This is a genomic window from Acinetobacter sp. ACNIH3, from assembly GCF_002918965.1.
In the GTDB taxonomy this organism is placed as follows: domain Bacteria; phylum Pseudomonadota; class Gammaproteobacteria; order Pseudomonadales; family Moraxellaceae; genus Acinetobacter; species Acinetobacter schindleri.
In genome coordinates this window covers 1-57,671 of record NZ_PQLP01000007.1, presented here as the reverse complement: position 1 = coordinate 57,671, position 57,671 = coordinate 1, and the positions used below count along the sequence as shown (strand labels likewise).

Below are 57,671 nucleotides of genomic sequence, written 5' to 3'. Positions count from 1 at the left end.
GCTTTGCTCAACCAGTAATAAGCTAACTCAAAGTGAGCTTTAGAATCTTCCGGGTCTTCTTCCGCAATTTCTTTGGCATAAACCGTATAACCTTCACCGAGCCAGTACATGGCTTCAACCAGACCACCGTTCGCTGCTTTTAGTGCCCATTCTTCAGCCAGAATGATGTCATCTTCATGCTCGCTGTGCATATATAGTTCGGCAAGCTCAAATTGTGCTTCGGCATTGCCTGCCAGTGCGCGGTTTGCCAGAGTGGCAGGGGGAGAAACACGCTCGGTCATGTCAAAATCTCAAAAATCTTTGCATGTAGATTAAAAGGTTCAAAATAAAAAAGCCAATCCGAAGACTGGCTTTTTTATAAAAGGAATTAAATTGAGCTTAAAATACGCAAATTAGTCCAGAAATGAATGCAATGAGCACAAAGCCAATACTGATTATTTTAATTTTTGATTCAAAGTAAGTCAGGCTCAGGCCAACTGCTGATGCTGCAAAAGTCAGACTACCTAGCCAATAGCTGACCATATTGCTGATCGTACCGCTAAACAGGCAAAAAATTAGCGCAATGATCAGCAGTCCCCAGCCAGCAAGCGTGGCTAGTCGGGTTTTGCCAGCATCCAGTTCTTTGCCAAATATCTGTTTTTGATGTTTAGACATCGAAGCCGCCAGTGCAATAAAGCCCAGTGCAGATACAGACCAGATGAATAAGAAAAACATCATACTTCAGTCTCCACAGCTGTAGTCTTGGCCTTTTTAGCAGGCGGGCCTTGGTGATTTTTCACTTTCTTAAAGGCAAGCCAGAACACAACAGCTAGTAGCCACATAGCCAGGTCAAAGCTCGCAATGACCCATTGATCATTCGCTATAGTATTCCAGATTGGCTGTCCACCAGTCAGGACATTTATGACCGGAAGCAGGGCAAATAAAGCAGTTGCCAGTGCCAGCAGTTCTAACCAGGCCTGACGATGCGTCCGGATCATGGCATAGAAGAAAGTCAGCACCCATACTATAAAAAAGGTACGGATTTCCCAATTGGCACGCATTTCCAGTTCCACCGGAATAAAGCGATTGGCATAGAAGTAAGCAGCACAGGCAATAGGCAGACCAATAATTGCTGCGATATTGGTCACTTCCACCGTACGATAACCAAAAGATTTATAGCCCTGTTTCTGCTGTTGCGGTGCGCGTTTTACACACCATAGAATCAGACCAGTAGCGATCATCAATGTGCCGACAATACCGGACAGGAACAGTAACCAGCGTAGGACGAGATCCACACCGCGTGCTTCATGCAGTGAAGTCAGCACATTATAGATGCCATTCGAGACTGAAGGTGTTTTTAGTTCGGTTTGATCCGGTTTGAGCGCACCGGTTACGCCGTTGAATTCCAGACTTGGGTACATGCTACGATAGGCAACACTGATACCATTCAGAGCACGTAATTCGATTTCAGCTTTGCTGGTATTTGGCCGAATAATGGTGATGGTACCAACCGGATTGTTATTCCATTCTTTGTCCGCAGCTGCCAGAACCGGTGCCAGATCGGTTAAAGGCGCTGGACGGGAAGAGGAATTTTCGTCACGAGATCGACGTGCTTCACCGCGACCTGCCATTTCACCTCGTTCGCCACGTGCTTCACTAGCGCCATGAGGACGACGTTCTTCAGCTTCAGTACGCCCTTCACCACGTCCAGCCATTTCGCCGCCACGTTCGCTACGACCTGCACGAGATTCAGCTTCCTGACTATTATCCTGAACTAAAGTTTTACGCTGATCTTGGAGGAAAGCACCACGATTTTCATAAATCTGGTTTACGCCCCAAGGCATGATGGTAAATAACAGCAGCAATAAGCCACTGAATGTAATCATAATATGGAAAGGAAGTGCAAATACCGCGGTTGCATTGTGTGCATCTAGCCATGAACGTTGCCCTTTACCTGGGCGGAAGGTAAAGAAATCCTTAAAGATTTTCTTATGGGTAATAATCCCGCTGATAATCCCTACCATCATCAGTAAAGTCGCAATCCCGACAATCCAGCGTGCCCACATACGTGGCATGCCATATAAATCAAAATGAAAACGGTACAGGAAACTACCACCACGGGTTTCGCGTGCTTCTAGTACTTCACCGGTTGCACTGTCCAAAGTAATTCGTGTGCCGCCGCGGCGTGCACGAGGATCTTCACCAGCGCCACGGATATTGAGCGTAGTATAGTTCTGACGAGTATGCGGCAGCTGAATGGCCCAGCTACCCGCATCAGGATGATTTTTCTGTAAATAGGCGAGTGCTACTCGGGTCTGTTCAATCTGGGTGGCTTGCGGAACAGACTGGTGCAACTCTGGTTTCATCCAGATAGTAATTTCATTCTGGAAAAAACTTAATGTACCTGTCAGAAAAATCGCATAAAGCAGCCAGCCCAAGATTAAACTGGCCCAAGTATGCAACCATGACATTGACTGGCGTGGACCTTCCGGTTTTGCATCTGGTCTCATCTTATTTCCCTAAAAACTGGTAAGCGATATAGAACAACCCAGCTGGAACCAAAATGCCCAGCGTCGCTTTTAGGGTTTTATTGACCATAAATACCCAGATGAAAGCCCCTGTCTGTAAAAGAAAAGCGATCATAGTGGCGGATATGGCAGCACTACTTTGATAATCACTGAAGTACTGAGCAATGACCATGGCTGCAAAAGTGGCTAAAGCATATCCGCCTGAAGCAGCAAGTATGAAACGGTAGAAAATCATAAAGCGATAAGCCGTGAGTTTGGGCTGCACTTTCTTTTTAGATCGGATGACTGGATTGGGGACAGCTGATTTTTCAGTAGCTGTAAGATCCATATGAGGACTGCTGGTCATTGAAAATACTGTCTATTTATTTGTGGGAATTTCATTGATGCGAATGATAACAATTATTGTTTATATTTTAAATAACTATTTTTAAAGATCTTTTAAATAATTAAAATGAAGTGTAAGTTTAAGCAGTAATAAATAGGGGAATAAAAGATTTTGAAGCACAGCATGGGAACCCAATACTGAAAATAAAACAGCGGCTCGAAGGCCGCTGTTTTATTAAAAATACTTAAGTCTTAGCTTTCTTGCTGGATACCCGCAACCTGCCAGTCCTGGTTAGAACCTGCAGGTTTTACAAAGTGCCAAACTTCAGCAAATGGCTGTGGCAGACTGTTCAGGTCTTCACTTACTGTACCGGTAAAGCGTACGCTCACTACGTATTGACCATTTTCATTTGATGAATCTACAACCATGGCATTCAGGTTAGAGAACTCAGCAACATCCTGATCCTGATTCGCCATAATGTCGTTATACATAGACTGATACAGGTCAGGGGTCAGATAACGCTGAATTTCTGAAATGTTGCTCGCCGTATTCATAGACTGAATATGGTTAAAACGCTGACGCGCAACACGCAAGAAGGCAGCAGGTTCAGTACCATCAGGCAGCTGACTACCGCTTTGAGTATAAGCAGTACCAAACGGCGCGTTATTTACCGGAGCAGAACCAAATGGGGCATTATTGCCAGGTGTTTGACCACCGACATTCTGACCAAAGATATTGGTACTATCACCACCGCGAGGTGCAGCAGGTGCTTGACCAAATGGTGCTGACGAACCAGCACCACTGTTTGGAGCGAATGGATTGCTAGAAGTTACTTTTTTTTTTGCGCCCATTTTACGGAAAATGAAGAAGGCAACAGCTGCAGCAAGTAAGATCCAGATCCAGCCTGGGATACCACCTTGTTCTTCTTCTTGAACAGCTTCAACTTGTGCTTGAGATGCCGCGTTGTCATCTGCCAAAGCATTCGCTGCGACGGCACCAATTGCAGCACCCGCTACACCCGCAGCAACCATACCACCCACACCAGGGCCAGATTTTTGCTGAGTTGCTGCACCTGCAGTCGGAGCCTGTTGTGCAGGAGCTGCCTGACGGGGTTGCTGATAAGTCTGAGTCGGCGCAGCAGAACGTTGCATACCATGGCTTTTACCACCACCGGCACGTTTTGCTTCAGCAGCTAGAGGCGCAAACAGTAATGCTGCAGTCAAGAAACCCGCGATCAAACCGCGCTGTCGAACTTCCATTCAGTTTTCCTATGTAAAAAATATATTTGAACACTCTATTTATATAGGCTTTACATGGAATTTCAATCAAAAAACTGTATTTTTTTACCGAAATTCCAAACTGAGTGCTACAAATTGAATCCTACAGTTCATCACTTAAAGTCATGGCTTCACTGAGGGCTTCATGCAGACGGGCAACCGCAATAAAGCGTACGCCCGGAATTTCTTTCTGCGGGGCATTGGCACGCGGCAGGATAATATATTTAAAACCATGCTTGATGGCTTCTTTGAGACGTTCCTGACCATTGGGTACCGGACGGATTTCTCCTGATAGACCAACTTCACCAAACACAGCCAGTTGCTGCGGCAGAGCTTTACCACGGATACTCGATGCACAGGCAAGTAGAACGGCCAGATCAGAACCCGTTTCGGTAATCTTTAAACCACCGACGATATTGACATAGACATCCTGACCAGAGGTTTGTACGCCGCCATGACGATGCATTACGGCTAACAGCATATTCAGACGGTTTTGTTCCAGACCTAACGCTACACGACGCGGTTGACCATGCGCATCATCGACCAGTGCCTGAACTTCAACCAGCAATGGACGTGTACCTTCGCGGCTGATCATCACAATTGAACCGGGTATGGCTTCATCATAACGACTCAGAAAAATGGCAGACGGGTTGGAGACTTCACGCAGACCTTTATCGGTCATGCCGAATACCCCCAGCTCATTCACCGCACCAAATCGGTTTTTTACTGCACGGATCATTCGATAACGCGAATCCGACTGACCTTCAAAATATAGAACACAGTCCACCATATGTTCCAGCACACGCGGACCTGCGAGTGCACCTTCTTTGGTGACGTGACCGACAATAAACAGGGCGGTTCCGCTATTTTTGGCAAAACGGGTCAGGAGCGCTGCTGATTCACGAATCTGTGATACGCCACCCGGTGCAGACTGCAAGGTTTCGGTATAAAGTGTTTGAATCGAGTCGAGGATTGCAACTGCTGGTCGTTCCTGTGCCAGCACTTCGCAAATGCGTTCTACACAGGTTTCTGCCATGACTTTAAGATGTTCAGTTGGCAAGTCCAGACGCTGGGCCCGTAATGCCACCTGAGATAAAGATTCTTCACCTGTCACATAGAGTGCGGAACTGTTACCCGCGGCCATATGTGTGGCAGTTTGTAGCAGAATAGTCGATTTACCAATCCCTGGATCACCACCAATCAACACAACGGAACCTGTCACCAGACCACCACCCAGAACCCGGTCGAATTCTCCAATTCCGGTCGGCATGCGACTTTCATGTGAAACGGAAACTTTATTAAGCGTGGTAATCGCAGCGGCCTGACCAGCATAGCCGCCAATTTTAGGCTGGGCACGATGAGTCACCGCAGGTGCAATGTTGACTTCCAGCAAGCTGTTCCACTCACCACATTCAGCGCACTGACCAGACCATTTAGGATGGTCTGCACCACATTGCTCACAACGATAGACACTTTTTGCTTTAGCCATAGTTTCCGAAAAACAAGATTGGGAATAGGGCTACAGCATAGCGGTGAATGCCACTGAAAACCAAGATCTTCGCCTGAAAAATTCGCTGTTTTACGTCAGCGTGTGACGTATCTGCATCTGCTACTCTACATAAGCATCAAATACACCCTATAATGACCTTAATCATCACGGGAACAGGAAACCAAACATGCCACAACATATGCAACATATTGATGCAATCGCACGTGAAAAAGACCGTGATGTATTATTTGTACATTTTGAAAATTATGAACATGAAAATGCAGATGCTGACTCCTATCACCTGCGCCAGAATCTGATGGAGTGGCTGGAGCAACGCCAAATTGCTTTTGCACCATGTATGGGGATTGAGCAACCCGGTGTGATTGAAAGCTATTCAGGTGATCTTTATATCGATGTGCCATTTGATGAAGCCAACCCGATCTATCAAATGCTGAGTGACCATCTGGAAGATAGCGAAGGGGAAATGAAAATTCCTGGCGTACTATTTTTTGTCTTATCTTTGGAAACTGCGCTTGAGATTGAAGCAGATCGTGAGGAATTTCTGAATCTTAATCAAAATCATGATGACGATGAATTTTCAGGTCGTCTGAACTGATTTCGTTTAGAACACTGGGACCGTAAAAAAAAGCCACTTTTACAGTGGCTTTTTTCTTTAGGGCTTTGGATTATATTAATAAAGCTCACCAGACTTGCGTCGGGCAATAAAGTCTTTCGATTCTTTGGCAATCACACCTGAAAGCAATAACAAGCCGATCAAGTTTGGAATCGCCATCAGACCGTTGAAAGTATCGGCAAATAGCCAGACCAGATCTAGTGTAGCTATACAGCCAATGAATACGGTAGCAATGTAAATAATGCGGTAAGGCAGAACAAACTTTTCACCGAGCAGGTAAGTCGCACATTTTTCGCCGTAGTAGCTCCAGCCCAGAATAGTGGAGTAGGCAAAGAAGATAATGCCGAAAGTCACGACCCAACCACCAACGCCCGGTAACAGTTTGTCGAATACACCGATGGTCAGTACCGCACCAGTTTGACCACCAAAATCATTGCCCGCCATGATAAAGCCCATCACCAGCACAATACCGGTAATCGAACAGACAATAATGGTATCAATAAAAGTACCTGTCATCGATACCAGACCCTGACGAGCCGGGTGATCCGTTTTTGCTGCAGCGGCGGCAATCGGTGCTGAACCCATACCGGCTTCGTTCGAGAATACACCACGTGCTACACCGTAGCGAATCGCTGCACCAATGGCGCCACCAACCGCTGCTTCACCGGTGAATGCATAGGTAAAGATCATTTTCAGGGCAGGGCCAACCAGCTCCAGATTGTTAAAAATAATGATCAGACCGCCCGCGACATAACCAATCGCCATGATCGGTACAATAAAGGAAGAAGCTCTGGCAATGGATTTAATCCCGCCCAGAATCACCAGTGCAGAAAAGGCTGTGATGATCACGCCTGTAATCCAGGTTTCCAGACCAAAACCATTTTCAACGGCCAGTGCTACAGTATTAGACTGTACCGAGCTGCCGATCCCGAAAGAGGCAACAGCACCAAAAAATGCGAAAATTAAGGCTAGCCATTTCCATTTCAGGCCGCGTTCTATGTAATACATCGGACCGCCAGACATTTCACCTTTCTCATTTTTTACCCGGTATTTTACCGCCAGAACGCCTTCGCCATATTTGGTCGCCATACCGAACAGGGCAGTCATCCACATCCAGAAAACTGCACCAGGGCCACCCAAGACACAGGCTGTTGCCACCCCGGCAATATTACCGGTACCAATGGTGGCAGAAAGGGCGGTCATGAGTGAGCTAAACTGGGAAATATCGCCTTCGTGGGAAGGATGTTTGCCAAAAACCTGTTTAAAGGCCAGTGGCAACATACGGAATTGCCAGAAAAGTAATCGGAAAGTAAGGAATACGCCAGTACCGACAATCAGTACCAGCATATATGGACCCCAGACCCAACCACTGAGGGTTTCCATGATGCTTTGTAAATTTTGCATAAAGTTCTTCTTATTCGTCCTGAGTATCAGTTTAAAGTTCACTTAATTTTAATCAAGCAAATGACATGCCAGACGTGCTCATCCTCAGCACTATTCATGACATTTTTATAGGTTTATTTTTTACACAGTTTCGGAACTTTTACAACAAATATGCAGGAAATTTATCCAGAGCTTCTACGACTAAAGAGAACCTATTCGTTATATAAGAAAAATAAATTAACTTTTAAGATTAAGTGGAAAATACAAATGATGCGAATTTTCTTTTTGTATTCCCCCTTTTTTGCGTTAATTTGTCGCGATTAGACATCGAAGTTGAAAAATAATGTCAGGTCATCATACTGGTTCGCCGTCCGAAAACGGCGAGCTGCAGCGTAGTTTATCCAATCGACACCTGCAGCTGATTGCGATTGGAGGTGCTATTGGTACCGGCCTGTTTATGGGCTCAGGTAAAACCATTAGTCTGGCAGGGCCTTCGATTCTGGTGATCTATATGATCATCGGTTTCATGGTATTTCTCGTGATGCGTGCATTGGGCGAGTTATTACTGTCAAATTTACAATATAAGTCATTTATCGACTTCTCTACGGATCTGATCGGACCATGGGCGGGCTATTTTGTAGGCTGGACCTACTGGTTATGCTGGATTACGATCGGAATTGCCGACCTATCTGCGATTATTTATTATTTACAGTTTTTTAATAATGGTCTCCCATTTACCCCGGGCGAAGGGGTATTAATCAGTATCGCCTCTATTGTCTTTATCATGGGGCTGAATCTGGCCACCGTGAAGCTCTTTGGTGAAATGGAATTCTGGTTCGCCCTGATCAAAATTATTGCGATTGTAGTGCTGATTGCGGTTGGTCTGTGGATGATTTTCACCGGCTTTACCAATGATGCCGGTACGGTTGCATCCTTTGCGCACATTTGGGATCATGGTGGTTTGTTCCCGACGGGTGCTATGGGTTTCTTGGCTGGTTTCCAGATTGCGATTTTTGCCTTTGTGGGTGTTGAGCTTGTAGGTACCACGGCTGCGGAAACCAAAGACCCGGAGCGTAACTTGCCAAAAGCGGTGAATTCGATTCCGATCCGTATCATTATTTTCTATGTACTTGCTCTAGTCATTGTAATGTCTGTGACGCCATGGGATCAGATTAATCCAAGTGTTTCTCCGTTCGTAAATCTGTTTAGCCAAGCCGGTATTGCAGCTGCTGCGATCATCATGAATCTGGTGGTGCTGTCATCCGTGATGTCTTCGATGAACAGCGGTGTTTTCTCGACCAGCCGTATGCTGTTCGGTCTGTCGCGTGAAGAACAGGCACCGAAAGCTTTCGGTCGTTTGAACCCGCGTGCTGTACCTGCCAATGCCTTGTATTTCTCTGCAGTCTGCTTATTATTGGGTGCGGCGTTACAGTATTTTGTACCGAATACTGTTGAAGCCTTTACATTGGCAACGACATTATCAACCATCCTGTTTATCTGTGTATGGCTGATGATTATCTGGAGTTACATGATTTATTACCGTACCCGTCCAGAGCTACATGCCAAGTCAGTATTCAAGCTACCAGGTGGCTTGGTGACTTGCTGGATCGTGATTATTTTCTTTGTCGGCATGATTGGTGTGCTGGCATTAGAAGATGATACTCGCCGTGCCTTGATGGTCAGTCCGATCTGGTTTGTTCTATTGATTTTGGGCTATTTAGGCTTCTATAAACAGAAACATAAATAATCCATATCAATAAAAACGTCAGCGATCTGCTGGCGTTTTTTTTTGTCTAAAGATACTCTCTAGCGTTTAACGCTTTGGTCATGGCGAATGATCGCGTTATACTTCATCGAAACTATTCAATTAGGTGGTCAGATGCGCCAAGTCATTTGCTACATCAGTATCTTAGCAGCAGGTCTTGCTCTTGCAGGTTGTGGTCAGTCAGGTGCCTTGCACTTGCCAAATGATCCGGATTACGACAAGCGTGCCAAATATCTGCTCTATAAAAATACCGAAGCTGAGTCTAAAACTTCCGATGAAGAACGAGATGCCCCTGTGCAACAACAGTTTGCTGCGCCCGAAACATCAGATTCAACCATTACACCTTAACGCTTTCAAAGAAAGGATACCTTCATGAGTTTCACCCGTATTAATGGGGTATTGCATGCCGAGCAATGTTCACTGCAACAGCTGGCAGAGCAATTTGGCACACCACTCTATGTTTATTCAAAAGCGACTTTTGAAAAGCATTATCTGGACATGGATCGTGCATTTGACTTTATTGATCACCAAATCTGTTTTGCCGTGAAGTCAAACTCCAATCTTGCGGTATTGAATGTATTGGCAAAGCAAGGGGCAGGTTTTGACATCGTTACGGGCGGAGAGCTGGCACGTGTACTGAAAGCGGGTGGTGAACCTTCTAAAATCGTATTCTCGGGTCTAGGTAAATCAGAAGCGGACATCAAGAAAGCGCTAGAAGTTGGTATTGCCTGCTTTAACGTAGAATCTTATGCCGAGCTGGATCGTATTCAGAAAGTTGCGGCGGAACTAGGTGTAAAAGCGCCGATCTCACTGCGTGTGAATCCAGATGTGGATGCGAAAACTCATCCCTACATTTCAACGGGTCTGAAAGAAAATAAATTCGGCATTCCATCGGATAGCGTATTTGAAACTTATCAGTATGCAGCATCTTTAGCCAATTTGGATGTCGTTGGAATTGACTGCCATATCGGTTCACAGTTGACTGAAACCCAGCCTTTTGTAGATGCGCTGGATCGTGTCATCGTGATGGTCGACCAGTTAAAAGAGATGGGCATTCACCTCAAACATATCGATATCGGTGGTGGTTTAGGGGTGACTTATAAAGATGAGACACCGCCATCTGTTCAAGAATATGCTAATGCGTTGCGTCCGGCTTTAGAAAAGCTGGGCCTGAAAGTCTATATGGAACCGGGCCGTAGTATTTCTGCCAATGCAGGCGTGCTACTGACCAAAGTGGATCTGCTCAAACCGACCAATCACCGTAATTTTGCAATTATTGATGCGGCAATGAATGACCTGATTCGCCCAGCTTTATACGAAGCATGGATGGACATTCAGTCTGTGACACCGCGTAATGATGTCGAGACGAAAGAATGGGATGTGGTGGGTGCAATCTGTGAAACTGGCGATTTCCTCGGTAAAAAGCGTGAGCTTGCGATCAAGGAAAATGATGTGCTGGCAGTACTCGGTGCTGGTGCTTATGGTTTTGTGATGAGCTCGAATTACAATAGCCGTGGCCGTGCTGCTGAAGTGATGGTTGATGGTGATCAAGGACATTTGATTCGCGAACGCGAAACGATTGAATCATTGTGGGAACGTGAGCGTTTATTGCCTTAAGGAGACAGAATAATGTTACTTGAATTTACCAAGATGCATGGTCTGGGCAATGACTTTATGGTGGTTGACCTGATCAGCCAGCGTGCTTATCTGGATACCCTGACTATTCAGCGTCTGGCAAATCGCAATTTTGGCATTGGATTTGATCAGTTACTGATTGTAGAACCACCTGATGTAGCGAGTGCTGATTTTAAATACCGTATTTTCAATGCCGATGGTTCTGAAGTAGAACAATGCGGCAATGGCGTGCGCTGTTTTGCCCGTTTTGTGCATGAGCGTCAGCTGACGACGAAAACTAAAATCAAAGTACAGACCAAATCTGGCATTGTGGAACCTGAATTGGGCGCCAATGGTTGGGTGCGCGTCAATATGGGCTATCCAAAATTCTTGCCTCAAGAAATTCCATTCCTGGCCGATGAACCGGATAATCTGTATGACATCGATCTGGCAGAGGGTGAAAAACTCACGATTGATGTAGTGAACATGGGTAATCCTCATGCGGTAACAGTCGTACCGGATGTGATTAATGCAGATGTAGCCCGTATTGGTCCACAAGTAGAATCGCATGCGCGTTTCCCGGCACGCGTCAATGCAGGCTTCATGCAGATCATTGATGAAAAGCATGCGCGTTTACGCGTATATGAGCGTGGTGTAGGTGAAACATTGGCATGCGGTACGGGTGCTTGTGCAGCCGCAGTATCTGGTATGCGCCGTGGCCTACTTGCCAACAATGTCGAGATTGAACTGGCGGGCGGCAAGTTGCAGATTGAATGGGTCGAGGGGGATGTAGTCTGGATGACTGGTCCAACCGCAACTGTTTATGAAGGTCGCTTAGACTTACGTTATTTCCAAGCTTAATTTAAAAAGCCCTGAAGAGTCAGGGCTTTTTTATATAGGCCGAATAAATTATTTTTGCATTATTTGATAGACTGATGTTTGTCAGGCTCAAACAGCCAAGGAGGATAGAATGCAGCTTGATCCACAGCAATTGTTATCCATATGGCTCAAAGAACGTGAAATCCAGAACCAGTCCAAACATACTTTGCAGGCCTATGAGCGTGATGTTTCCGACTTTCTGAATTTTTGTCAGCGTCATGCTTTAGCACTCGGAGATATTGAATCAACAGATTTACGCCAGTTTATGGCGGAAAAAGTTGAACAACAGGGCCTAAGTTCCAGCAGTCTGCAGCGGCTACTTTCAGCAATTCGCCAGTTTATGAAATGGGCTGAACAGGCACAGCATGTCAGTTTTAATCCGGCAGATGATTTTCAGCTGAAAAGACAATCCAGACCTTTGCCCGGTATGGTTGATATTGAAACCATTCATCAGATTCTGGATCAGCCTGAACCTGAAGGTGAGGTGCAGCAGCAGATGTGGAAACGCGATAAGACAATTCTGGAACTGCTTTATTCCAGTGGGCTACGTCTGGCTGAAATACAAGGCCTCAGAATTAAAGATATTGACTTCAACCGTCAGCTGCTTCGCATTACGGGTAAGGGGAATAAAACCCGTATTGTGCCATTTGGTTCCAAAGCCAAAGACAGTGTCATGGCGTGGTTACAGATTTATCCTCTATGGCATGGTGATTTTGTGCCAGAAGCACATGTCTTTATCACTCAGAAGGGTAATCCGCTAGGGGCAAGGCAGATTGAAAATCGGGTCAAGCTTCAGGCGCAGCGTGCAGGCGTCAATGTGGATCTGCATCCGCATTTGTTAAGACATTGTTTTGCGAGTCACATGTTATCCAATAGCCGGGACTTACGAGCCGTGCAGGAAATGCTGGGACATAGTAATCTGACTACAACCCAAATTTATACGCATGTCGATTTTGATCATCTGGCGCAGATTTATGATCAGGCGCATCCACGGGCACAACATAAACCTGAAAATCTTAAATAATCATTATTAAAAATATAAGTTGGCATAAAAATTTCATAAAGAATATTTATGCTGAGAGAAATAGAATGACCATGCAGATTATTTCACTATGGTCTTATTCGCGAAAAGCTAAAATTCAGGTATAACAAAAGAACAGAATTTAAGCTACAAAACAGGGTATGGCTGAAAAGAATTCAGCCTGACAGGACTGGAAGTATATGGGCACAGAAATTATTGTAGATATACAACAAAAATATGATCTTTTAAGCGAAGCACAAAAAGAAATTTTTGCAGGTTATGGTCTGCGCCAGATCAAACATTTTGTGGAAATCAGTCTGCCAAATATTGAAGCATCGTTACCTGAAGGTGCTCATGTGCAGGGAATTAATACAGATGGTAAGGTTCAAGCCTATAATCCTGATAGCCATCAATACTATATCTGGATTTCAGACTTGCAATGGCAAGCGACTACTCGTGCGACCCAGGCAGTGGACTTAAAAGAAGATGCCATCGAAATCTGGAAGATCTTTGATTTAAAATCTTATGAACTGATTGACCTCAGTCATGTGCACCGTGACTTTCTGGACAGTCGTGTTTAAAACTGATCTTCAGTAAAAAAGGACGATATCAATCGTCCTTTTTATTTGGCCAATATTAAAGATCATCTAAAGGTAGTTGAAAACTCTGCTTGATAATCTGACTCGGTAAATCGGTTTTGACACTGGTAATCCCATTCTTTTTAGTTAAATGCGTAGACTGGAATTTACGATAACTTTCCAGATCGGGCACCACTACTTTGAGCATCGCATCACATTCACCCAAAATGATATAGCACTCCATCACTTGGGGCAGTTCCTTCATGGCTTCAATAAAGGTGTCAATCGTTTCAGCATCCTGACCCACTAGCCAGATACGAGAAAATAAAATCAGCTGGAAACCAATCTTCTGCTGGTCCACGATCGTGGTATAGCTCTGGATTACCCCCGCATCTTCAAGCAGTTTTACCCGACGCAAACACGAAGAAGGCGAAAGACCAATTTCACGTGCCAGATCGTTATTCTGAATCCGGCCATTGGCTTGCAAGTGTTGAATGATATTTTTGTCAATACGATCGAGTTTTACTCGAATAGACTTGGAAGATATCTTCATAAAATAGAATAATATTCTAAAAATAATTCATATTATAAAATAAATTGAAAGCCTATTTTGTAAATAATCGCAGATACTAATTTCACTTTCCGACATGTACAGAGGAACAAGGAAATGTCTGTATTTGCACTTTTTGCACTGACTGTGCTTCCCCTTATTTTTACACCGGGACCAGATATGCTATTTATCCTGTCTCAAGTGATGGGTAAAGATGCAAAAGCAGGCATGATGGCGACTATTGGGGTATGTTGCGGTTATCTGGTGCATTCGATTCTGGTGGCGTTAGGAATTGCAGCAATTATTATGTCTTTTCCAGTGCTGTTTGAAACCATTCGCTGGTTAGGAATTGCTTATCTGTTATTTCTGGCATTTAGTCTGGTGAAATCGGTATTTAGCAAAAATACGTTGATCATTGAAAAGAAATCATCCAGCAATCCGGTACAAAAAGGCTTCATTACTGCGTTACTGAATCCGAAAGGCATGCTGATTTACTTTGCAATCCTGCCGCAGTTTATAGATAAAAGTGGGAATACGGTGAGCCAGGGTTTGATTCTGTCTTTTATCTTTATTGCCATGATCTTTGTAGTGTATTGTGCTTTAAGCCTTTTATTTGCTCGACTTACCCGTTCGGCTCAGATTGATGAACGTAAGCAAAAGTGGATTGATGGGACTTCAGGTGGTTTATTGGCACTCGCTGCTTCATGGCTAATCATTAATTAATGAGCTATAAAATTCACCAATGTTCATCAAATAAGTCATACATTCGTTTTAAAAATTTAAAAGCACGTGATCACAGCGTGCTTTTTTAATATATTTCCTTATAAAAATTATTTTCTGCTATTTCATTGATCTATTTATAAGTAAGAGGGAATTTTGACCAAATCTGGAAGAATGAATCGAACCCATCACCATATGTCAGAAATGACAGATTTAGATAGGAGTAATTTGTATTCTTTATAATAATAGTGACAAGAAATGAAATTAAATTTTATAAAATAGATCAAATCTTTTGATGTGCATAATCAAATAAAAAGATACTAAAAATCAATAGTTAAATTTTAAATAAAATGATGAGAATTTGTTCTGTATAAATGTCAAATCTTGAAATGTGAACGCATCGTTCAAGGAAAATTACGCATTTTTACAGCTCTTTGCTGAATTGTGACTTGACCGAAATGCCGAACGCATTGCAAGATAGGGCACCTAAAAAAATTTAAGTGAAGAGTTATTATAACTTTTCTAAATATTTACATTTGCTAAAACAGCCGAGGATTACATGAAGGCTCTTGTTGCTGTAAAACGTGTGGTTGATGCCAACGTTAAGGTTCGCGTTAAGCCGGACAACAGTGGTGTTGACTTAACAAACGTTAAAATGTCAATTAACCCATTCTGTGAAATCGCAGTGGAAGAAGCGGTTCGTTTAAAAGAAAAAGGAACTGTTTCAGAAATCGTTGTTGTTTCTATTGGTCCTAAAGAAGCTCAAGAACAAATCCGTTCTTCTATGGCTCTTGGTGCTGACCGCGGTATCCTGGTTGAAGCTGATGACAGCCAATTAGGTGCGTTAGAAGTAGCGAAAATTCTTAAAGGTGTTGTTGAAGCTGAACAACCACAATTGATCCTTCTTGGTAAGCAAGCAATTGATGACGACTCTAACCAGGTTGGTCAGATGCTTGGTGCACTTCTAGGTGCAGGCCAGGGTACTTTTGCTTCTGAAGTGAAAGTTGAAGGCGACAAAGTACAAGTGACTCGTGAAATCGACGGTGGTTTACAAACTGTTGAATTGAACTTGCCAGCAATCATTACCACTGACTTACGTTTGAACGAGCCACGTTATGCTGCTCTTCCAAACATCATGAAAGCGCGTAAAAAACCGCTGGATACCAAGTCACCTGCAGATTTCGGTGTAACCACTACAACTAAACTGAAAACAGTAAAAGTTGAATCTCCTGCAGAGCGTAAAGCTGGTGTACAAGTGAAGTCTGTAGACGAGCTTGTAGAAAAATTGAAAAACGAAGCGAAAGTGATCTAATACAGAAGGATAAAAATCATGAGTATTTTAGTTATCGCTGAGCACGACAACAAAGCATTAAACGCTGCTACTTTAAACGTTGTTGCTGCGGCGCAAAAAATCGGTGGTGATATCACTGTATTGGTTGCTGGTTCTGGCGCTCAAGCAGTTGCTGACCAAGCGGCTAAAGTTGCTGGCGTAAGCAAAGTATTGCTTGCAGATGATGCTGCTTATGCAAACCAGTTGGCTGAAAACGTAGCGAAACTGGTTGCTGAATTGGGCAAAGGCTATAGTCATATTCTTGCTGCTTCTACCACGACTGGTAAAAACATCCTGCCACGTGCAGCTGCATTACTAGACGTAAGCATGATCACAGACATCATTGCTGTTGATTCTGCAAACACATTCAAGCGTCCGATCTATGCAGGTAACGCGATTGCAACTGTAGAATCTTCTGAATCAGTTGTTGTTGCAACTGTTCGTGGTACTGCATTCGATCCAGTTGCTACTGAAGGTGGTTCTGCTGCTGTTGAAGCTGCTACAGCGACTGGTGATGCTGGTATTTCTAAGTTCATTAACGAAGAAATCGTTAAATCTGAACGTCCAGAATTAACAGCCGCTCGTATCGTTGTTTCTGGTGGTCGTGGTGTTGGTTCTGGTGAGAACTATCACAAAATCCTTGATCCACTTGCAGACAAACTGGGTGCAGCTCAAGGCGCATCTCGTGCAGCTGTTGACGCAGGCTTCGTTCCTAACGATATGCAGGTTGGTCAAACTGGTAAGATCGTTGCGCCTGACCTGTACATCGCTGTAGGTATCTCTGGTGCGATCCAGCACTTGGCAGGTATGAAAGAATCTAAAGTGATCGTTGCGATCAACAAAGATGAAGAAGCTCCAATCAATGCTGTCGCTGACTACTGGTTAGTAGGTGACTTGAACACTGTTATTCCAGAATTAGTATCTAAAATCTAATTCCTGAATACAGTTTAAAAAGACGCTCTTGCGTGAGCGGTAAGTGAATACTTACTGCTCTGTTCAGGGGCGTTTTTTATTTATAATGAGAAATGAATAAAATAATAATGAAAGTTTCTATATTGCCTGTATATCAGCCTTTAATCGAAAATGCTCGATTTTATCGATTGTTTTGTTCAACTCTAATACTATTCATTCTTGCTGTATCGGCTTATTTGATCATCTTAATACAGATCGCTGGACTATGGCTTATTTTTTGCTGCCTGTAGTTTTGTAGGGTTTATCCATCTGATCTATTTTAATGCGCTTTCAGATGTGCAGGTACTTGCGAAAGCAGAGCAATGGATCGAGCTTAATAATCAGCGATTTCAGAACAGTGCTTATGGTATCCAAGGCGATGCGCTGATGATATTGGCGCCTATTTTTCCTTTTGTATTATCTACGTGGTTGTTATATGGATGTTCTAAATTATTTAAAAATTAAGTATGAAAATTTGAATAATGATTAGAAAATTGGACTGAAAATAAAGATTGGATATGTTGCTTTTGGCGCTTAATAGGGCAGATATTAAGCGAGCTTTAGAAGATTTAAAAGTAATACTAATATTCATATTTTAATTTACTTGCCGGTTTAGCGGCGTCTTCCTGTGAACTTTGATGATCTGTTACCCTGACGCATGCTGGTGATATTGATTGTCGTCCAGTATTTAATTACCTAGCCATTGATGCAGCTGGATTGCACGCAGGAAAATCTTCTTTGTATACTTGATCAAGAAAGAAACAGGGGATTCAGTACAAGATATTTCCGTGTATAAAATGCGATAATTCAAGCTAAGAATGAACCTCTGTGTGCAGAGGTTTTTTTATGCGTTAAAAATTGTGAAGTGGTTAAAATTTCTACTAAAAATCCTTTGGATAGTTGGGTCTGAAACGGCTTAATTTAGCCTGATTTATGCTATACTGTCCGACTGAATTTTAAATATTGGTTCAGCGTTTTTTGAACCAATTTATAGCTGGATTTACGACATATAAATACAGGTCAAACAGGGCCTGTAGAATAAGGAGTATGCATGAGCGTATCGGAAATTAGACCGATTGCCATTGAGGATGAACTTAAAAGCTCATATCTCGATTATGCGATGAGCGTGATTGTGTCACGTGCATTGCCAGATGTACGAGATGGTTTAAAACCGGTTCATCGTCGTGTGCTTTTCGCAATGCACGAATTAGGCAATGACTATAACAAAGCATATAAAAAATCTGCACGTGTAGTCGGTGACGTGATCGGTAAATATCACCCGCATGGTGATTCTGCCGTTTATGAAACGATTGTCCGTATGGCACAAGACTTTAGCTTGCGTTACCAGTTGGTTGATGGCCAGGGTAACTTCGGTTCTGTCGATGGTGATAGTGCAGCGGCAATGCGTTATACCGAAGTACGTATGCGTAAGCTGACCCATGAGCTCCTTGCTGATCTTGAAAAAGATACAGTGGAATGGGAAGACAACTACGACGGTTCTGAGCGCATTCCACAAGTCATGCCGACGCGTATTCCTAACCTGTTGATTAATGGTGTTGCCGGTATTGCCGTAGGTATGGCGACCAATATGGCACCGCATAACATGACTGAAGTCATCAATGCGTGTTTAGCCTATGCCAATGATCCAAATATCAGCATTGAAGGGCTGATGGAACATATTTCAGGTCCAGATTTCCCTACTGGCGGTATTATTTACGGTAAATCGGGTATTGTAGATGCCTACCGTACCGGTAAAGGCCGTTTGCATATCCGTGGTAAATACCACATCGAAGAAGATGCCAAAACTGGTCGTAGCACGATTGTATTCACTGAAATTCCTTATCAGGTCAACAAAGCGAGAACCATTGAGCGTATTGCTGAGCTAGTGAAAGAGAAAAAACTCGAAGGAATTTCTGAACTTCGTGACGAATCTGATAAAGAAGGGATGCGTATTGCGATTGACCTGAAGCGTGGTGAAAACGCTGAAGTGATCGTGAACAATCTATTCCAGAATACCCAGTTAGAAAACTCATTCAGCATCAACATGGTTTGTCTGGATAATGGACAACCGAAGCTGATGAACCTGAAAGACATCATTGCGGCATTTATCCGTCACCGTCAGGAAGTCGTGACACGTCGTACCATGTTTGAGTTACGCAAAGCGCGTGAACGTGGTCATATCCTGGAAGGTTTGACAGTTGCGCTTGCAAATATCGATCAGATTATTGAAACCATCAAAACTTCTGCAAACCCGGCTGAGGCGCGTGAGCGTTTACAAGCGGGCGAGTGGGCAGCAGGCGGTGTAGCAGCATTACTTGAAAAAGCAGGCGCGGTTTCTGTACGTCCTGACGAAATTGAAGGTGAAGATCCTAGCCGTCCATTCGGTATTGATGGCGATATCTATCGTTTATCACCGACCCAAGTGAATGCGATCATGGAACTGCGTTTGCATCGACTGACTGGTCTTGAACAAGATAAGCTGCAAGCTGAATATTCTGAAATTCTTGCGCAAATTGCTGAATATACTGCCATCTTGAATGACTTTAATTTATTGATGAATGTCATTCGTGAAGAGCTTGCACTGATTCTTCAGCAGTATGGTGATGCACGTAAGACCGATATCGTTGAATCACGTATCGACTTCTCTCGTGAAGATTTGATTCCTGAAGAGCAAATGGTGCTGACAGTTTCAAAAACTGGTTATGCAAAAACTCAACCATTGTCTGACTACGCGGCTCAGCGTCGTGGCGGCCGTGGTAAGTCTGCAACCAGCATGAAAGAAGACGATTACATCCAGCATATGGTGGTTACTTCGAACCATGCAACCGTGCTTTGCTTCACCAATGTCGGTAAGGTTTACCGTCTGAAAGTCTACGAAGTACCACAAGCCTCTCGTGGTGCCAAAGGTCGTCCAATGGTGAACTTACTGCCACTAGATGATAACGAAACGATTACTGCAATCTTGCCAGTGATTGATGCACCGAAGAAATTCAAAGAACGTTTGGCAGACCTTAAAGTATTTGTAAAAGCTAATGCTGCCCAGCTGCAAAGCAACGAAGTGATCAACAGTCACTTTGCTGCATTAGAAGCTGCACTTGCTGAATCTGAAGAGGGTGCAGATGATATTTCTGATGCACTGCGTGTTCAGTTGAAAGAATTGGGCTTAGCGCTTTCAACCACTGATCTTGATGACGACATCATCAATGACTTTGCTCAGCAAGCTGAAGCTGTTCGCAAGAATTTCTATGTGTTTATGGCGACCGAGTACGGTACGATTAAACGTGTAGAACTGGAACAGTTCTCGAATGTTCGTTCAAACGGTTTGCGTGCGATTGAACTGAATGGCGATGACACCTTAATTGGTGTTGCGATTACTGACGGTGAACAGCAAATCATGTTGTTCTCGAACGAAGGTAAAGCCATTCGCTTTGCAGAAACTGATGTACGTTCAATGGGTCGTTCAGCCAAGGGTGTGCGCGGTATGCGTGTGACCATCGGTGCTTCGCAAGTTGAAGATGCAGAAGATGCAGAGGTTGAATCTGATGATGAAGATGCAACTGAAGCGAACTTCATTAGCCGTATCGTATCTCTGGTGGTGGTGCCTGAAACTGGTGAAGTACTGTGTGCCTCTGCAAATGGCTATGGTAAACGTACGCCTGTAGATGACTTCCCAACCAAAAAACGTGGCGGTAAGGGCGTGATTGCGATCAAGACCTCTGAACGTAACGGTGAGCTGGTGGGTGCAGTGGCAATTGATGCATCTAAAGAGTTGATGCTGATTTCTGATGGCGGCACACTGGTTCGTACCCGTGCATCTGAAGTGGCACAAACTGGCCGTAATGCACAAGGTGTTCGTCTGATCCGTCTGGCTGAAGATGAAAAACTGGTTGGTGTAGAAGCGATTGAAGCCGTTGAAGATGAAGAATTGGATGTATTGGAAGAAACAGAAGTTTCTGAAGATAATCTGGCTGAAACTCCTGAGGCTGTAGATGCGGCTCAAGATGGCGAAAATACAGCAGAAGACTAAGTCTTCAATTCTTATAAAAAGGGCGCTTCGGCGTCCTTTTTTACAGACTTTACTGGAAATGACCATGATGAAAACTAAATTGATGTCACTTGCTGGGCTAGCTCTTCTTGCCGGCTGTAGCACTACTGAGCAGGTAGCAGATCCAAGTACAGCCCAAGCCCAGGCAGCAGAAATTGCCTATAACGACTTGCGTGATGGTAAATATGAAGAATTTTTAAGTTATCTGGATCCGAAATTACAGCAGTATTTTCAGGAAAATCAGAAAACCATGAAGAAGTTTTCGCATTCCATTCCTGAAGGTGAGTATAAGTCTAAGACCTTGATGGTAAAAACTTTTGTTGAAAAATCAGGTCAACCAAGTGAATACAAGGTCAGCTATGAAATCGCTTATCCAAACAATCTGGTGCAATACGATGTCAGCTTTGACAAGCCCAACGGCAGCAGCAAAATCCAGAATTTTTATATCCGCGTATATGGGGAATAAGCTTTTAGCTTAACAGGGTTCAAGCTTATTTAATGCGTGGACATAGACGATAATAGCCTAAGCTAAAGCAAAAAATTCCAACAATCAGCAGATAGGCGAGTTTCCCTAAAATCATGCTGGTCGGTACGCCCATCTGATTCAGTTGAATAAACATCTGTAGGATCTGTGTGGAAGGCATGGCCTGTCCAAACATTTGCATCCAGACGGGCATCGCGGCATGCGGCCAGGCGACTCCGGACAGCATAAATAAGGGAATTGAGGTAAAGACAATAACATGTCCGGCACGCTCTGGCATATCCAGAAAACTGGCGAACAGGGTCGTGATGCCGATCATGCAGAATACAAAAACCGGAACAGCCAGCAGCATGCCCCAGAAATTCCCGCCACGTGGATAGTCAAACAACCAGAAGGTGAAACCAAACAGGTAGTAGCACCCCAGACAGCCAATGGTCAAAATTGCCAGACTGATTCCACATAAGGTCGTCAAATTGATCACCTGTTTATTTTCACGATACAGCGCAATCAACATGCTGAGCCCCAGAAAAATCGTCTGATGAATAATCAGTGGGGCAACCGCTGGAAATACATAGCTTCCATAGCCAGAAAGTGGATTAAATAGTGGAATCTGGTGAATCGATAGGGCAGGAGAGAAATGCGAAATTTCGCTAAAGCGTTCTGCATATTCACTTAAGGTATTTTCGACAGAACCAACCAGGCCTAAACCGATCTGTTTGGTAATGAGGAAATTCGCTGCACTTAAATACAGCCCAATCCCGCCATTCTCACCATGTCGAATGGATTGTGAAAGGTTGTCTGGTAATAACAAAATCCCGTCAGCCTTTTGAGCCTCTACCCACTGTTTGGCCTCCGTAAAATTTCCGGTGACTGCCTTGATCTGTACATTCGGGCTTTGGCTGACATGACTGATAATAGTAGTGGTTAAGTCGCTTTGCTCTTCATCGACAATAATAATGGGCAAGGCTTCGGCGTGTTCAGCTTTATATGCCATTGGATAGAAAAAGCTGTAAAACAGTACAGATAGGATTAACGTAGTAAAAATACTGGTATTGCTAACAATATCTTTAAAAGTTTTACAGAAAGCGGCCCAGAGTGCTTTCATGTGGACACTCCTTTCACTATTTTCTTTAAAAATACATAGGCCAGCACAGCATAAAGCACCACATAGGTAGTCAGTATGAATATTGGTTGAGCTGAGAGATATAAGGGACTACCAATCACCCATTGTTCAGTCTGTAATTTGGCATAAGGTGTATAGGGAATAATATTGGCCCAGAGCTGGGTAAACAGTGGTGCATTATTGAGAGGCAATGTGACACCGGCGAAGCTGAGCGATGAGCCACCATAGACTGCCAGCAAACCAAAAGATTTGCTTAGATCCTGCGTTGCCAGTACGACCGCGCTACTGATAAAGGCATAGGCACTATAGAATAGGACTTGTGCCAATAAAATCAGCCATAATGAACCAGCAATAAACCAGCCACGAAACTCCACCATCCACAGCATCCAGACCCAGGTCCAGAAACAGAAAATTGCGACATAGACCAGATTTTTAGACAGTAATGCTGACCAGAGATTTTGTCCATTAATCCAATGATTAAAAGTATGACGCTTGATTTCCTGTCCTACAGCAAATGCTACACAGCAGCACAATAACAAATGCAAAATTGCCGGAACCATATAAGGTTCCAGATAAAATTCATAATTTAATTGCGGGTTATACAGCGGGGAAATTTTAATATTAGGTGTCGGTACCTCCAGATAAGGTAGGGTATTACCCAGATACTGCCTGCCAGTAAATTCCGCCATTGCCTGAAGCGTGCTCAATAACATAGCCGAAGAAATGGTATTGCCAATACTAAAATAGCTCTGATTAAAGGCAATACTAATTTCAGCATCCTGGGCTGTGACTAATCGTTGTTCTGCGCCCGCAGGAATATGGATATAACCCCAGATTTTATTCTGATTCAGCAGTTTTTCTACTTCAATGGTCTGATCAGAAATGATATATATCTGTAGGGTATGATTTAGCGATAAATGATCATAAATCTGGGTACTCAGGCGGCTTTGATCCTGATCAATAATCGCAATCGCTAAATGATCGGGCTTGCCTTGAGCAAACATGCTGCCGAGTAAAATCAAAATGCAGGCAGGAGCAAGTACAACCAAGGCCAGATCCCATTTTTCCCTGAGTAAATAGCACAGTTCGCGCCGGATACCTGCCCACATTATTTTGAAGACTCTTGCAGCTTAAACAGCACACTCATGCCAACTTTCAGTTCAGGAATTGTAGTCGCTGGTACAAGGTGGACTTTGAAGCTGCGAATATCGTAGCCACCAGTCTGACGTGTGGTTTTAATGGTGGCAAATTCACCCTCAGCACTAATACTTTTTACTTTAAATATTGCGTTTTTATTAAGTGCCGGAATAAAACCTTCGAGCTGCTTTTGTTCACCTAGGGAAACATATTGGTCTTCACGAATATTCACACTGACCCAGCGTTCTGCCGAAATCAAACTGACCACAGGTACTGCGGTTGCAACCAGCTCAGAGAGATTGCCATAGGTTTTAGATACTGTACCATCAATAGGCGCCAGTAGTTCAGTCTCTGCTTCCAGGGCACTGGCTTCAGCGACTGCTGCACGGGCAATGTCGACCTGTGCATCTGCTGAAATTTTCTGTTCTGGGGTGCTGCCACGTTTAGCGCGGATATATTGCTGATAAGCAGCTTCAGTCATCTGGGAGGCAGACTGTGAGGCAGCAAATAGCTCATCTCGGCGTTGACGGGAAATTACACCTTCTTGAAACAGGTTTGCACCGCGCTGATAAGAGGTTTTTGCCAACTGTTCCTGTGCTTTGAGAGACTGCCAGTTGGCATACAGTGAAGCGACATTTTCTTCTTGTGATCCGCGTTCGGCTGTCGATTGTAAGGCTAAGGCAGATTGCAAGCTTGCTAATGCCTGCTGTTTTTTCGCTTCTATTTCAGGACTATGCAACTTAACTAATACCTGACCTTGCTTGACGTCATCACCTTCCTGCACATAAATTTTTTCAATCCGGCTTGGAACTTTGGTCGCGACCTGTACGGTTTCAGCCTCAACCCGACCTTGCAGTTCGATGTCTTTAGGCTGATAAGTTTTCCACAAGCCAAAGCCAATTAAAACCAGGATGACTGGAATCAGACCTAACAGCAGGTATTTCTTGGTAGATTTGTCCTGTTTAGTTTCAGCAGGACTTTCTTTGGGTGAATCGATGTGATTCATTTCTGAAGCCGGTTCATCAACAGGAAATTCTGGCTTTTGTTCATCAGTCATGTTTGGCTCCATTAACGAATATAGTGAGTATTGGCATGTTGCATATAGTCTGGAAATTCAGTAATTGAGCCATGGCTTTGCAATAAAGTGGCAAGTGACATGATGTATTTATAGGCATTCAGGGCCATTTCAGCTTTCAGGCCACTCAACATATTTTGCGCATCAATTACCTGAGTCGCGGTGCCAACATCTTCCTTAAAAGACAGTTCCTGAATACGCAGATTTTCTTGTGCTGCTTTCAGGTTTCGTTGTAATAACAGATCACTTTGCTGGGCGCTGACCGCCTCACTAAATGATTTATAAATCAGGCTCTCAATTTCCTGCTGGGTACGTGCCGTCATCAATTCTGCTGCATGGCGCTTCAGTTCGGCAGCCTGAATATTCTTGTTTTTATCAATGCCGGAAAATAAGTTATAACGTGCTGCAACGCCGACAATCCAGTTCTGGTTTTCATCCAAGCTATATTCACCAAAGACAAATACATTGGGTCTTTTTGTTGCCTGCTGGGCTTTAACATTGGCTTTGGCCAGCTCAGTATCCATTTTCATTTTTTTAATAAGCGGAGAGTTCTGGCTAAAACTGCTGAGCAGAATATTTACATTTTGAGGTTCAGCACGATTTACAAATAAAGGTGTGCTCAGTTCGGTAATATGGCTGTCCTGTAGAAAGTTATTCAGCTGGAATAAGGCAGCATTCAGATTCGCCTGAGTATTTTGTTGTGTTCGATCAGCATTGTTGCGCGCCACTTCAAACTGCATACGCTGACCCTTACTGATGAATCCCTGCTGTTCCATTTTCAGCGCATTACGGTAATGTTGCTGCATGGCATTTGAATTAAAACGTGTGGCTTCCAATAACTGTTTTTGCAGTTGCACATTAAAATAAGCCTGAATCAGTTCAAGGCGTTGTGTATCCTGCTGTTGCTGGTTGCTCAATTCACTGCGTCCCGCCTGAATACTGGCTATTTCTTTGGCACTACGGGTAAGTCCGCCGGTATAAAGTGGCATCATCACTGAAATAGTAGGGCGAATAACTTCATCTCTAAGTACAACATTGGATGAATCTGGAATTAAACCAACACCATCCTGAATAGGTTGCTTCAAGCTTTCTTTAAGCGGGTCGGCAATAGCCTGGTCTAAATTAAACTCATCAATTTTATTATTTAAGCCATTAGTAAGTGACTGCTCAAGGTTATTTTTAACAGCGCCTAAAGGAATGTCTAATTCATTACGAAAGGCATAAGCACGGACATTCAGATCAACCCGTGGCAGACCAATGCCTTTAACCGCTTCTGCTTCCAGGTTTGCAGCCTGTTCCAGATTCTGGAAAGCCTGACTGGTATAGGAACGTTGCAGCAGTTGTCGTTCTGCATCCTGAAAGCTCATAGTTTGTGCATAGGTAAAGCCGCCATACATCATGGATGCAAGTACAGACAGACCCCAGTAAACACATCGTTTATTTTTCTTCATATTCATAAAGTAGAGATGCAAAATCATATTAAATCAGTTTTATGGGCATTATAAATGAAGTGCTTGCAGGGCAGGAGAAAAGGAAAGTTGTAATAGTGTTGTAATCACGACTTATAGGAATCATTTATATAAGAAGCAAATTCTGTGGTTAATATCGAAATATATATTTTGTGTAAAATATAAACATAAATATTGAGATTGATTCTAAAAAATGGATAAAAAAACATTAGAAAATTTAGCAGAATTCATATGTGGAACAAATGAAGAAATATATCCGGTTTATCGAAAAGGTTCAGATCTAACTTCTTTTTTCATAGTGTAGGTATACCTGTTTATCATGATGGATCAACACGTGCTAAATGGGTATTTGAGCAACTTGTAAGTTGTAGTAAAAGTCAGCTAGCTGATGTTTTAAAAAGATTGGCTTCTCCAAAAGAATATAGTGGAAATCATTCAAAAGTAATAAGTGCATTAAGACTTCTTAACAAAATTTTGTATATAGAAGGCTTCGAAATTTATCTGGAAGAAATTGAACCCAAGTTTAAAAAAATACAAATAAATTTTAGTGAGAAGATTGAACCTGAATTCAAGCCAATCCCTAGACCCAATTTTCTAGTATTAGGTTTAGAACCTGGTGTAGGAAAAATTCTTGATTATAGATGGGACGAAATCCAACGTTGTATCGAAGCTGATGCTAATTTATCGGCGGTAATTCTTATGGGAAGCTTATTGGAAGGATTACTTTTAGGAGTAATTCATAAAAACATTAAGCTTGCTAATCAAGCATATTCAGCTCCTAAAACCCGAGAAGGAAAGGTTAAACCTTTTTCAGAATGGAAATTGAGTGAAATGATTGATGTTGCTCATTCATTAGGTTGGATTGAAATTGATGTAAAAAGATTCTCCCATTCTCTCAGAGAATTTAGAAATTTAATTCATCCTTATGAACATATGATATCGAATTTTAATCCTAATAAAGATACTACTAGTATTTCTTGGTTGGTTGTTCAGGCCGCTATAAACGATTTAACGAAAACTTTAAGTTAACAGTAGAAATTAAATTTATCCCTCGAATCTACATTGATTTTTTGACTCTATCTTCATTCATGGATTGAAATAATTTTGTGCAAGCTAAGCCCAGATATGGTTAAATGCCATCATTTTATTGTGTTTCACTCTGAAAGGAAAAATCATGCGCGCGTACAACTTCTGTGCTGGTCCTGCTGCATTACCTACTGCCGTTCTTGAAAAAGCTCAAGCTGAAATGCTCGACTGGCAGGGCAAGGGTCTTTCGATCATGGAAATGAGTCACCGTAGTGCAGACTACGTCGCAGTTGCTGAAAAAGCAGAAGCAGATCTACGCAAACTCATGAACATTCCTGAGAATTATAAAGTATTGTTCTTACAGGGTGGTGCATCGCTACAGTTCTCTGCAATTCCGTTGAACTTGTTGGGTAAAAACAACAAGGCTGACTATATCCATACTGGTATCTGGTCTGAAAAAGCACTAAAAGAAGCAAAACGTTATGGTGACATCAATGTCATTGAAGCAGGTACTAAAACTGCTGACGGTAAATTAGCGATTACTGAGCAAAGTACCTGGAACCTGTCAGATGATGCTGCTTATGTGCACTATGCAGATAACGAAACGATTGGTGGCCTGCAATTTGCCCATATTCCTGAAACTGACAAGCCATTGGTATGTGATTTCTCTTCAAGCATTTTATCTGCGCCAATCGATGTAACTAAATTTGGCCTGATCTATGCCGGTGCACAAAAGAATATTGGTCCTGCTGGTCTGACGCTGGTCATTATCCGTGAAGATCTATTGGATCAAGCGAAACCGGAAATTCCAAGCATCCTGAAATATGCAGATCAAGCGAAAAACGGCTCTATGGTGAACACTCCATCAACTTATGCCTGGTACCTGTCAGGGCTGGTATTTGAATGGTTGTTAGAGCAGGGCGGTGTAGACGCAATTTATAAAGCTAACCTCGCAAAAGCTGAACTGCTGTATGGTTATATCGACTCTAGCGATTTCTATGCAAACCCGATTGCCAAAGAAAACCGTTCAATGATGAACGTGCCATTTACTTTGGCGAAACCTGAACTGGAAAAACAGTTCCTGAAAGAAGCTGAAGAAAATCATCTGTTGAACCTTGCAGGTCACCGTTCAGTAGGTGGTATGCGTGCAAGTATCTACAATGCGGTTCCGCTTGAAGGTGTTCAGGCACTGGTAAAATTCATGGATGAGTTTGCAAAACGCAATGCTTAAATCCAGCATGCAAAAAACCCAGCTCAGGCTGGGTTTTTTTATCTTCCGATTCTGAAAATTAAAACACGAAAAGATGAAGTAGAAAGGCGCAGATCAGCATGCCCAAGGCAAAAAACAAGCATGACATCATGTCAATGTCATAGCTCGAGCGAAGATGATGCTCGACTTGATGTAAATTTTCTTCCTGTACGATTTTCATAGATATTATTGTCCGATCTATTTATCGTTAATTACTATTTGTTATGAGCATTTTTATCATAAAAAATTGGTTAAATAAAGTACATTCTTAATTTAACTGCATAAAGTTATTATTTTTTTCATCCATTAAATAAATCTACCTATTAATCCTGCAAAAGCAAGAAGCACTGTTTACAAGGTATTGCTAATATCATAAATAATATTCGTTATTTTAAAAAATGAATTTATTTGAATTTAAAATTGTGGATAAGTGATTAATTTATGAATTCATAAAGTGTATTTAGAAGAGTAAGCTGTGGATAAAATAATCAGCTCAATAAAATCGTCAATGAAAATCTTTATTTAAAAAAACAGGAGATATTCAACGGATGTGAATATCTCCTGTTTTTGAATTTAAACTGTAAAATTTTTAGGCTTTGCTATAAATGTTGGCCTGAATCCACAGGTTGCCACGGATATATTGCCCGATACTAAAGTCTTTATGTGCTGGATTGCGTGTAGCAACACGGAGCAGGGTGGCAGGACGACCTTCATCATGAATCAGGGTGACATCATAAAGTGTGTATTCCTGATCCATAAACTGCATTGAAGTCTTACCGACAATATTGCCCTGGAACCAGGCTTCATCTTCCTGACCAATGGTTTCACCATAGAGGTAAGCCACCATTTTAGAGAAATCTACCGTCACCGGAGCTTTATCATCTTCAGATTTAGGTTCCCACGCATCAATCTGTTCCTGCAGATTTTCAGGTGCAACGCCATTATTGGCAGCCAAAATATCATTCAGCGCACGATGATGCTTGATTGAAGCCGGGTCGTCGACAATCAGATGTTCATGTTCCGCTACAGGCTCGAGTTCATAAGCCCAGGCATTCAGATTCACCAAATAGTTTTGATCTTTATCATATTGTGTATGATTGACGCTATACAGACTGTCAAAAGCATACACAATATTGTTCAGACCCAGATTCAGGCGTAAGACCGCTTGAGTATTAGACTTGCAGCTGATAATCCGTTCAATTTGTGCCTTCACTTTATAAGGACTGTCGAAGCATGGAAAGGCAGTTTTCACAGCTTTGGGTTTATTGCTTTCCACCTCAATGATCTGGCTTAACTGTACAGTGGCCTTGCTCGGACCCTGAATCAGCCAGGTGTTTTCATCCATATCACATTCTTGTTTGCAGAGACCCATCGGCATGACCGGGGCATCAAGTGCCTGAGTTAACCACTTCGGTACATCGGTACCTGGATTGTCTGTAAGGAGATTCCAGTGTTCAACATGACTACCGAAGTTTTGATCATCGATAGTGATGATCTCAGGACTGTTTGAATTTTTCATATGCACAATTGATCTGGGATTGCTTATTTATAGTTAATCGAGGGTCATTCTGATTTTTCAAGTCAATCAGATGAATTTTAAAATTAAATTGCCATCAGATTCTTGTCAATTCTTATTCGCAGTCCAGAGATCAGCATAGTTGTAATTGTCCAAAGGATGTACCAAACATGATCATATCAAAAGGGTATAAAGAAAACCGGAACGATGAGCACTGCATTTGCTAGAATAGATGACATTCATTTCTATCCCGGACCCATGCGTGTTGCCATTCAAACTTTGGGTAGATGCCGATGCATTACCCCGTATTCTTAAAGATGTCATTATTCGCGCTTCAGACCGTTATCAGCTTGAAGTGACCTTTGTAGCAAACCAGCCTGTAGGCATCACTCCTTCAATTCGTATTAACTCGATTCAGGCACTCAGTGGTGCCGATGCGGCAGATCAGGAAATTGTAGATCGCATGAATGAACATGACATCGTGATTACCCAGGATATTCCGCTGGCGGCACAAGTCATTGAAAAAGGTGGTATTGCCATTCATCCACGAGGTGAAATCTATACCACGGCCAATGTCAAAGCGCGTCTGCATTTGCGTGATTTTATGGATACGCTGCGTGGCGCAGGGGTACAAACTGGCGGACCGCCACCAATTTCTGAGCGTGATAAACGCGAGTTTTCCAGTTCACTCGATCAAACCATTCAAAAGCAAAAGCGTAAAACAGCTGCAAAATAACGAGAAAATTTTCAAATGCCCAAACAAAGTAACCTGATGGTAACCTATGCCTTACTGGTTTTCATCTGGTCCACCACACCACTGGCAATTGTCTGGAGTGTGGAAGATCTACATCCAATGTGGGCATTGGCAATCCGGTTCTTTCTGGCTCTGCCTTTGGCTTTGGGACTACTTTGGCTGTTTAAAACCCGGTTACCATTTGATCGTGTTTCCTTGCACAGCTATCTGGCAGGGGCCTGCAGTTTTATCGGCTCGCAGACCTTTACCTATTGGTCTACAGACTATCTTAGCTCCGGTATCATTGCCCTGATGTTTGGTCTTTCACCTGTGATTTCCGGCCTGATTGGGCGCTTCATGTTTGGGATGCATCTTTCTCTCAATCAATGGCTAGGGATGACAATTGCCTTAACAGGACTTTCCACCATTTGTCTGGGGGATGCGGATCAGCATATTCAACCTGTAGGGATTGTGATTGCGCTGTTTGGTGTGCTGGTTTATTGCATGTCCATGTATTGGGTGAAAAAGATTAATGCGCCAATTGACCCGATGGCACAGGCAGCAGGCTCGATTGGCTTGTCGGTAATCTTCTCTATCGGTATGCTGCCTTTTATCTGGCAATATGCGCCCACTGCCATGCCACATGCCAAGAGCCTATTTGGATTAGGGTATGCCGTGATAATGGCTTCGCTGATTGCGATGTTCTGTTATTTTAAACTGGTGCAGAAGATCAAACCGACTACCTTGTCGCTTACCAATGTATTGACACCGATGTTGGCACTAATGATAGGCGCTTTACTGAATAATGAAAAATTGCCCCTCATTGCTTTGGTGGGGGTCGTAATTTTATTGTCTGGTCTTGTTGTATATTTCCTAAAAGAAATTCGGGCGAGTATTCAGGCCCGTCATAAAAATCAATAATTTAGTCAGATTATGGAATTTCGTAAGCTTTCACACATTCGCTAATTTTTGCCCGGTCCTGTGGATGTAGAGTAATGAAATAAGCCCCAGTGCGGAATTGACCATTATCTTCGGCACGGCTATAAACCACTTGCGCTGTCGCTGCAATATGGAAGAAGTTCTCCGGATGGCTTAAGGTCAGGTGAATATAGGTGCCTTCCTTGATGAGATGTTTACTGAAAAAGCTTAAGCCAGACTCGGAAAAGTTCACGTCTTCAGGTACAGGTAACATGCTCTGTACAATTGAATCGTATAAAGACCCGGTGATCAGGTTTAATTTTTGGTTAAATAAGGATAAGATTCGAGCAATTTGTTGATCTTTTTCAGCTAATTGTTCTAATTCGTAGTTGAGTGCATGATCAAATTGATCTAACTCAGCAAGTAGTAGAAAATAGCGGGGCAATACGAAATTAGCATCGTAAGGATCATTTAAGGCTACATCATCGGAAATAATCTGATAATTAATTCGTAAGGCAGCATCGATGCGTGACATGACACGTCTTTCAGTAACTCCATGCTGATGCTGTAAATTTTCCATAATTTATTACCTCGGACTAGATGGTTATGTTCAAACCAATCTCGCTGTACATAGGGTTGAAATATACTCGCGCACGGCGCAGTAACCACTTTATTTCTTTTATCGCTTTAGTCTCTATGATCGGCCTCACGCTTGGTGTGGCAGTCCTCATTACAGTACTGTCTGTAATGAACGGTTTTGATCGAGAATTAAAAAATCGTGTCTTAGGAATGATACCTCAAGCCACTGTTTCTTCAACACAAATTTTAACAAATTGGCCTGAACTTGCAAAAAAAATTGAACAACATGAACATGTTCAAGGTGTTGCTCCATTTACCCAGTTACAGGGAATGTTGACTGCGCAAGGGCAGGTTGCCGGGATCATGGTCACAGGAATCGAACCAGATTATGAAAAGAATGTTTCTATCATTCAAAATCATATGGTTGAAGGCAGTATCGATCAGCTGAAAAAAGGCGAGTTCGGAATTGTGCTGGGCAAGCAGATGGCAGACTCAATGGGGGTCGGTTTAAACGACAGTATTACCTTGGTATTGCCGGAAGCCACGCCGTCACCTGCTGGTGTAGTGCCACGCTTTAAGCGCTTTAATGTGGTCGGAATATTCAGCATTGGTGCAGAAGTGGATTCAATGATGGGCTATATCGCCCTGAATGATGCGGCAACTTTGCTGCGTCTGCCAGATGGTGCACAGGGGATCCGCATGAAGCTGGATGATATCTTCCTGGCACCGCAAGTTTCACGTGATATTGTCATGAATTTGCCAGCAAACTTCTATGCTTCTGACTGGACTTATACTCACGGTAACCTGTTTAGTGCCATTCAGATGGAAAAGGCAATGGTGAGCTTGCTACTGTTCCTGATTGTCTTGGTCGCAGCGTTTAATATTGTCTCCTCTTTGGTAATGGTAGTAACTGACAAGAAATCGGATATTGCCATTTTACGTACCTTAGGTGCTTCACCTGCGACTATTACCAAAATCTTTATGGTGCAGGGAACTGTCATTGGTGTGATTGGTACCTGTGCCGGTGCAATTCTGGGTATCATTGCTGCGACTAGTATTAGTAGTCTGGTGGGCTGGCTGAACAATACTTTGGGTCTACATATGTTTGATGCCTACTTCATTAACTACTTGCCGTCTTATCTACGCTGGCAGGATGTAGTGCTGATTGTTGTGTTGTCATTGGTCTTAAGTTTTGTAGCAACAATCTATCCTGCGCTACGTGCAGCGAAGATTCAGCCTGCGGAGGCATTACGTTATGAGTAATATCATTCTAGATGCCCAGAATATTCAAAAATCTTTTACCGATGGTAAATCTACAGTTGAAGTGATCCGTGGTCTGTCTTTGCAGGTGCAGGCGGGTGAATTTGTTTCAATTGTTGGTTCAAGTGGTTCAGGCAAAAGTACTTTGCTGCATGTGCTCGGTGGTTTAGATCGTCCAACTTCGGGTCACGTGATGGTGAACGGCCAGCGTTTTGATACGCTGTCTGAAGCTGAGCGCGGTTATGTACGTAATGAGCACTTAGGCTTTGTCTATCAGTTCCACCACCTTCTGCCTGAGTTTACTGCACTTGAAAATGTCGCGATGCCACTGATGCTACGTAAGGGCAGCAAATTCAAGGAAGTGAAACAGCAAGCTGAATATCTGCTGGAACGTGTGGGCTTAAGTCATCGTTTAACCCATAAACCGGGCGAGTTGTCTGGTGGTGAACGCCAGCGTGTGGCCATGGCGCGTGCCTTGGTGGGGAAGCCAAAACTGATGATGGCCGATGAACCGACCGGGAATCTGGATCGTAAAACTGCGGTAAAAATATTTGAACTCCTGACCGAATTACGTCAGGAGTTTAATATGGCCATGCTGATTGTAACCCATGATGAGCAATTGGCTCAGTCAGCAGACCGTATTCTGCATATGCAGGATGGATTATGGGTGAATGACTGATATTGTCCTAAAAATATTGGAATAATCCTCTTTGATTGAAGCTCACTCCGGTGGGCTTTATTATTGCGTCATAAAATAACAATAAAAAGAAAAATCATGCTGCAATGGCTAGGTGTAGGCTGGATTCTTGGCTTGACAACAATGGGGTGGAATAAAGCTGAATACCAGTTATCAGCAGGATCAGTCTGCCTGATTATGCTGGTATGGCTGCTTATCTACCAGGTCATCCATTTAAGGCTGCATCATGTTTATCTACGTTTTATTTCTATTTTATTTTCCCTAAGTCTGAGCTTTTTATTAGCGCAGGGCTTTGCCAATCATGCTCTTAATCAGCGATTGCAATTTATCGAGAAAGAAGTTGGGCAGCGAGAAGTTATCGTTTATATCTCCCGGCTCAACAAAATAAATACCAATATTATTCAGCAACCCTTACAGGTATTACAGCCGAATGGGACGATAGTGCAGTGGCTGGGTTCTGTTAAACAGCAAGGACCAGTGCAGGTTGCGTTTAATATGTCAAATCAACTCCTGCTGGGGCAGTATTATCGACTGAATGGGGAAGTACGACCGGCACATGCCTATGCCACGCCCGGTGTATTCGATGTAGAGAAATGGCACCTTGAGCAGAACCTGATGGCAGGATTTCGTATTCAACAGATTCAGCCTTTAACCCAGCAAGAAGTTTATGCACTCGGTTTTAGCCAGCATTTACGCCAACAGCAAAGTTTAAGATCCTCGCTACTTCTTTGGATTGAACAAAAACGATTAGAGTTAAGAGTATTTATTTACCAACAGCCAATACGAAACAAAGGATTGATGCTGGCTCTGCTAACGGGAGATGAGAGTTTACTGGATCCAGCAATTGAACAGCAGTTTCGCCGTTTTGGTATGAGTCACCTGCTGGCAATTTCTGGGCCGCATGTAGTGATTTTTGCACTGATATTCTGTGCGAGTTTACAGTTTTTGACAGCCAGGCTTTTTCCAGCTCTCTATCTGAAATGGCCCAGACAATATTACCTGAGTATACCTTTTTTACTTTGTGTCTTGCTGTACTGCGCCTTTGTCGGTTTTGAAATTCCGGCCTTACGTACCTTATTGATCTGTGTGATGATCACGGCCAGTATCTGGTTGAGGCAGTATATACAACCTTTAAAGTTACTGATCTTAAGTGCAGCAATATTACTGTTACTGGATCCCTTTAGTATTTTGTCCGCAGCTTTCTGGTTGTCTTATGGTGCCTGTTTTGTCTTGCTGCGAATTTATCAGACCATACAGCGACAACCACGAGATGTAATCCAAAGTCCAGGACAACGTCTGTATTTTGCAGTAAAAGTTTTAGTCGAATCTCAGTGGAAAATTTTTGTCGCCTTATTTCCCTTAATGATTATTTTCTTTAAACAGCTGGCCTGGATCGCACCATTGAGTAATTTGTTCGCGATTCCATGGATTGGTCTACTTGTTGTGCCACTGGATATTATTGCTGCTCTATTTTTCTTTATTGCAGAACCATTCGCGGCACTGGTCTTTCAAATGAACGATCTAATGATCAGTATGCTAGTTGGTTTTTTAAATCTACTGGATCATCTGTTTTCACCTGAACTGATCCCGGTCGCTATGACACCATGGCTACTGATATTGAGTGTAGTTATTCTTGTAATTCTTTTTATACCGCGTGGAGCGGTACCTAAGTCATGGGCAGCGTGTGGACTGGTACCCATGATGGCAATACCGCTTTATCATTCGCCATTTCAATTGCATGTGCTGGATGTGGGGCAGGGTCAAAGCATATTTATCCGTCAAGGCCAACATAACATGATGGTGGATACTGGTGGCAATTATGATGAAAGCCGTTTTAGTGTCGGTGAACAGATCATTCTTCCATTTCTATCCGTGCAGGGAATATCTAAGCTTGATCAGCTGGTATTGACCCATTTGGATCAGGATCATAGCGGAGCTTATATGCATATCCGTGATCAACTTAAGGTTTCAGAGCTTATCGCCAGTGAACAGCCCGAACTGAATGAAAGCACTCAATTTAAATTATGTCAGCAGGGACAGTCCTGGAACTGGAATGAACAGGTTTATTTTCAGGTGTTATCACCGCGGTCAGACTCACTTAATCAGTTTAAACCTGATAAAAATGAAAATTCCTGTGTTATCCATGTACAAGTTAAAGATGCCTGGCCTTATCAGCATTTTTTACTGATGGGCGATACAGGCTGGCAAACTGAGTTTCATTTGCTAAGAGATTATCCGGATTTAAAAGTCGATGTGTTGGTCTTGGGGCATCATGGTAGTCAGCACAGTTCAGCCTATCAGTTTTTACAGCATTACCGCCCCAAAATCGCGATTGCTTCTGCTGGGCGATTTAATCGTTATGGCCATCCAAGTCGATTGACTCAAGCACGATTACAAGCTTTAAATATTCCACTGTTAAGTACGCCAGAGCACGGTAGCATCGAGTTTTTTAGTAAAGAAAAACAAATACATCTTGCATCTTATCGATCAAAATATAGATGGTTGCAAAGAGAAGATTTTAAGATTCAATAGCAGTATTCGTATTTAAAGTCTGTAAAGTTTCTGCTGCAAGTTTTGCCTGTTCATCCTGATAAGCCCGGCGCAGATCATTAATTTTAGCCAGTGCTTCATCTTGTGGAATGCGATAAATGGTGCCGCCCAGAGACTCATGCGCTTTAAAGCGTTTATAGCTCCAATGGTAGTGCTCCGGGTAACGATGAATCAATTCTTCCATTTTCTTGAAAATAATCTCGGTACCCTGATTCGGGGTAGAGCTATAAATTTGCTCATCGAGGGGTTCGAAGAACACATCAAAGCCTCCTTCAGTATTACGCATTGCAAAAAGGAACAGGCATTTTGCCTTGGTCTTTTGAATCAGTTTGGCGCTGAGGTTGCTTGAGCTGAGTGGTACACCAAAAAAAGGAATATATTCACCGCCTGCAGTTGGGGTATGGTCTGGAAGGATGACTGTCGTGCCACCTTGTTTCAAGGCTTTAAAAATCTGACGAACGCCTGTTTCATCGGTGGGTAATAAGGTGGCCTGCTCACGACTCCGTGCCTCACGAACAAAGTCATCCACGGCAGGATCTTTGACCGGCTTATACATGATGCTCATTTGAGTAAATTGAGCGAGATAAGCATTCATGATTTCCCAGGTACCAAAATGCGGCACAATCAGTACCAGCCCTTTATTTGCTGCAAGTGCTTCCTCAAGTAAATGTTGTCCTTCTACATGATGGACACGTTGAAGATTTCTTTCATTGCTCGAACCCCAAATACTAAAAAACTCAAAATAAGACATCAATTCATTCCGGATTGAGGCACGCGTAATCTCTTCGCGTTGCTGCTCTGAAAGCTCCGGAAGTGCAATTTTCAGATTAAAGCGAATTGTTTCTGAGGTCTTGGAAGTCTTCAATAGATTTACAATGCCCGCAAGACTGCTTGCCATCAATCTCGTAATTGGAAGTGGAAGTCGGCTGACGAATTTAAGCAAACCATAGGTTGAATTCTTTGAGCTTTGTGCAGTCATTGAATTGATATTAAGAGCAATGGGAAGGAATAATTGAAATTTATTATAGGATAAAACTGCTGGTTTAGACAGAAATACTCAAATCGGTGTATATAATGGGCACAATATAATTATGTGTTGGATTGTTTATGTCCGATTGGCCACCAAAACCTGAAAATCAAATACAAAATACGCCACAACCTCAGCAACCAACAGGACCTGAGTGGAAACTGCTTGAAAAAGCGGTACTTGCCTCTGTAGAAGAGCAACGCCGTGCACGTCGTTGGGGAATCTTCTTTAAATTCCTGACGTTTGCCTATTTGCTGTTTATTATACTTGCCATGGGCAAAAGCTGCAGTACAGCATCGACTGATGCCACTAAAACTTCAGATGAGCATCTGGCGGTGGTTGATATTATTGGCACGATTGCATCAGACAAGCAAAGTGTGAATAGTAACAACACCATCAAGTCGCTGAAGAAAGCTTATGCAAGTAAGCAGGCGAAAGCAGTGGTTCTGAATATCAATTCTCCAGGTGGTTCACCAGTGCAATCTGATGAAATCTGGCAGGAAATTCAGTACCTGAAAAAGCAGTATCCGCAGAAAAAGCTGTATGCTGTAATTGGTGATACTGGCGCTTCGGGTGCTTATTATATTGCTTCTGCTGCAGATGAAATTATTGTCAATCCATCGAGTCTGGTCGGTTCAATTGGCGTGATCATGCCGAACTATGGCGTGAGTAACCTGATGCAGAAACTGGGCGTGGAAGACCGTACCATGACTTCGGGTGAAAATAAGGCACTACTTTCGATGACCCAGCCAGTTGATGCTGCACAGAAAGCCCATGTTCAAGGTGTGTTGGATAATGTGCATGCTCACTTTATCAATGCAGTGAAACAAGGTCGTGGAGCAAAGCTTAAATCAACTGATCCTGCAATTTTCTCTGGTCTGTTCTGGACGGGTGAACAGGCAGTACAATTAGGTATTGCTGACCGTACCGGTAGCTTACAAACCCTGAAGCGTGAGCTGAAAACTGATAAAGCCTTGAACTACACCGTTGAATATAGCCCATTTGAGTCTATCTTAGGTCGTATGGGGGCTTCCCTAGGCGAAGGTATTGCCAGCTCGGTTGCTCAGAAACTCAGTACTGAAAGTCAGACCAAACTGCAATGAAGCCAATTATTCATTTTGCGCACGCCAATGGCGTGCCTTCTCGTGTCTATCAGAAACTGTTTGATGGACTAAAAGATGAGTATGACATTATCTATGTGCCGTTGCTGGGTCCAGATAAACGTTATCCGATTGATAATCATTGGAATAGCCTGACCCAGCAAGTGATCGACAGTATCGTACGCCAAGCACAAGGTCGCCAGGTGATTGGTCTGGGGCATTCGCTAGGTGGAGCCTTAACCATGATGGCTGCTCGGCAACGGCCCGAACTGTTCGAGCAGGTGATCATGCTGGACCCACCTTTGATTATGGGACCATCTTCATTGATGCTGCATATGGCAAAAGTGTTAAAGCTAAAGGCTGTAGATACGATGTCACCTGCTGCTTTGTCTTTACGCCGTCGTGATCATTGGGAATCCCGTGAGCAGGCAGCAGAATTACTACGTTCAAAGGGCTTTTATAAAGATTTTGATCAGGATTGTTTTCAAGCCTATATTGATCATGCCTTGAAAGATGACCCAGTGCGGGGTGGGGTTGAGCTGACCATTCCCAAAATGGACGAAGTGAATATCTTTCGTACCAATCCATCCTTATGGTGGTTACCGCAAGCAAAGGTCAAACTGCCGATGCATCTTGTTGTAGGTGATGAAAGCCTGTTTCATAAAAGACAGTTTCCAAGATTGGTTCAGAAGAAGTTTGGTATTCCCTTTACGGTAACACCAGGTGGACATATGTTTCCTTTAGAAAGACCGTATGAAGTCGTCGGTCTGATCAAGCAGCTCATTGCAGAGCAGTCTTTAAAGTGAAAAATGAATCATAAAAAAACGCATCCGGGGATGCGTTTTTTTATGCAGTGTATTCTTTAGAGTTTGCAGAATTGAACCGGTTCCTGCATCAACTGACCGCGATACATCACGCCAGCAGCAGTATGCTGAATGACACCTGTACAGATCCATTCCACCACTTGCGGGTAAATCAAATGTTCCAGTACATGAACGCGCTGAGCTAAAGAGTGTGTCGTATCTTGATGAGATACTTTTAAAATACCTTGAGCCAAGGCCTGACCGGCATCCAGTTCAGCGGTTACATAATGTACGGTACAGCCGTGCAGGGTATCCCCAGTATTCAGCACCCGTTGATGCGTGTGCATACCTTTGTAATTCGGCAAGAGAGAAGGATGGATGTTCACCATTTTACCTTCCCAGGCTTTAACAAATTTTTCACTTAAAATTCGCATAAAGCCTGCCAGTACCACTAAATCCACATCCCAATCTAACAGTTGCTGATGCATCACATCATCAAAGGCTTCACGATTCGGATACTGCTTGTGTTCAATCACTGCAGTCTGAATTCTAGCTTTTTGCGCACGCGCTAAAGCATAAGCTTCAGGCTTGTTGGAAATTACGCCGACAATTTGCCCTGACAGATTGGCATCAATCAGGGCTTGCAGGTTAGATCCACTGCCTGAAACAAGAACAGCAATTTTAATCATGCGATTATGCGAAGATCACACGGATTTTTTCATCAGCGCCTTCTACAGACTCGGCATTGTCCGCAATGTGACCCATCGTCCATGCTTTTTCGCCAAGGCTGTTTAATACGTCTACAGTTTTGTCTGCATCTGCTGCGTCAACAACAAGTACCATACCTACGCCGCAGTTAAATGTACGATACATTTCAAACTGTTCTACACCACCTTCGCGTTGAAGAAGCTTGAATAGTTCAGGCCATTCCCAAGAAGACTCATTCACAACTGCTTGAGCACCGTTTGGAAGGACGCGAGGCAGGTTACCTGGCAAACCGCCACCAGTGATGTGTGCCATTGCATGCACATCTACCTGTTTAAGCAATTCAAGAATCGGTTTTACATAAATACGTGTTGGTTCCATTGCTACGTCAGCAAGTGGTCGACCATCGATGATCTGGTTTAAATCAACGTTTTTCACGTCAAGAATTTTACGAAGTAGTGAGTAACCATTTGAGTGTGCACCTGAAGATGCAACACCAACTAGCACATCGCCTGCTTTAACTTTAGAGCCATCAATAATTTTACTTTGCTCAACAACACCCACACAGAAACCTGCAAGGTCGTAGTCTTCACCTTCATACATGCCTGGCATTTCAGCAGTTTCACCGCCAACCAATGCACAACCAGCAAGTTCACAGCCAGCACCAATGCCAGTAACAACATTTGCTGCGACATCAACATTCAAGTGACCAGTTGCATAGTAATCCAGGAAGAACAGTGGTTCAGCACCACAAACGAGAAGGTCGTTTACACACATTGCAACCAGATCCTGACCAATTGTGTCATGACGGTTCAAATTCAATGCTAAACGTAATTTTGTACCAACACCATCAGTGCCAGATACGAGAACAGGTTCTTCATAACCTTTAGGGATTTTACAAAGTGCACCAAAGCCACCAAGACCGCCCATAACTTCAGGACGTTTAGTGCGCTTAGCGACGGACTTGATTCGGTCGACTAACGCGTCTCCCGCTTCAATATCGACACCTGCATCTTTGTAGCTTAAACCAGTGTTTGGGGTAGAAGTTGAGTTGCTCATAATGAAGTCTCCGCATTCGCGGCGCTGATTATACCCGAATATACGAAACTCTTATGTTATTTATGTCCTAAAATGCTATCTTTATTCAAATATTTTACTTTTTATAATGATTAATAGAGAAAAGGCAAGACTTTATGGTAGATCGTACCTTACGTCGCATTTTTATCTTGGCTGGTATCGCCTTGATTATTTGGGTGTTATACCTGCTTAAGCCTGTTGTTGTTCCATTTGTCGTCGCATTTTTTATCGCCTATCTATTTAGTCCTTTGGTTGATCGTTTACATCGTATTGGTCTGCCGCGCTGGCTCTCTATCAGTATTGTTTTTATCGGGATCGGGGTGGTGCTGACCCTAGCCATGTGGTACTTGGTGCCGTTGGTGTGGAAACAGTTAATGTATGCCCGCGACAGCATTCCTGCTGGAATTCACTGGGTCAATTATACTTTCCTGCCATGGTTGTCTGATACCTTTAATCTCGTGCCAATGGAAATTGACACCAACCAGATTTCCAGTGTGGTCATGGATTATGTCCAGACCAATTATAGTGCCGACAGCATTCAGGCAATGGCCTTGAAATTGGCACAATCTGGCATTAGTTTTATTCAGATTGGTGGAACGATTGTTCTTGTTCCCATCATTGCTTTTTATTTCCTGCTCGACTGGGAACGCATGCTCGACAGCATGCGCCGACTCATTCCACGTCCATACGAGCGTAGTACTTTGGAAGTTGTTGGTGAATGTCACGAAGTTTTGGGTGCATTTGTGAAAGGACAATTTCTGGTCATGGTATTACTAGGCGTTGTTTATGCCGTCGGTTTACAATTGATTGGCCTGGAAATCGGCCTAATCATCGGGATGGTCGCGGGCCTTTGCAGTATTATCCCGTATCTGGGTTTTGCAGTTGGGATTATTGCAGCAGTAGTGGCGACTTTATTCCAGTTTGGAATTGACTGGTGGCAACTGGTTCTAGTGGGTATTGTATTCATGGTGGGTCAGGCGGTAGAAGGCTATATCCTGCAACCATTCCTGCTTGGCGATAAAATAGGCCTGTCACCAGTCGCTGTGGTATTTGCCGTATTGGCAGGTGCTCAACTGGCAGGATTCCTGGGTATGCTGATTGCCTTGCCAGTCGCTGCGGTGATCGTTGTATTGCTGCGTCATGCCCGTGAATTCTATGAAAAAAGTGCACTCTACGATAATAGAACCCTCATCATCCAAAAGGCCTCTACTGGCTCTATCAATATTGAAACCCCTAATGTAGATGTAGATATTGACCTGAAATCACCTCATGAGAAAGCACTGCAAGCAGATGAAAAATCGAGTAAGATTGAAAAAACCCAGCTTAAAGATGGATAGGCCAAAAAATAGATATGCGTCAATTGCAACTTGATATTGAACCCCAGCTCGATGCCCGAATCAGTGATTTTTCGGGTCCGGGATGGGGGCATGTAATTGATGCGATTCGCCAGCTCCATGCGGGTCTGATTAATCGTTTCTATGTCTATGGGGGTGCTGGAACAGGTAAGAGTCATTTACTTTCTGCAATTTGTGATTCTTACTTAGAAGTGGGGAAAACTGCAATTCAGGTCTCTTTATTGGAACTTTTGGATGCACCTACAGAAGCCATTACCTCACTTGACCGCTATGATCTGGTAGCTTTAGATGATATTGAAGCGATTAGTGGCGTACCCCACTGGCAAAAGGCAGTTTTTCATTTAATTAATTATAATAATGAAGGCGGTGGTCAGCTAGTTTTTTCTTCAAGGTTTGCTCCGATTGAACTTAAGCTGGAATTACCGGATTTACAGTCTCGTTTGACCCAAGCTGTAAGTACGCGCGTTCCGAACGGAAGTCTTTATGCTGACCGTTTTGCCTTGGTATCATCAGTATTGGATAGACGTGGGATTCATCTGGATCAGCAAATTTTTGATTACCTGTTGAGTCATGGTCCGCATCAGACCTCAGTACTTTTACAAACACTTGAACAGATTATTCAACTTTTAAAGGGTGAGAAACTCAAAGTGAGTAATGCTAATTTAAGGCAGATTTATGCATTGATTGACGAATATCGATAAATAATAAAAATTCTTGAGTAATTACTCAAGTTATGACAGATTAGAGCAAAATAATTCAAATATCGCTAGGATGATGCGATTTTAGAATAAAAAGAAAGAATATAAGAAATTAGGAGAAGGTCATGCTCAAGAAGAGCTTAGGCATTGCTTTGCTATGTATTATGGGGCAGGCATACAGTGCTGAAATTGTCGTCACTACCACTGAAGATATCGTCAGGGATGATAAAGAATGTTCCCTGCGTGAGGCCGTGCAATATATTAATCAGGGGATGGATAAGCCTTATATGGGCTGTGGAGACAACACGCCAATCGCTATTATTGCTTTGAAAGAAAAAGAAATCTATAAACTAAATTCTCCCTTACAGATATTGCACTCAGTAAATATCCGTACTGTTTATGATAAAAATATTGGTGATGATCGAGCTGAAGGCTTGAACAATGCCATTATTCGTGTTGCTGATAATTTGGATGCTTCTACTTTTGGTGGCATATTCAATATTGCCAATACTGAAATTATTTCGGAAATAAGTAAGCAGGTAGCGGTTGAATTTCGTGAAGTGACTTTAGAAGGATGTAAGGTTAATAGCTGTAAATCATCTAAGGGAGGTTTAATCTATAACCAAGGCAAGCTTACACTAAGACATGTCAAATTATATGGTGGTATGGCAAATGAAGGTGGTGCGATTTATGTGGCTGGTACTGATAAAACAGATCCAAGTAAAATTGGTAGCCTTTATATCCTGCAATCTTTGCTTGAGAATAATAAAGCAGATGAAGGAGGAGCTATTTATAGTGAACTACCCAGCTTCGATATTCGACAGTCTGTAATTGCTAAAAATACCACCTTCAATATAAATACGCGTTCATCTAATATTTATACTCGTGATGTATTATCCAATGAAGAAACAGATGTATTGGCTAAACCGCAATCCTATATTTTTAGTTCTACTCTATATGGTAATACAGGTGCGGCAGTTACTATTCTTGATGGGATTGCTGTTAATAATGCCACAATTATTGGTAATTCTATCGGTGTGAAGTTTGATGTAGAAAGGAAACCTGGTTATCTTGCCCATAGTATTGTACTGGATAATCCCTTAAATGCTGCGAGTAACATTGATCAAAGTTGCCAGTTCAGTTCTGACAATGCAAAAACAAGTTCTATCCTGCAAAATAATTTAGTTAATGGTAGCTGTGGCACAGGGGCTTCTGTATATCCTAATGAAGTTTTAAATAATAATTATACTGTTTTGGCAAATGGGCAGTTAGAAGGTAAATGTCCGAATATTATTACTTCTCCGAATGCTATTCTATGTCCTTACTTTCAAACTGAACAACAATTCTTGGGTTATTTCCGTCCAAGAGTCCTGATGTCATATTCAAGTATAAATAATACGTCAATTCTAAATAAAGGTGAATTGAGTATTAATAAAGAGATCAAGATTGAATGTGCTGGTTCTGACCAAAGAGGTATGGGTTTACTTGGAAAATGTGATCGAGGTGCAATTGAAATCCAGGAATCCACTCCAACCAGTCTAGTTGGAGCAGATTTGCTCATTGGTCAAATTGCTCGTATTTCTATTCTGGAAGCATTAGGGGATAGTGATTTATTGCCAAAAGAAAGGTGTAAAGATACTGTTCTTGCTCATCCTCGCGGTGAGGAGTGGCAGGATGGATGCTTGCTGATTGAACAACAGCCACATGTAAGTTCTAAGGGTACAGTGACTCTGGATCTAGATGGTAATCTGGTCTATACCCCTATAAATCCAAAACCAGGTGCAGACCTGTTTACGATTCGTGTCGTAACCACTACGAGCCGTTTTGATCCAAATGCAGCTTATAATTCTATTCGAGTGAACATTGTACTTGAGGCTAAAAATGATATGAAAAGTGATAAGGTTAAAACATCTGGTGGCGCGCTGGATATGTACTGGCTTATGTTACTGCTAGGTAGCCTGACTTGGCGAAAACTAAAAAAATAATAGTGATAAGGTTAAAACATTAGGTAAGGGATTTAATTTTTACTTATGTTGCTAATGATTGACCTAATCTATTAAAAATAAAAAAATAATTTGGAAATATGTGATGAAGAATTATAAAAAAGGAATTTTTACGGCTACCTTTTTGTCTACTATGTCTTTAATGGCAGCTGAAAGTAAGACCATTCAAGTTACTACCATGCTGGATACTGATGATAATAATTCCTGTTCCTTGCGACAGGCGATTAGAACAGCTTATGAAAATAAAAGTTATGGAAGCTGTAATGTAGGTAATAAGTTGCCAGGACAACGAGATTATATTCAACTAGAGAAAGGTGAATATATGTTGACACGAGGTGAACTGAAGTTAAATTCGCCCATTTCTATCTATGGTGCATTACCGTTTGATGAACAAGCTAAAGACCCATTAAAAGGTATTTTTCCAGCGCAATTAGATATACAGACCAGTATTAATGCTCAAGGACAATCACGTATTTTTAATACTGTAGATTCAGGGGCAAGACTGGAAATTAATAATATAGCCTTAAAGAATGGCTATGCGAAGGCAAGTACAACAGATTATGGTAATGGTGGTGCACTATTCATTGGTGGAATGCTAACGATGTACAATTCCGCAATTATGGATTCTAAAGCGGATCGTGAAGGTGGGGCAATTTATTTTGTTGGGAGTGATAGTGAAAGAACGGTATCTCTTATAAAAACCTTGATCACGCGTAACCACGCACCTCTAGGTAGTGTATGGGCTATGGATTGTGAGCGCAAAGGAATACCCACTACTTCACCAACCAGTATCAGTCATAGTAGTATTGTTGAGAATGGTAACTATCAAACGGGAATGAACTCCAGTTCAAGTATTATTGATTATTGCGGAGCTGGCAGTATAGATATTAATGCCTCTACCATCGCTAAAAATAAAGTCAATCAGCAAGACGGAAGCATTATTCAGTTTAATTCTCGTCCTGCAAAACCGCTAGATGGTAAATCATTATTAGGTTTAATTAGTAATACGATCGTAGAAAACGATGCTGCTAATACTGTCCTGTATGATAATAAGGGTATGAAAGCGTTCAATTCCAATATTGTGGCATTTAATACAGGTAAATCTTGTAGCTATGCTTTAAATGGAGGTAATACAGTAGACCAGACAATTACAATGATTATCGCTAATAATGCATTGGATGCTAGTTGTACAATTCCATCAAGTTATTTAACAGAGGCTACGAAAAACATTATTATCCCAGTAGGTACAAAACGTTCTGATCTGCTCTCAGATTATAAACCTGCTTCTCCATATAATATATATTTACCATTATATTATCCTTTAGATAAAAATAATAATGCAGATTTTGTCAATGCAGGGCATATGACCTGTAGTGAAAGTGATCAGCGTGAAATTTTCCGTGTTTCGAATGGAACATTATTGCTCAATCCAGAGAATGCCAATACCTGTGATATTGGTTCTGTTGAACTGATGCGCCTAACTGCAGCTGATATTCAATCTCTTAATAATACTGCTTATAGTGAAATGCTAGCTGTTTATGATAATCGAATCAATCAGTTAGAAGTTATGCTAAATGATCCAGAGAATGCGTCAAGAAAGTTACAAATTCAGGCTGAACTCAATGATTTTAATGCTCTGTCATCTAATACAAAAAAATATGCAAAATATCGAGCGATTTATATTGATCCATTTGAATTAGCATTGCCTAAGCAAATTGAAATCAATGGTGAATTACGCAACAAGCCTTTTGAGAGTACTCAATACATAGTCAGTGCGCAGGCCAAAGGTGTAGGAAGAATACCTGAGAATATCACTGATGGAACAAATTTATTTCCTTTTAACCCAGATGATCAACAGGTTTGTGAATGGGTACCGGAGCTAAAACGTATTATGTTCTACCGTAAGGATGGAGCTTTAACTCCAACGGGCTTAAATGAATTTTGTGTATATACCATCACAGAGGTGTTATCTAATAGTAATGGTGTAGTTCCAGAAAGTTCTTCAGGAATACTGACTGCCACTTTCAATAATATCGCGCCAGTAGCTAAAGATGATGTTTATACTCTTCGACCAGAAAATAATCTAAGAGTAGAAGTTAATCCATTAAGTAATGACTTTGATGATGATGGTCCAATAGATAACCTTGCTCCAGAGTTCAGAAAAACGCCAATCAATTTAAGTAACACAGCAACGCCAATTCGTTTTGACAAAATTGATAGTTCGGTACTTACTATGCGAGCTGAACGTGAAGGTTTATGTGTAGATGGAACATTAACAGATAAATGTTATGGGGGGAAAATTACATTTGAGGTTAAAAATAATCTGAGTCAATTTGATTATCCAATCACATATTATTTGTATGATGAAGAAGGGGCTAAATCTAAACCTGCTACAATTTATTTGAAAAATAGTGCAAAAAATACTAATAATGAGAGCAGCGGTGGTGGTGCCATTAATATCATTGCTTTATTCGGTCTGCTTGGCATTGCAGCTTATCGTTCACGTCGTTTATTCAAGAGTTAAAGCGTTATAGAAACAATAAAAAAGCCTCAATTGAGGCTTTTTTAATATCTTTTATTTTTAGCAATAATTTTAATAGTCGGGCTGGGAGAATTAGTTTTCAGCAACTATCAAATGTTTGTTGAAATATTCTTCACGAATCGCAGGGCGTTGTTCAGGCGTCGCTTTTTGCATACGTGAAGCTAACTCTTTGCGTTCATGAGAACTCATTTTTTGCCAGGTTTCGCGCATCTTTTGCTTTTCAGTTTCAGGCAGTTGGGTAAACCAGTCCATGCGCTGTTGTAAGCTTACGCTTTGCTCTGCAGGAAGTTCTTTTAATGTCTGATAACGCTTAATTAAAGCGACCTGTTCTGCATCTGAAAGACTATTCCAGGTTTCATTGACTTGTGTATCAGCATCTTTGGAAAAAATCCAAAAGCGCTCAAATCCGGCAAAGCTGGTTTGCAGAAAGCCGAATGCACAAAATGCGAGTGCGAGTTTTTTAGCTGCCATGTGGAACTTGGTCCTCACCTAAAACCATTAACATTTCCAAGTCTTCAACCATTTGGGGTGAAAGCTTAGGTACGGACACGACTTGGGTTTGAGGCTCCTCTTGATTAGCGACATTCGGTAAAACAACAATACCTGCAATGGCAGCTGCAAGTGCAAAACCTGACATTTTGAAGAATGCAAAACGAGAATGCTTGGTCTCCTGAATTTCTTCAAGAACACGGTTCATCACAACAGGTTTGTCCTTATGCTGTTGTGCCATACCATCAAGTTTGGAAGTTACTTTTTTTAAGAAATCATCTTGATTCATTCGGATGACCCTCCCAGAAATGGATTTAAATGTGCAAGTGAGGCACGCAGACCCTGGATTGCACGGTGATAGTGAGTTTTCACACTGCCTTCGCTGCAGTTCATAATTTGTGCGGTGGTATGCGTATCAAAACCTTCCCATGCACGAAGCATGAAAGCCTGTTGTTGACGAACAGGCAATTGGGCAATGGCTTGCTGGATTTCTTCAGCTGTAACGGCTTGATCCAGAAACTCTAATGGGGATGGCGTTGCTTCATCGACGACATCATTGAGTTCGGCATCATCGTCATCGAGCTGAACTTTTTTAAAAAATGAAAATGGCTGATTACGACGCATTTCTTTACGTCGCCAGTCCTGTAACTTATTATTTAAAATGGTGTAGAACAGGGGATACCATTCTTCAGTGGATCGATCTGCATAGGATTTATGCAGGGAAATAAACGCTTCCTGGACCAGATCCATGGCAATGCCATGCTGGCTTTGGGTTGCACTTTCCATCATCACCAATGCACGACCCGTTACGTCTTGCATAAAATTCTTCAGGCGTGACTCAGCTGTACTCTTTAAAGTACTGGCATCTTGCGACTGAAGCTGTTTTGGCGCTAAATCCATAGAGATGGAAAATCCTGTCATTGGATACCCACCATTATTTTCAAGTACATGTCTATATAACGTTGAAAATAATGGTTTGGTTGACATTACACTTGATTATTTTTTCTAGTGTAATCTATTTTTTATGCAGGTCGCTGAGAAATAAAATAAAGTAACTTAAATGTGTGATCAGATACGTTGACGGACCATTTCAAAGAAACAGATTGAACCTGCAATGGCAACATTCAGTGATTCCTGACCGCCTGGTTGAGGGATAGTAACTGCTTCGGCATGTTCCAGTGCATAGTCAGAAACGCCTTGACCTTCATTGCCCAGAATCCATACACAGGCCTTACGCAAATCTTTGCTATATAAACTGCTAGAACGGTGAGAGCTGGTCACATAAACGGGAATCTTAAAGTTGTTGAGCACTTCTTCTAAAGTGACATTTTCAAAACACTGTAAAGAAAAATGTGCACCCATTCCTGCACGTAATACCCGTGGAGACCAGAGCGATGCAGAACCTTTGGTACAAATGATCTGATCAATGCCAGCCGCAGCAGCTGAGCGGAGCAGGGTACCAACATTGCCCGGATCTTGAACATTTTCAAGAATTAGTGTGTCTGCGGTGTAATCCAATGCTTGGCTAGAGCTTGGAATATCCACGATCGCCATGCAGGCAATCGAAGTTCCTAATGTACTTAAGTCTTTATATAAAGATTCACCAATAACGAAAACGATACCGGTGTATTTCTGTAAAATGATCTCAAAGTCCGGATGTTGCAGGGCATGTTCGGTGGTGAAAATAGAATTGATTTTCTTGCTTTCATGAAGCCATGCAAGACAGAGGTGTGTGCCTTCAAGCACAGTTTGTCCTTGCTTTTTTCGATACGAATTCTGTTCAATCAAGCCACGCAAGTGCTTAATTTTAGGATTATCTTTAGATTCAAGGAAGATCGTTGGCATGGGAGAGAAGTCCACGGCAGTCAGTAGAACGCCAACTGCCGTTTTTAAATATTAGTTATGGTAGCTAGTGACAAGATCAACTTCATTTTTCGAACCGATGATCACTGGAACACGCTGATGTAAGTCAGTAGGCTGGATGTCAAGAATGCGAACACGACCAGTCGTAGATGCACCACCTGCCTGTTCCATCAACATACTCATTGGATTTGCCTCATACATCAGACGTAAACGGCCAGCTTTTTTCGGATCTTTCAGGTCATATGGATACATGAAGATACCGCTACGGCACAGGATACGGTGAATATCGCCTACCATACATGCAACCCAGCGCATGTTAAAGTCTTTTTCACGAGGACCAGTTTTGCCTGCAAGAAGTTCATCGATATAACGTTTTACAGGTTCTTCCCAATGACGTTGGTTTGATGCATTAATTGCATATTCTTTAGTATCTGCAGCAACCTGAATATTTTCAGAAGTCAGCAGGAATTCCTGGGTTTCTGGATCGAAAGTGAAAAAGATTGTACCTGCACCTACAGTCAGCGCCATCATGGTAGATGGACCGTACAATACATAACCTGCTGCAACTTGATTAACACCCGCTTGCATGAAGTCTTCTGCCTGAGTTAGGGCATTTTTAGCAGGTAAAATCGAGAAGATGGTGCCAACACACATATTGATATCAATATTGCTTGAACCATCAAGTGGATCGAACAATACCAGGAATTGACCATTTTCCTGTGCAGGAGTGAACTCATCCAGTTCTTCAGATGCCAGGCCACCTACATTTGGATGAACTTTTAATGCATCGATCAAATAGTCATTAGAGATGACATCCAGTTTTTTTTGTTCTTCGCCCTGAACGTTCTCATGCTGAGCACTGCCCAATACGCCAGCCAATGCACCTTTTTGCAGTGCTTGATCAATTGTCTTACATGTATTTGCAATTGTTTCAATCACTTGTGCAAGTTCAGGTGTGAGATTCCCAGTTTTTTGCTGTAAAAATTGGGAAAGGCTTAGGTAAGACATGTCAGAAAAACTCCGAATAAAAATTTATCAGAATGATAAAAATGTAATTGGGCTATATTTTAGATGAGAACGTGGTAAAAGAAAAATTAAACTGAGACTATTTGCTATGATTTTACACTTGCAAGTCCGCTAGAAAATGCTATGTTGATTAAAAGGAAAACATAGGTTCAGGAGCACAAATATGACAACATTAAAGTTTGATGCGACTCCTACGCCGAGCGAAGCCATTAATTTAGATGAAATTTCTGAAGATAAGATGAAGGAAGCCTGGAAGGCTTATGAGGCTAAGCCGGAGTATAAAGAGTTCAATAAACACGACATGATTGAGTCGATGCAGCATCCCGAGGACGAAGAAGCTCAGCACTAAAATATTTTTCGCATTCAAAAAAAGCACTCATCAATGAGTGCTTTTTTATTTGCAGAACTGAGAACAGTTCCGGCAATTTTATTTGAGTAGTGGTGGAACCGCTTCGTAGTTAATTTCTACACGACGGTTTTCTTTCCAGGCATTTTCGTCATGACCTGGATTCACTGGCATTTCTTTACCATAGCTCACCGCTTCAAGTTGACCTGCATTCACGCCAGTTGTTATCAAGAAGCTTTCTACCGCTTTGGCACGACGTTCACCAAGTGCCATGTTGTATTCACGTGTACCACGTTCATCGGTGTGACCTGTCAAAGCAACACGTGAATTGGCATTTGCCATCAGGAATTGGGCATGGGCTTGCAGGGTAAGAAGATCGTCATTTGACAGTTCGCTACTGTCATAGTCGAAGTGCACCACACGTTTTGCCAGATAAGCTTTATTTTCAGCAGTCACACCTTTAGAAGATGCACCAGCCATGCTTTGTGCATTTAGTGCAGCATCTTCGCTCAAACCTTGAGTGTCGACAGTTGTTGCTGAACCTGTGCCAAGTTCACCAGTTTGCGTTTGTGTTGCCGGTTTACGGCTGGCACAGCCAGTCATCACTAGTGCAGCAGCCAGTAATGGAAGTGCGAATAATTGTACTTTTTTCATCTTCATCTCCATGAAGTTTTGAGTATGTTGAAGTAATGGATTATTTAGGTGCCCAAGCTGGTTCACGAACTTCACCTTGTTCACTTGGCAGGTTCATACGGAAACGACCATCAAGTGACATAATCGATAGCAATCCACGTGAACCTTCACGTGTTGCATAGACTACCATCTGACCATTTGGTGAGAAGCTTGGTGATTCATCCAGACTGGTAGGCGTGAGGATATTATTCACACCTGAATTCAAGTCTTGAATGGCAACTTTGTAATTGCTGCCACTTGGACGGTGAACCAATGCCAGTTTTTTGCCATCTGCGCTTAAAGTACCGCGAGCATTGAAAGCACCACGGAAAGTAAGACGCTTGGTTGCACTGTTGGCAAAATCATAACGATAGATCTGTGGCGAACCGCCGCGGTCAGAGGTGAAAATAAAAGATTTGCCATCTGGTGCATAACGCGCCTCAGTATCAATCGCTGAGTCATTCGTCAGACGTTTTAACTGGCGAGTTTCCAGATTCATTTCATAGATTTCAGGATTGCCATGCATAGAAGCTGTAAATAGCATGCTCTTGCCATCTGGGGAAAAACTTGGCGCACCATTGAGACCACGGAAGCTGGCCAATTTTTCACGTTGACCAGTTGCCAGATTTTGTAGATAAATTGCCGGACGTTTGGTTTCAAATGAAACATAGGCAATCTTTTTCGCATCTGGTGTCCAGGCTGGGGACAGGATTGGATCACGTGAAGTCAGGATGGTTTTTGGTTGTTCACCATCGGTATCAGCAATCTGCAGGGTATAACGCTGATCAGGTGTCGCAGGATTGCGCAGTACATAGGCAATACGGCCGCTGAAATCGCCCGGAATACCGGTCAATGCTTGGAAAATGGCATCACTGATCATGTGAGCAGCTTGACGGGTACGTGTAGCCGGTACTGTTAACAGTTCATTCAATAGATACTGTTTTTTCTCAATATCATAGAGCTGATATTGAATTTCATAAGAACCATCAGCATTGGTTTTGGATGAGCCTGTTACCACATAAGGTACACCTGCAGCCGCCCAGGCATCCGCATTCGGATTATTCAGGGTTGCTGTTGCTGGCAGGTTTTTTGAAGCACTAGTAAACTTGCCAGAACGGTTCAGGTCATTTTCCACAATCGGGTAGATGCTCTGGTCCTGACTGAATGGCACGATCGCAATCTTTGGAGCTGCTTCAGGGGCCTTGGTAATTTCAAGATGCAGTTGCGCCTGTGATTGTGTTGCAGTCAGTGTACCCAGCGCAGCGAATATGGCAAGGCAGAGTAAGTGTTTGCGCGTTTTTTCCATCATTCGTTATTTACTCAAATCAACGGATTTATTGTGAATATGATTGCGTTACATCATCGCATGAATTTGGCTGAATGAAACCACTCAGCAATGATCAAACTGTTATAACACTGTGAAAAGTGAATATTATTTTGCCGCTTTTTGCTGAAGTTTAACTTAAAAAAATAAAAGCCATAACTGTTTTTCAGATTATGACTTAAATTTTTATTGTGCAGTGAAGGTGGAGGTGAAACTCCGGGCTTCACGCCGTGCATCTGGATCAGATGGCATCGGGTAAGGTGCAGCAGCACGAACTGCGGCTTCTACACTGGCTTTCATGTCCGGATCGCTAGCATTCACGATCACAGAAACCACAGAACCGCTGTCACTTAAGGTAACCCGGGCAGTCGCTTTCTGACCGGAAGAACCAGTAGGCGTATCCCAGGCACGCTTGATCTTATTTTCAAAGTCGCGTTTTGCTGTAGAGGCAATCCGTTTTACTTCAGCTTTTTTCTGGGCAGCTTCTTCAGCAGCCTGTTTAGCAGCAGAAGCTTTTGCTTCAGCTTCAGCCTGTGCTTTAGCTTCGGCATCCGCTTTAGCTTTCGCATCGGCAGCAGCTTTATTTTTGGCGGCGGCATCCGCTTTAGCTTTAGCATCTGCTTCTGCTTTGCGTTTGGCCTCAGCATCGGCTTTCACTTTTGCAGCGGTATTCGATTTTTCCTTGGCAGCGGCATCTGCTTTGGCTTTCGCGGCAGCATCAGCCTTACGTTTTGCTTCGGCATCAGCTTTCGCTTTTGCATCAGCTGCAGCTTTATTCTTTGCAGCAGCATCGGCTTTTGCCTTGGCAGCAGCTTCAGCCTTGGCTTTCGCTTGGGCATCTGCTTGCTGTTTAGCCGCTAAGTCAGCTCTCTTTTGTGCTTCAAGTCGCGACTTTTCTGCAGCTGCTGCTTTTTGCTGAGCTTGCTGTTCAGCACGGCGAGCGGCTTCTTGTTCAGCTTTCGATTTGTTTGCAGCTTCGGCTTTTGCTTTAGCAGCAGCTGCCTTGGCCTGTTCCGCAGCCTCAGCACGTTTTGCTGCTTCTGCTGCCTGCTGTTCAGCCTTACGTTGTGCTGCTTCTGCGGCTTTGGCTTCTTGTGCTGCTTTCTGAATGTCTACTTTTGGTGTTGGTGGCGTTGCAGGCGATATAACTGGCGGAGCAGCAGTTGGAGTGACTGGTGCTTCAGCTGTAGGCTCTGCAGTTTGCGTGATCTGTTCTGCCACATTTTCATGGGCAGTTTCATCAAACTCGGTTTCTTCACGTGTGACCGGTTTTAAGTCTTCAGGATTTACCAGTACAGTTTTAATCTGTTTTGGCGGTTCCGGCGGTTTGCTCATCCCCAGATAAAGTAATCCCACCAAAGCGACTGTATGGACTCCAATCGTGAATCCAATCGCAAGCACTTTCTGCTTAGAGGGTGGCTTTTTGAAATCTTTCATAAATTACTTTATAGGGGCGGTAAGCAAGCCGACTTGTGCGAGACCGGCATCCTGTAGGGCAGACATGAGTTTCATGACTTCGCCATAAGGACGAGTCTCACTCCCATTAATCAAAACGCTAAGCTGTTTGTTCGCAGTCTGTGCTTCATTTTGTGCATTGGTCAGGACTGTTTTTAATTCATCGAGCGTTAACACATCATTTGCGTGATTTTTATCTTCTAATTTAATCGTACCATCTGCTTCTAAAGTCACGATGGCAGGGCGGTCCTCAGCTTGAATTGGATTGCTATTGGCTTGTGGCAAATCAACCTTAATACCGGTAGTAATCATAGGTGCCGTCACCATAAAAATCACCAGAAGCACCAACATCACGTCAATATAAGGCACGACGTTCATGTCACTTTTCAGTGGTTTTTTAATACGCTCAAAGCGTCCTGAACGTTGAATAGCCATTAGTCATTGTCCTGAGGCTGGCCAAGTGACTGACGTTGTAACAGGGCCACCATTTCTTCTGCGAACAGGGCACGATCAGAATAAACTGCTTCACCTTTAGCTGTGTAATGGTTGAATGCCAATACTGCTGGAATGGCAGCAAATAAACCAATTGCGGTTGCAATTAAAGCTTCCGCAATGCCTGGCGCTACAGTTGCTAGCGTGACCTGATCCACATCTGCCAGACCAATGAAAGCATTCATGATGCCCCAGACTGTACCGAACAGACCGACATAAGGCGCAACTGAACCGATACTGGCCAAGGCACCTAAGCCATTTTCCAGGCTACCCTGATCACGGCTTAAACCCACGCGCAGAATACGTTCAGTGCCTTCAATCGACTGGGTGGTAGAGGCATTGCGTTTTTTCAGTTTAAGAAACTCGCCCAAGCCCTGATAGAAAATATCTTCCAGACCAGTACGTTTAGAGTTCAGCTGAGCATTGTTATAAAGCGTATTCAGTTCAGCACCAGACCAGAAGATCTTCTGAAAATGGTCATCTTCAGCCTGTGCTTTTTTGTAGCCCATGTAAAGCTTGGCAATCAGATACCAGCTATACAGAGATGCCAGTAAAAGAGACAGCATAACCAGTTGTACGACAGGGCTTGCTTGTAAAATAAGATCTGATACTTGTAGGGATGATGCTAACTCGGTTGCCATAGTGTTTACATGTGCCAATTCATTTTTTTAATCTTGTTCCAATTCTTTTCGAATCAGGTCGCGTATTTCATCAGGTAGGCGACGTGGACGCATATCAGCGCCGATACAGGCCAGCTCTACCTCACCCGATGCAAGCATGATTTCACCACGATAAATATTTTGTTGCAATACAAAAGATGAAGCTTTAAGTGAAACGACACTTGCAGTGACGGTAATTAAGTCATCCATCATAATAGGACGCGAATATTTCACGTTAATTTTATGTACAACAAAATTGTAATCTTTTTGATGCCAGTAGTGGCTGATGCCTGATGCACGCAGCCATTCGGTACGTGTACGTTCCATAAAGCGAATATGATTGGCGTGATAGACAATGCCACCCGCATCTGTGTCTTCAATATAAACGCGGATATTGAATTCAAATTTATTCGCCATAATGCTTTTCCATTGGTTTTACATGCAGATTAATGCTGCTTTCTGCACCTAATTTTGAGCTTAGAATTTGTCAAAATCAGGCTACAAGTCAAGTGATATCAGGCTGGGCAGTTTAGCATACTGACTTTTTTGACCAATGGCACAAGATTTCAAAGACGTGAAAAATTTTACCTGTAGAGGCGGTATTAGAGAGACTGCTAGCGATAAGAACTAATCAATTAATTTTTAAACAGTCCTGCATTGAACTGGATGATTATCACGGTCGCCTTTAAAGAAAATGGATTGCGTATCGCGGTTTATGGACAGTACATAACTTGGACTATTATGAGGGTGATCACGATCTACCCAGCGAATTTGAGGAAGTTGAAGCAGAGGTTGAGCGTTAACGTAAGTCACTGAAGCTTCACCATTCCAGCAGGCATTTTCGGCACAGATGGAGACATGTTTATGACGATTGACTGAGATTGTTAATTTATCTGGGCTTTGTTGCACAAAGATTTGAAATGCAAAGCGCCCCTAATTGAGCCAAATTTAAGGCGTAACTTGGGTAAGTGGGCGACCTAATTCCGTAAATCTGTTAAGGACTGCTACACGTGCATGGATCTCATTCACTTGGCTACCAAAACTCCTTGCGCTGAGTTTATCTCCTAATAATTTAATGCAGTGCATCTTAGTTTCAACCAAACTTCGCCGATGATAGCCTGACCATTTTTTCCATAGTGTCCTGCCTAAACGTT

55 protein-coding genes and 1 pseudogene (1 of these 56 running past the window's edge) are annotated in these 57,671 nt (G+C 42.7%); 26 read left to right on the top strand and 30 right to left on the bottom strand.

Annotation, left to right across the window (positions count from 1 at the left end; translation table 11 throughout):
- The 6 genes from C3420_RS05300 to radA form a co-directional block, all read right to left on the bottom strand.
- A protein-coding gene (locus tag C3420_RS05300) for a tetratricopeptide repeat protein (RefSeq protein ID WP_103799930.1) crosses the window boundary here: on the bottom strand, nucleotides 1-281 show its 5' portion. The gene continues 244 nt to the left of window position 1, outside the view; the window shows 281 of its 525 coding nt (coding positions 1-281); it begins with the start codon at nucleotides 279-281; its stop codon lies beyond the left edge, outside the window.
- Between the two features lie 97 nt (nucleotides 282-378).
- Nucleotides 379-717 carry a DUF3325 domain-containing protein gene (locus C3420_RS05295; RefSeq protein ID WP_103799929.1) on the bottom strand — a complete coding sequence of 113 codons (339 nt, stop codon included), beginning with the start codon at nucleotides 715-717 and terminating at the stop codon, nucleotides 379-381.
- Entirely contained in the window at nucleotides 714-2,489 is a 1,776-nt protein-coding gene (locus C3420_RS05290; RefSeq protein ID WP_103799928.1) for a PepSY-associated TM helix domain-containing protein, read from the bottom strand. The genes C3420_RS05295 and C3420_RS05290 overlap by 4 nt, the downstream gene beginning before the upstream one ends.
- Nucleotide 2,490: 1 nt before the next feature.
- Nucleotides 2,491-2,835 carry a hypothetical protein gene (locus tag C3420_RS05285; protein WP_103799927.1) on the bottom strand — a complete coding sequence of 115 codons (345 nt, stop codon included), beginning with the start codon at nucleotides 2,833-2,835 and terminating at the stop codon, nucleotides 2,491-2,493.
- 248 nt (nucleotides 2,836-3,083) lie between these two features.
- Entirely contained in the window at nucleotides 3,084-4,091 is a 1,008-nt protein-coding gene (locus C3420_RS05280; RefSeq protein WP_103799926.1) for a Tim44 domain-containing protein, read from the bottom strand.
- A 121-nt stretch (nucleotides 4,092-4,212) separates the two neighbouring features.
- Complete coding sequence (gene radA, locus C3420_RS05275; RefSeq protein ID WP_004815011.1) at nucleotides 4,213-5,598, bottom strand: DNA repair protein RadA; 1,386 nt, start codon at nucleotides 5,596-5,598, stop codon at nucleotides 4,213-4,215.
- A gap of 187 nt (nucleotides 5,599-5,785) precedes the next feature.
- Here radA and C3420_RS05270 point away from each other — a divergent pair, with 187 nt between their 5' ends.
- Nucleotides 5,786-6,214, top strand: a complete 429-nt coding sequence (locus C3420_RS05270) for a hypothetical protein (protein ID WP_103799925.1) — start codon at nucleotides 5,786-5,788, stop codon at nucleotides 6,212-6,214.
- Nucleotides 6,215-6,289: 75 nt separating this feature from the next.
- Here the strand turns inward: C3420_RS05270 and C3420_RS05265 are convergent, their stop codons facing one another.
- Nucleotides 6,290-7,636 carry an alanine/glycine:cation symporter family protein gene (locus C3420_RS05265; protein ID WP_004815015.1) on the bottom strand — a complete coding sequence of 449 codons (1,347 nt, stop codon included), beginning with the start codon at nucleotides 7,634-7,636 and terminating at the stop codon, nucleotides 6,290-6,292.
- A 322-nt stretch (nucleotides 7,637-7,958) separates the two neighbouring features.
- On the opposite strand from C3420_RS05265, the gene C3420_RS05260 reads away from it, so the two are divergent.
- The 6 genes from C3420_RS05260 to C3420_RS05235 all read left to right on the top strand — a co-directional run bounded on the left by C3420_RS05260 (nucleotide 7,959) and on the right by C3420_RS05235 (nucleotide 13,475).
- Nucleotides 7,959-9,362: an amino acid permease gene (locus C3420_RS05260; RefSeq protein ID WP_004815018.1), complete on the top strand. Its 1,404-nt coding sequence runs from the start codon at nucleotides 7,959-7,961 to the stop codon at nucleotides 9,360-9,362.
- 132 nt (nucleotides 9,363-9,494) lie between these two features.
- Nucleotides 9,495-9,728: an LPS translocon maturation chaperone LptM gene (gene lptM / locus C3420_RS05255; protein ID WP_026056785.1), complete on the top strand. Its 234-nt coding sequence runs from the start codon at nucleotides 9,495-9,497 to the stop codon at nucleotides 9,726-9,728.
- Nucleotides 9,729-9,752: 24 nt separating this feature from the next.
- On the top strand, nucleotides 9,753-10,997 hold the full coding sequence (lysA, locus tag C3420_RS05250; RefSeq protein ID WP_076753902.1) for a diaminopimelate decarboxylase: 1,245 nt from the start codon (nucleotides 9,753-9,755) through the stop codon (nucleotides 10,995-10,997).
- Nucleotides 10,998-11,009: 12 nt separating this feature from the next.
- Nucleotides 11,010-11,855 carry a diaminopimelate epimerase gene (gene dapF, locus C3420_RS05245; RefSeq protein WP_008302374.1) on the top strand — a complete coding sequence of 282 codons (846 nt, stop codon included), beginning with the start codon at nucleotides 11,010-11,012 and terminating at the stop codon, nucleotides 11,853-11,855.
- A 109-nt stretch (nucleotides 11,856-11,964) separates the two neighbouring features.
- Nucleotides 11,965-12,897, top strand: a complete 933-nt coding sequence (gene xerA, locus C3420_RS05240; RefSeq protein ID WP_076753901.1) for a site-specific tyrosine recombinase/integron integrase — start codon at nucleotides 11,965-11,967, stop codon at nucleotides 12,895-12,897.
- Nucleotides 12,898-13,094: 197 nt separating this feature from the next.
- Nucleotides 13,095-13,475, top strand: a complete 381-nt coding sequence (locus C3420_RS05235) for a hypothetical protein (protein WP_076753900.1) — start codon at nucleotides 13,095-13,097, stop codon at nucleotides 13,473-13,475.
- Nucleotides 13,476-13,530: 55 nt separating this feature from the next.
- Here C3420_RS05235 and C3420_RS05230 read toward each other — a convergent pair whose 3' ends face one another.
- A complete protein-coding gene (locus C3420_RS05230) occupies nucleotides 13,531-14,025 on the bottom strand; it encodes an Lrp/AsnC family transcriptional regulator (RefSeq protein ID WP_004815034.1) in 495 nt (164 codons plus the stop codon).
- A gap of 114 nt (nucleotides 14,026-14,139) precedes the next feature.
- Here C3420_RS05230 and C3420_RS05225 point away from each other — a divergent pair, with 114 nt between their 5' ends.
- The 5 genes from C3420_RS05225 (at nucleotide 14,140) to C3420_RS05200 (ending at nucleotide 21,534) form a co-directional block, all read left to right on the top strand.
- Complete coding sequence (locus C3420_RS05225; protein WP_048882434.1) at nucleotides 14,140-14,745, top strand: LysE family translocator; 606 nt, start codon at nucleotides 14,140-14,142, stop codon at nucleotides 14,743-14,745.
- A 556-nt stretch (nucleotides 14,746-15,301) separates the two neighbouring features.
- Complete coding sequence (locus C3420_RS05220; RefSeq protein WP_004815037.1) at nucleotides 15,302-16,054, top strand: electron transfer flavoprotein subunit beta/FixA family protein; 753 nt, start codon at nucleotides 15,302-15,304, stop codon at nucleotides 16,052-16,054.
- Between the two features lie 18 nt (nucleotides 16,055-16,072).
- Entirely contained in the window at nucleotides 16,073-17,005 is a 933-nt protein-coding gene (locus C3420_RS05215) for an electron transfer flavoprotein subunit alpha/FixB family protein (RefSeq protein WP_071320340.1), read from the top strand.
- A gap of 1,069 nt (nucleotides 17,006-18,074) precedes the next feature.
- Nucleotides 18,075-21,050: a DNA gyrase subunit A gene (gyrA, locus tag C3420_RS05205; RefSeq protein WP_103799924.1), complete on the top strand. Its 2,976-nt coding sequence runs from the start codon at nucleotides 18,075-18,077 to the stop codon at nucleotides 21,048-21,050.
- Between the two features lie 67 nt (nucleotides 21,051-21,117).
- Nucleotides 21,118-21,534 carry a DUF4878 domain-containing protein gene (locus C3420_RS05200; RefSeq protein ID WP_008302383.1) on the top strand — a complete coding sequence of 139 codons (417 nt, stop codon included), beginning with the start codon at nucleotides 21,118-21,120 and terminating at the stop codon, nucleotides 21,532-21,534.
- 25 nt (nucleotides 21,535-21,559) lie between these two features.
- Here C3420_RS05200 and C3420_RS05195 read toward each other — a convergent pair whose 3' ends face one another.
- From C3420_RS05195 to C3420_RS05180, 4 genes are read right to left on the bottom strand one after another with little or no spacing between them, the layout of a single operon-like run.
- Nucleotides 21,560-22,654 carry an ABC transporter permease gene (locus tag C3420_RS05195; protein WP_103799923.1) on the bottom strand — a complete coding sequence of 365 codons (1,095 nt, stop codon included), beginning with the start codon at nucleotides 22,652-22,654 and terminating at the stop codon, nucleotides 21,560-21,562.
- Nucleotides 22,651-23,781 carry an ABC transporter permease gene (locus C3420_RS05190; protein ID WP_103799922.1) on the bottom strand — a complete coding sequence of 377 codons (1,131 nt, stop codon included), beginning with the start codon at nucleotides 23,779-23,781 and terminating at the stop codon, nucleotides 22,651-22,653. Before C3420_RS05190 ends, C3420_RS05195 begins: the two co-directional genes overlap by 4 nt.
- Nucleotides 23,781-24,866, bottom strand: a complete 1,086-nt coding sequence (locus tag C3420_RS05185; protein ID WP_076753893.1) for an HlyD family secretion protein — start codon at nucleotides 24,864-24,866, stop codon at nucleotides 23,781-23,783. The genes C3420_RS05190 and C3420_RS05185 overlap by 1 nt, the downstream gene beginning before the upstream one ends.
- A gap of 11 nt (nucleotides 24,867-24,877) precedes the next feature.
- A complete protein-coding gene (locus C3420_RS05180; protein ID WP_103799943.1) occupies nucleotides 24,878-26,341 on the bottom strand; it encodes a TolC family protein in 1,464 nt (487 codons plus the stop codon).
- Nucleotides 26,342-26,755: 414 nt separating this feature from the next.
- On the opposite strand from C3420_RS05180, the gene C3420_RS05175 reads away from it, so the two are divergent.
- Both C3420_RS05175 and serC read left to right on the top strand, forming a co-directional pair.
- Nucleotides 26,756-27,382, top strand: a complete 627-nt coding sequence (locus tag C3420_RS05175) for a hypothetical protein (protein WP_228145418.1) — start codon at nucleotides 26,756-26,758, stop codon at nucleotides 27,380-27,382.
- A 145-nt stretch (nucleotides 27,383-27,527) separates the two neighbouring features.
- A complete protein-coding gene (serC, locus tag C3420_RS05170; RefSeq protein WP_005222827.1) occupies nucleotides 27,528-28,610 on the top strand; it encodes a 3-phosphoserine/phosphohydroxythreonine transaminase in 1,083 nt (360 codons plus the stop codon).
- A 607-nt stretch (nucleotides 28,611-29,217) separates the two neighbouring features.
- Here the strand turns inward: serC and C3420_RS05165 are convergent.
- On the bottom strand, nucleotides 29,218-30,147 hold the full coding sequence (locus C3420_RS05165; RefSeq protein ID WP_004815058.1) for a hypothetical protein: 930 nt from the start codon (nucleotides 30,145-30,147) through the stop codon (nucleotides 29,218-29,220).
- A gap of 229 nt (nucleotides 30,148-30,376) precedes the next feature.
- Here C3420_RS05165 and C3420_RS05160 point away from each other — a divergent pair, with 229 nt between their 5' ends.
- Both C3420_RS05160 and C3420_RS05155 read left to right on the top strand, forming a co-directional pair.
- Entirely contained in the window at nucleotides 30,377-30,880 is a 504-nt protein-coding gene (locus tag C3420_RS05160) for a YaiI/YqxD family protein (RefSeq protein ID WP_163165409.1), read from the top strand.
- A 15-nt stretch (nucleotides 30,881-30,895) separates the two neighbouring features.
- Nucleotides 30,896-31,798 carry a DMT family transporter gene (locus C3420_RS05155; protein WP_071320347.1) on the top strand — a complete coding sequence of 301 codons (903 nt, stop codon included), beginning with the start codon at nucleotides 30,896-30,898 and terminating at the stop codon, nucleotides 31,796-31,798.
- 10 nt (nucleotides 31,799-31,808) lie between these two features.
- On the opposite strand, the gene C3420_RS05150 is transcribed toward C3420_RS05155, so the two are convergent.
- Complete coding sequence (locus C3420_RS05150; RefSeq protein WP_004815068.1) at nucleotides 31,809-32,375, bottom strand: PilZ domain-containing protein; 567 nt, start codon at nucleotides 32,373-32,375, stop codon at nucleotides 31,809-31,811.
- Nucleotides 32,376-32,401: 26 nt separating this feature from the next.
- Here C3420_RS05150 and C3420_RS05145 point away from each other — a divergent pair, with 26 nt between their 5' ends.
- From C3420_RS05145 to C3420_RS05135, 3 genes are all read left to right on the top strand, one after another.
- The gene (locus C3420_RS05145; RefSeq protein WP_004815071.1) at nucleotides 32,402-33,637 is read left to right on the top strand and encodes a lipoprotein-releasing ABC transporter permease subunit; all 1,236 of its coding nucleotides are present in this window, start codon (nucleotides 32,402-32,404) and stop codon (nucleotides 33,635-33,637) included.
- Nucleotides 33,630-34,313 (top strand): lipoprotein-releasing ABC transporter ATP-binding protein LolD, encoded by a 684-nt coding sequence (lolD, locus tag C3420_RS05140; protein WP_004815072.1) that lies wholly within the window; start codon nucleotides 33,630-33,632, stop codon nucleotides 34,311-34,313. The genes C3420_RS05145 and lolD overlap by 8 nt, the downstream gene beginning before the upstream one ends.
- A gap of 96 nt (nucleotides 34,314-34,409) precedes the next feature.
- Nucleotides 34,410-36,863: a DNA internalization-related competence protein ComEC/Rec2 gene (locus C3420_RS05135; protein WP_103799921.1), complete on the top strand. Its 2,454-nt coding sequence runs from the start codon at nucleotides 34,410-34,412 to the stop codon at nucleotides 36,861-36,863.
- Here the strand turns inward: C3420_RS05135 and C3420_RS05130 are convergent.
- Nucleotides 36,850-37,860 (bottom strand): lysophospholipid acyltransferase family protein, encoded by a 1,011-nt coding sequence (locus C3420_RS05130; RefSeq protein WP_005222817.1) that lies wholly within the window; start codon nucleotides 37,858-37,860, stop codon nucleotides 36,850-36,852. The genes C3420_RS05135 and C3420_RS05130 overlap by 14 nt on opposite strands.
- A 128-nt stretch (nucleotides 37,861-37,988) precedes the next feature.
- On the opposite strand from C3420_RS05130, the gene sppA reads away from it, so the two are divergent.
- On the top strand, nucleotides 37,989-39,011 hold the full coding sequence (gene sppA, locus C3420_RS05125) for a signal peptide peptidase SppA (protein WP_004815079.1): 1,023 nt from the start codon (nucleotides 37,989-37,991) through the stop codon (nucleotides 39,009-39,011).
- On the top strand, nucleotides 39,008-39,814 hold the full coding sequence (locus tag C3420_RS05120) for an alpha/beta fold hydrolase (protein ID WP_004815080.1): 807 nt from the start codon (nucleotides 39,008-39,010) through the stop codon (nucleotides 39,812-39,814). The genes sppA and C3420_RS05120 overlap by 4 nt, the downstream gene beginning before the upstream one ends.
- A 56-nt stretch (nucleotides 39,815-39,870) precedes the next feature.
- Here C3420_RS05120 and purN read toward each other — a convergent pair whose 3' ends face one another.
- Entirely contained in the window at nucleotides 39,871-40,500 is a 630-nt protein-coding gene (gene purN, locus C3420_RS05115) for a phosphoribosylglycinamide formyltransferase (protein WP_004892151.1), read from the bottom strand.
- A 4-nt stretch (nucleotides 40,501-40,504) separates the two neighbouring features.
- Nucleotides 40,505-41,575 carry a phosphoribosylformylglycinamidine cyclo-ligase gene (purM, locus tag C3420_RS05110; RefSeq protein WP_004892154.1) on the bottom strand — a complete coding sequence of 357 codons (1,071 nt, stop codon included), beginning with the start codon at nucleotides 41,573-41,575 and terminating at the stop codon, nucleotides 40,505-40,507.
- A 134-nt stretch (nucleotides 41,576-41,709) separates the two neighbouring features.
- Between purM and cxpE the strand changes: the two genes are divergently transcribed.
- The 4 genes from cxpE to C3420_RS05090 all read left to right on the top strand — a co-directional run bounded on the left by cxpE (nucleotide 41,710) and on the right by C3420_RS05090 (nucleotide 48,173).
- Nucleotides 41,710-42,930 carry a chloramphenicol efflux transporter CxpE gene (gene cxpE / locus C3420_RS05105; protein ID WP_005222810.1) on the top strand — a complete coding sequence of 407 codons (1,221 nt, stop codon included), beginning with the start codon at nucleotides 41,710-41,712 and terminating at the stop codon, nucleotides 42,928-42,930.
- A gap of 14 nt (nucleotides 42,931-42,944) precedes the next feature.
- Entirely contained in the window at nucleotides 42,945-43,649 is a 705-nt protein-coding gene (gene hda / locus C3420_RS05100; protein ID WP_004815088.1) for a DnaA regulatory inactivator Hda, read from the top strand.
- A 122-nt stretch (nucleotides 43,650-43,771) separates the two neighbouring features.
- Entirely contained in the window at nucleotides 43,772-45,631 is a 1,860-nt protein-coding gene (rbtA, locus tag C3420_RS05095; RefSeq protein WP_103799920.1) for a rhombotarget A, read from the top strand.
- A 103-nt stretch (nucleotides 45,632-45,734) separates the two neighbouring features.
- Nucleotides 45,735-48,173, top strand: coding sequence for a CSLREA domain-containing protein (locus C3420_RS05090; RefSeq protein WP_076753881.1), 2,439 nt, complete (start codon nucleotides 45,735-45,737; stop codon nucleotides 48,171-48,173).
- Between the two features lie 90 nt (nucleotides 48,174-48,263).
- Here the strand turns inward: C3420_RS05090 and C3420_RS05085 are convergent, their stop codons facing one another.
- From C3420_RS05085 to C3420_RS05065, 5 genes are all read right to left on the bottom strand, one after another.
- The gene (locus C3420_RS05085; RefSeq protein ID WP_004815093.1) at nucleotides 48,264-48,662 is read right to left on the bottom strand and encodes a DUF3106 domain-containing protein; all 399 of its coding nucleotides are present in this window, start codon (nucleotides 48,660-48,662) and stop codon (nucleotides 48,264-48,266) included.
- On the bottom strand, nucleotides 48,652-48,969 hold the full coding sequence (locus C3420_RS05080; protein WP_004815094.1) for a hypothetical protein: 318 nt from the start codon (nucleotides 48,967-48,969) through the stop codon (nucleotides 48,652-48,654). The genes C3420_RS05085 and C3420_RS05080 overlap by 11 nt, the downstream gene beginning before the upstream one ends.
- Nucleotides 48,966-49,580, bottom strand: a complete 615-nt coding sequence (locus tag C3420_RS05075; RefSeq protein WP_004815096.1) for an RNA polymerase sigma factor — start codon at nucleotides 49,578-49,580, stop codon at nucleotides 48,966-48,968. Before C3420_RS05075 ends, C3420_RS05080 begins: the two co-directional genes overlap by 4 nt.
- A gap of 168 nt (nucleotides 49,581-49,748) precedes the next feature.
- On the bottom strand, nucleotides 49,749-50,525 hold the full coding sequence (locus C3420_RS05070; protein ID WP_008302432.1) for a TrmH family RNA methyltransferase: 777 nt from the start codon (nucleotides 50,523-50,525) through the stop codon (nucleotides 49,749-49,751).
- 51 nt (nucleotides 50,526-50,576) lie between these two features.
- Complete coding sequence (locus C3420_RS05065) at nucleotides 50,577-51,551, bottom strand: class 1 fructose-bisphosphatase (RefSeq protein ID WP_004815100.1); 975 nt, start codon at nucleotides 51,549-51,551, stop codon at nucleotides 50,577-50,579.
- 181 nt (nucleotides 51,552-51,732) lie between these two features.
- On the opposite strand from C3420_RS05065, the gene C3420_RS05060 reads away from it, so the two are divergent.
- Nucleotides 51,733-51,918 (top strand): NF038105 family protein, encoded by a 186-nt coding sequence (locus C3420_RS05060; protein ID WP_004815102.1) that lies wholly within the window; start codon nucleotides 51,733-51,735, stop codon nucleotides 51,916-51,918.
- A 78-nt stretch (nucleotides 51,919-51,996) separates the two neighbouring features.
- On the opposite strand, the gene pal is transcribed toward C3420_RS05060, so the two are convergent.
- The 8 genes and pseudogenes from pal to C3420_RS05020 form a co-directional block, all read right to left on the bottom strand.
- The gene (gene pal / locus C3420_RS05055) at nucleotides 51,997-52,569 is read right to left on the bottom strand and encodes a peptidoglycan-associated lipoprotein Pal (protein WP_004815103.1); all 573 of its coding nucleotides are present in this window, start codon (nucleotides 52,567-52,569) and stop codon (nucleotides 51,997-51,999) included.
- Nucleotides 52,570-52,609: 40 nt separating this feature from the next.
- The gene (tolB, locus tag C3420_RS05050; RefSeq protein WP_008302437.1) at nucleotides 52,610-53,893 is read right to left on the bottom strand and encodes a Tol-Pal system beta propeller repeat protein TolB; all 1,284 of its coding nucleotides are present in this window, start codon (nucleotides 53,891-53,893) and stop codon (nucleotides 52,610-52,612) included.
- Nucleotides 53,894-54,097: 204 nt separating this feature from the next.
- Nucleotides 54,098-55,348 carry a cell envelope integrity protein TolA gene (gene tolA, locus C3420_RS05045; protein WP_076753879.1) on the bottom strand — a complete coding sequence of 417 codons (1,251 nt, stop codon included), beginning with the start codon at nucleotides 55,346-55,348 and terminating at the stop codon, nucleotides 54,098-54,100.
- Nucleotides 55,349-55,351: 3 nt separating this feature from the next.
- Complete coding sequence (gene tolR, locus C3420_RS05040; protein ID WP_004815110.1) at nucleotides 55,352-55,801, bottom strand: protein TolR; 450 nt, start codon at nucleotides 55,799-55,801, stop codon at nucleotides 55,352-55,354.
- Nucleotides 55,801-56,499 carry a protein TolQ gene (gene tolQ / locus C3420_RS05035; RefSeq protein WP_076753877.1) on the bottom strand — a complete coding sequence of 233 codons (699 nt, stop codon included), beginning with the start codon at nucleotides 56,497-56,499 and terminating at the stop codon, nucleotides 55,801-55,803. Before tolQ ends, tolR begins: the two co-directional genes overlap by 1 nt.
- Nucleotides 56,500-56,526: 27 nt before the next feature.
- Nucleotides 56,527-56,934, bottom strand: a complete 408-nt coding sequence (gene ybgC, locus C3420_RS05030) for a tol-pal system-associated acyl-CoA thioesterase (RefSeq protein ID WP_004892182.1) — start codon at nucleotides 56,932-56,934, stop codon at nucleotides 56,527-56,529.
- Between the two features lie 225 nt (nucleotides 56,935-57,159).
- On the bottom strand, nucleotides 57,160-57,426 hold the full coding sequence (locus C3420_RS05025; RefSeq protein WP_228152936.1) for a hypothetical protein: 267 nt from the start codon (nucleotides 57,424-57,426) through the stop codon (nucleotides 57,160-57,162).
- A gap of 39 nt (nucleotides 57,427-57,465) precedes the next feature.
- Nucleotides 57,466-57,671, bottom strand: a pseudogene (locus tag C3420_RS05020) (IS5/IS1182 family transposase); the annotation flags it as partial.

Excerpts from the sequence above, each read along its gene's own strand:
- C3420_RS05280 (WP_103799926.1), bottom strand. The coding sequence starts at position 4,091 with ATGGAAGTTCGACAGCGCGGTTTGATCGCGGGTTTCTTGACTGCAGCA.
- serC (WP_005222827.1), top strand. The coding sequence starts at position 27,528 with ATGCGCGCGTACAACTTCTGTGCTGGTCCTGCTGCATTACCTACTGCC.
- C3420_RS05145 (WP_004815071.1), top strand. The coding sequence starts at position 32,402 with ATGTTCAAACCAATCTCGCTGTACATAGGGTTGAAATATACTCGCGCA.
- tolQ (WP_076753877.1), bottom strand. The coding sequence starts at position 56,499 with ATGGCAACCGAGTTAGCATCATCCCTACAAGTATCAGATCTTATTTTA.
- C3420_RS05180 (WP_103799943.1), bottom strand. The coding sequence starts at position 26,341 with ATGAATATGAAGAAAAATAAACGATGTGTTTACTGGGGTCTGTCTGTA.
- C3420_RS05190 (WP_103799922.1), bottom strand. The coding sequence starts at position 23,781 with ATGTGGGCAGGTATCCGGCGCGAACTGTGCTATTTACTCAGGGAAAAA.
- sppA (WP_004815079.1), top strand. The coding sequence starts at position 37,989 with ATGTCCGATTGGCCACCAAAACCTGAAAATCAAATACAAAATACGCCA.
- C3420_RS05070 (WP_008302432.1), bottom strand. The coding sequence starts at position 50,525 with ATGCCAACGATCTTCCTTGAATCTAAAGATAATCCTAAAATTAAGCAC.
- C3420_RS05270 (WP_103799925.1), top strand. The coding sequence starts at position 5,786 with ATGCCACAACATATGCAACATATTGATGCAATCGCACGTGAAAAAGAC.
- C3420_RS05120 (WP_004815080.1), top strand. The coding sequence starts at position 39,008 with ATGAAGCCAATTATTCATTTTGCGCACGCCAATGGCGTGCCTTCTCGT.
- cxpE (WP_005222810.1), top strand. The coding sequence starts at position 41,710 with ATGGTAGATCGTACCTTACGTCGCATTTTTATCTTGGCTGGTATCGCC.
- C3420_RS05155 (WP_071320347.1), top strand. The coding sequence starts at position 30,896 with ATGCCCAAACAAAGTAACCTGATGGTAACCTATGCCTTACTGGTTTTC.
- C3420_RS05165 (WP_004815058.1), bottom strand. The coding sequence starts at position 30,147 with ATGAAAAATTCAAACAGTCCTGAGATCATCACTATCGATGATCAAAAC.
- lysA (WP_076753902.1), top strand. The coding sequence starts at position 9,753 with ATGAGTTTCACCCGTATTAATGGGGTATTGCATGCCGAGCAATGTTCA.
- C3420_RS05200 (WP_008302383.1), top strand. The coding sequence starts at position 21,118 with ATGAAAACTAAATTGATGTCACTTGCTGGGCTAGCTCTTCTTGCCGGC.
- lptM (WP_026056785.1), top strand. The coding sequence starts at position 9,495 with ATGCGCCAAGTCATTTGCTACATCAGTATCTTAGCAGCAGGTCTTGCT.
- C3420_RS05220 (WP_004815037.1), top strand. The coding sequence starts at position 15,302 with ATGAAGGCTCTTGTTGCTGTAAAACGTGTGGTTGATGCCAACGTTAAG.
- dapF (WP_008302374.1), top strand. The coding sequence starts at position 11,010 with ATGTTACTTGAATTTACCAAGATGCATGGTCTGGGCAATGACTTTATG.
- C3420_RS05290 (WP_103799928.1), bottom strand. The coding sequence starts at position 2,489 with ATGAGACCAGATGCAAAACCGGAAGGTCCACGCCAGTCAATGTCATGG.
- C3420_RS05075 (WP_004815096.1), bottom strand. The coding sequence starts at position 49,580 with ATGGATTTAGCGCCAAAACAGCTTCAGTCGCAAGATGCCAGTACTTTA.
- C3420_RS05215 (WP_071320340.1), top strand. The coding sequence starts at position 16,073 with ATGAGTATTTTAGTTATCGCTGAGCACGACAACAAAGCATTAAACGCT.
- C3420_RS05295 (WP_103799929.1), bottom strand. The coding sequence starts at position 717 with ATGATGTTTTTCTTATTCATCTGGTCTGTATCTGCACTGGGCTTTATT.
- C3420_RS05135 (WP_103799921.1), top strand. The coding sequence starts at position 34,410 with ATGCTGCAATGGCTAGGTGTAGGCTGGATTCTTGGCTTGACAACAATG.
- C3420_RS05235 (WP_076753900.1), top strand. The coding sequence starts at position 13,095 with ATGGGCACAGAAATTATTGTAGATATACAACAAAAATATGATCTTTTA.
- purM (WP_004892154.1), bottom strand. The coding sequence starts at position 41,575 with ATGAGCAACTCAACTTCTACCCCAAACACTGGTTTAAGCTACAAAGAT.
- radA (WP_004815011.1), bottom strand. The coding sequence starts at position 5,598 with ATGGCTAAAGCAAAAAGTGTCTATCGTTGTGAGCAATGTGGTGCAGAC.
- C3420_RS05185 (WP_076753893.1), bottom strand. The coding sequence starts at position 24,866 with ATGACTGATGAACAAAAGCCAGAATTTCCTGTTGATGAACCGGCTTCA.
- ybgC (WP_004892182.1), bottom strand. The coding sequence starts at position 56,934 with ATGGCGAATAAATTTGAATTCAATATCCGCGTTTATATTGAAGACACA.
- C3420_RS05060 (WP_004815102.1), top strand. The coding sequence starts at position 51,733 with ATGACAACATTAAAGTTTGATGCGACTCCTACGCCGAGCGAAGCCATT.
- tolB (WP_008302437.1), bottom strand. The coding sequence starts at position 53,893 with ATGGAAAAAACGCGCAAACACTTACTCTGCCTTGCCATATTCGCTGCG.
- xerA (WP_076753901.1), top strand. The coding sequence starts at position 11,965 with ATGCAGCTTGATCCACAGCAATTGTTATCCATATGGCTCAAAGAACGT.
- tolA (WP_076753879.1), bottom strand. The coding sequence starts at position 55,348 with ATGAAAGATTTCAAAAAGCCACCCTCTAAGCAGAAAGTGCTTGCGATT.
- C3420_RS05150 (WP_004815068.1), bottom strand. The coding sequence starts at position 32,375 with ATGGAAAATTTACAGCATCAGCATGGAGTTACTGAAAGACGTGTCATG.
- lolD (WP_004815072.1), top strand. The coding sequence starts at position 33,630 with ATGAGTAATATCATTCTAGATGCCCAGAATATTCAAAAATCTTTTACC.
- rbtA (WP_103799920.1), top strand. The coding sequence starts at position 43,772 with ATGCTCAAGAAGAGCTTAGGCATTGCTTTGCTATGTATTATGGGGCAG.
- C3420_RS05065 (WP_004815100.1), bottom strand. The coding sequence starts at position 51,551 with ATGTCTTACCTAAGCCTTTCCCAATTTTTACAGCAAAAAACTGGGAAT.
- C3420_RS05195 (WP_103799923.1), bottom strand. The coding sequence starts at position 22,654 with ATGAAAGCACTCTGGGCCGCTTTCTGTAAAACTTTTAAAGATATTGTT.
- tolR (WP_004815110.1), bottom strand. The coding sequence starts at position 55,801 with ATGGCTATTCAACGTTCAGGACGCTTTGAGCGTATTAAAAAACCACTG.
- C3420_RS05265 (WP_004815015.1), bottom strand. The coding sequence starts at position 7,636 with ATGCAAAATTTACAAAGCATCATGGAAACCCTCAGTGGTTGGGTCTGG.
- C3420_RS05080 (WP_004815094.1), bottom strand. The coding sequence starts at position 48,969 with ATGAATCAAGATGATTTCTTAAAAAAAGTAACTTCCAAACTTGATGGT.
- C3420_RS05090 (WP_076753881.1), top strand. The coding sequence starts at position 45,735 with ATGAAGAATTATAAAAAAGGAATTTTTACGGCTACCTTTTTGTCTACT.
- C3420_RS05160 (WP_163165409.1), top strand. The coding sequence starts at position 30,377 with ATGACATTCATTTCTATCCCGGACCCATGCGTGTTGCCATTCAAACTT.
- purN (WP_004892151.1), bottom strand. The coding sequence starts at position 40,500 with ATGATTAAAATTGCTGTTCTTGTTTCAGGCAGTGGATCTAACCTGCAA.
- C3420_RS05085 (WP_004815093.1), bottom strand. The coding sequence starts at position 48,662 with ATGGCAGCTAAAAAACTCGCACTCGCATTTTGTGCATTCGGCTTTCTG.
- C3420_RS05285 (WP_103799927.1), bottom strand. The coding sequence starts at position 2,835 with ATGGATCTTACAGCTACTGAAAAATCAGCTGTCCCCAATCCAGTCATC.
- gyrA (WP_103799924.1), top strand. The coding sequence starts at position 18,075 with ATGAGCGTATCGGAAATTAGACCGATTGCCATTGAGGATGAACTTAAA.
- C3420_RS05130 (WP_005222817.1), bottom strand. The coding sequence starts at position 37,860 with ATGACTGCACAAAGCTCAAAGAATTCAACCTATGGTTTGCTTAAATTC.
- C3420_RS05260 (WP_004815018.1), top strand. The coding sequence starts at position 7,959 with ATGTCAGGTCATCATACTGGTTCGCCGTCCGAAAACGGCGAGCTGCAG.
- hda (WP_004815088.1), top strand. The coding sequence starts at position 42,945 with ATGCGTCAATTGCAACTTGATATTGAACCCCAGCTCGATGCCCGAATC.
- pal (WP_004815103.1), bottom strand. The coding sequence starts at position 52,569 with ATGAAAAAAGTACAATTATTCGCACTTCCATTACTGGCTGCTGCACTA.
- C3420_RS05225 (WP_048882434.1), top strand. The coding sequence starts at position 14,140 with ATGTCTGTATTTGCACTTTTTGCACTGACTGTGCTTCCCCTTATTTTT.
- C3420_RS05230 (WP_004815034.1), bottom strand. The coding sequence starts at position 14,025 with ATGAAGATATCTTCCAAGTCTATTCGAGTAAAACTCGATCGTATTGAC.